Source organism: Pseudomonas sp. SIMBA_068 (assembly GCF_046534705.1).
Lineage (GTDB): Bacteria > Pseudomonadota > Gammaproteobacteria > Pseudomonadales > Pseudomonadaceae > Aquipseudomonas > Aquipseudomonas putida.
In genome coordinates, this window is the sequence record NZ_JAWRYI010000008.1 from 56828 (window position 1) to 114498 (window position 57671).

Sequence of the window (57671 nt, forward strand, 5' to 3'; positions counted from 1 at the left end):
AACCAGCAGGCCGAACTGGCCACCGCCGAAGTCGCTGCCGCAGCAGAGACCGACAACAGCCAAGCCGCCCAGCCGGTCGAGAAGGCTGAAAAGGTCGAGCAGGTTGAAGCTGTCGCCAAGGCTGAAGAAGTTGCCGTAGCCCCAGTGGTGGAGCAGCCTGTCAGCGAGCCGGTTGTCGTGGCCGAGGTCACCGCCGAGCCTGTGGTCGAAGTCGCCCCGCAACCCGTGGTTGAAGAAGCGCCTGCTGCCGAACCGGTCATCGTCGCCGAAGCCCCTGTTGAAACGCCTGTTGTCGAAGCGGGCGAAATCGAACAGGCTCCGGCCGTGGTTGAAACCGCTCCGGTTGCCGAGCAGCCTGCACCGGCTGTCGAAGCACAGCCAGAAGTAGTCGCAGAGCCTGCACCTGTGGTCGTCGAACCTGCCCCGGTCGAAGCCCCGGTAGAGGCAGAAGCTGCCACCGTCATGCTGGCCAACGGCCGTGCGCCGAACGACCCGCGGGAAGTGCGCCGCCGCAAGCGTGAGGCCGAGGCCGCCGCCAAAGCCGCGCAGGAAGCTGCTGCAGCGACCGAGGAGCCAGCCCTGGAAGCCGCCGATGAGCACAAGCCTCATCACGGTTGATAGCCAAGGCTGAATGAAAAAGCCCCGCCAGTGCGAACTGGCGGGGCTTTTTCTTGTGTTCGTCGCTACTGCCGCATTGCCTATGAGATCGAGCGCCGCCCACGCGGCGCATCGCGGGCGGCGCTCGATTTCTGCCACCCCGCAATTACAAAGCCGAACGCTCAGTAGAGGTTAGGCTCCATCTCCAGCTCAACCCCGAACCGCTCCAGGATATCCGCCTGGATCTGCTGAGCCAGCGCATGCATCTGCGCCCCGCTCGCATGCCCGTAATTGACCAGCACCAGCGACTGCAAGCGATGCACGCCCGCATCGCCGTCGCGATGGCCCTTCCAGCCAGCCTGCTCGATCAACCAGCCCGCGGCCAGCTTCACTTGGCCATCGGCCTGAGGATAAGCGACCACTGCCGGGTATTGCGCACGAATACGCTCAACCAGCCCAGCCGACACCACCGGGTTCTTGAAAAAGCTCCCGGCGTTGCCGAGCTCCACCGGGTCTGGCAGCTTTTCACGGCGAATGCTGCAAATAGCATCACTGATCGCCTGCGCAGTCGGCTCGGCCACGCCCTGCTCCGCCAGGCGCTGACGCACCGGGCCATAGTCCAGATGGGCCTGCAAGGTACGGCTCAAGGCAAAACGCACGCGCAGGATCAACCAGCGCCCGGGGTTGCGCTTGAACAGGCTGTCGCGATAACCGAAGGCACATTCTGCCAAACCGAAGTCATGCAGTTCGCCCGTCTCGCGGTCCAGGGCGGTCAGGCCGGCAAACACGTCCTTGATCTCCACCCCATAGGCGCCCACGTTCTGCATCGGTGCGGCGCCCACGGTGCCTGGGATCAGGCTGAGGTTTTCCAGCCCGCAAAAGCCCTGCGCCAGTGTCCACTGAACAAATACATGCCACGGCTCACCGGCCTCGGCTTCGACCACGACATGTTCACCATCGTCGCTGAGCACACGGCAGCCACGGCTGGCCATGTGCAGCACCAGCGCGTCGATATCGCGGGTGAGCAGCAGGTTGCTACCACCACCGATGACCAACACCGGCAGCCCGCGCTGCTGCGCCTGGCCCAGTGCCTGACGCACCTGCTGGTCATCCTGCACCTGGCTGAAGTAACGCGCCTTCACGTCTATGCCGAAGGTGTTGTACGGTTTGAGCGATACCTGCTCCTGCCACTGCCCTGTCATAGCCGCCCCTTGATTTCCAGCACCAGCGCCTGGCAGGCCGCCTCGACCAGGTCGAGCACCTGCTCGAAGCCGTCAGCTCCGCCGTAGTACGGGTCAGGTACCTCATCCAGCACCGAGCCATAGCGGCGCAGGAACAGGTCGAGTTCGCCCGCTGCGGTGTGCGGGCGCAGGGCGCGCAGATCGCGCAGGTTGCTCTCGTCCATGGCCAGGATCAGGTCATACTCGGCAAAATGCGCCGCCTTGACCTGCTGGGCGCGCTGCGGCGACAGGTCGTAACCGCGCGCCAGCGCCGCCTTGCAGGTGCGACTGTCTGGCGCCTTGCCGACATGCCAGTCGCCGGTGCCGGCAGAAGCCACTTGCACCCGGTCGGCAAGCCCGGCGGCCTGCAATTGATGGCGCAGCACGCCTTCGGCGGTAGGCGAGCGGCAGATGTTGCCCAGGCAGACGAACAGGACGCGCATCAAGCCTCCAGCAAGCGCCTTACGCGCTCCAGGTCTTCAGGTGTATCAACGCCCACGGCAGGCGCCTCGATGGCATCCTCGACGTGAATACGCACGCCGTGCCACAAGGCACGCAGCTGCTCCAGCGCTTCGGTCTGTTCGAGCCCGCACGGGCCCCAACCGACAAAGTCCTGCAGGAAGCCGACGCGGTAAGCGTACATGCCGATGTGGCGGCGATACGGCACGCCTTCTGGCAGCACGTTGCGGTCCCTGGCAAAAGCATCGCGGGCCCAGGGCAGCGGCGCGCGGCTGAACGTCAGGGCCAGGCCGTTCTTGTCGCTCACCACCTTGACCGCGTTGGGGTTGAACACGGTTTCCGGCTCATGAATCGGCTCGGCCAGGGTGGCGATGCCAGCTTCCGGGTGCGCAGCCAGGTTGGCCGCCACCTGGTCGATGATCATCGGCGGGATCAGCGGCTCGTCGCCCTGCACGTTGACCACGATGGCGTCAGCCGGCAAGCCCAGGTGCGCCGCCACTTCGGCCAGGCGGTCGGTGCCCGATTCATGGTCGGCACGGGTCATCAGCACTTCGGCGCCGAAAGCCTGGCAGGCTTCCAGGATACTGGCGTCGTCGGTGGCGATGACCACACGGCTGGCAGCACTTTTGCGCGCCTGCTCCCACACATGCTGCACCATCGGCTTGCCGGCAATCGCCAGCAACGGCTTGCCTGGCAGGCGTGTGGAGCGCAGCCGGGCGGGGATCACCACGGTGAAGTCCAGGCTCATTTGTCCAGACGCTCGTCGTCAGTCAGGGTACGCGCCTCGCTTTCCAGCATGACCGGGATGCCGTCGCGGATCGGGTAGGCCAGGCCAGCGCCCTTGCTGATCAGCTCGGTCTTGTCGGCGCTGAGCTTGAGCGGGCCCTTGGTGATCGGGCAGGCCAGGATATCGAGCAGTTTGGTGTCCATTGGAGGCTTCCTTCTAGGCCAGGTGGCCGAAAATTGAAAACGGGCTCAGGGCTTGCGCAGCAGACACTGCAGCTGGTTGTCGAACCAGGCGCTGAAAGCCGGCGTGGGCTGCGCCTCGACGGCCAGGTACCACCAGTCATCAGCGGCGAAGGCCCGGCATTTCACCGCATCCTTCTCGGTCATCACCAGCGGCAGCGGCGGGCTGAAGGCCAGGCTTTGGACACTGAACTGTGCATGGTCGGCGAAGGGATGCGGAACCGGCTGCCAGTTTAGCCCCAGCAGGGTATTGAAGAAACGTTGCGGGTTGCCAATACCGGCCACCGCGTGCAGGCGCTGGCCTGCGGGGAAATGGTCGAGGGCACGACGCTCGCCGCTGCGCAGGTTGACCAGGGCGGACGGCTGCAGGCAGAAGCCAAAACCATCGGCGCGGTCGGCACTGGCACCGTTGAACAGCACCGCGTCAGCATCCTGCAGGCGTTCGGCGGGCTCGCGCAAAGGGCCGGCTGGCAGGCAGCGGCCATTGCCCAGGCCGCGGGCGGCATCGATCAGCACCAGTTCGAGGTCGCGGGCCAGGCGGTAGTGCTGCATGCCGTCATCGCACAGGATCAGGTCGAGCGGTTCGCTGGCCAACAACGCCTGCACAGCGCGGGAGCGGTCGGGGTCGATCATCAGCGGCACGCCGGTGCGCTGCACGATCAGCAGCGGTTCATCGCCCGCCTGGTCGGCCGGCTGGTCGGCCTGCACCCGCCAGGGCAGCTGCGGCGGCTTGGCACCATAGCCACGGCTGACCACGCCCACCTTCAGCCCCTGCTGGCGGCAGTGCTCGATCAGCCAGAGAATCATCGGCGTCTTGCCGGTGCCGCCCACGGTGATGTTGCCCACCACGATGATTGGCACTGGCGCCCGGTAGCTGGCACTTTCGCCACTGAGAAAACGTGCCCGCTTGCGCGTGACCACGCGGCGGTACAACGCCTCCAGCGGGCGCAGCAGCGCCAGCGCTGGGTGCCCGGCGTACCAGGCGGCGAGCAAACGGTCGGCGAAAGCCATCAAGGCGTGCCCTGGGCCGCCTCGACGGTGGTCATGCGCAACTGGCTGAAACCGAGCTTGCCGGCGGCGTCCATTGCGGTGACCACAGCCTGGTGCGGGGTCTTGCCGTCGGCGCTGATGGCCAGCGGCAGCTTGTTGTCACCGCCCGACTCACGCTCGATGGCCTCGCTCAAGGTGGCCAGGTCGCTCTTGGGCAGCAGGTGGTTGTTCACCGAATACACGCCTTCGGCGCTGATGGTGATTTCCACCAGCTTGTCCTGGTCGGCCGGCGCCTTCTCGGCGCTGGCAGCTTCGGGCAGCTCGACGCGCAGCTGGGTCTCGCGGGTGAAGGTGGTGGTGACCACGAAGAACAGCAGCAGGACGAACACCACGTCGATCAACGACGCCAGGTTGATGTCAACGTTCTCCCGCTGGCGATTGCGCCGGAACTTCACGCCTTGCCTCCGGCCACTTCCACTTCACGGTCGCCCTGGATCACTTCCACCAGCTTGATTGCCTCCTGTTCCATGCCCACCACCAGCTCATCAATGCGGCGCAGCAGGAAGCGGTGGAAGAACACCGCCGGGATACCGACCATCAGGCCGGCCGCAGTGGTGACCAGGGCCTTGGAGATACCACCGGCCAGCACGGACGCATTGGCATTCATCTGCGAGCCCATGAAGGCGCTGAAGATGTCGATCATGCCCAGCACGGTGCCCAGCAGGCCCAGCAGCGGGGCCATGGCGGCGATGGTGCCGAGCGTGCTGATGTAGCGCTCCAGTTCGTGAATGACGCGCGAGGCGGCTTCCTCGATGCACTCTTTCATGATTTCGCGGCCATGGCGCGAGTTGGCCAGGCCCGCGGCAAGGATTTCGCCCAATGGCGAATCGGCGCGCAGGGCCTTGAGCTTGTCACTGGTCAGTTGCTTGTCCTTGATCCACATCCACACCTGGCCCAGCAGGTGCGGCGGGGTGACGCGACTGGCGCGCAGGGTCCACAGGCGCTCGACGACGATAGCCATGGCAGCGATGGAACTCAGAATGATCGGCAGCATCATCCAACCACCGGACTTGACCAATTCCCACACAGTAAACGCCCCTTCGCAAAAAGGCCGCCACTCTACCATAGGCGCGCCGAGGGCTCATCTGCCGGAGGTCAGGGAATTGGCGTATGCACCGGCCTGCCTCCCGCTCACTCAGCTCGAACCCGCCAAAACCGCCGCTGCCCCCTCATACCTTCGACTTCGCCATGCTGCCCCACCACCAACCTCAATGCCCCCTCCACCGCCGTGTCATGCACCGCCAGCCCATGCCGCTGATAACGCTCCATCACCCGAACATGCGGGTGCCCGAAGCTGTTGTTGCGCCCTCGCGAAATCAATACCCCACGCGGCGCAGTAGCCCGGATGAACGCCTCGGTCGACGAACTGCGGCTGCCATGGTGCGGTGACTGCAACCAGTCGATACGCGGCGTTTCATGGTCCGCCAGCCAGGCCCGTTCGGCAGCAGCTTCCATATCCCCCGCCAGCAGCAAGCGCTCGCCCTGCGCCTCTACCAACAGCACACAGGAACGGTCATTGCTGCTCTGCCCGGCCGCCCAGCGCCACAGCGAAAAGCGCACGCCATCCCAGTCCCATTGTTCGCCACTGGCACAGGGCTGCAATGGCACTTCTTCCAGCGCTTCCCCGCCGATCAGCCGCCTGACCGGCAGACCACGCTGTATGGCCGAGGCACCACCCGCATGGTCGGCATGCGCGTGGCTGATCACCATCGTGTCCAGGCTGCCCACCCCCAGCTTGCGCAACGTCGGTAGCACCACCCGCTCCCCAAGGTCGCTTTCGCCTCTGGCCGGCCCGGCGTCGTACAGCAGGCTGTGATGCCGGGTGCGCAACAGCACCGCCAGCCCTTGGCCAACGTCCAGCTGCCAGACCTCGACCTGCCCGTGGGGCACCGGTTCCCTGGGCACCCACAAGGCCAGCAGCATCACCCCGCCCAACCCGCGCAGCGGCACACCACGGGGCAGCAAAACCAACAGAGCGCCCAGGCTCACCAATAGCCAGGCCCATAATGGCAGGGCCGGCGCCACCCATGCCGGACGCTGCTGCGCCACCAGCGCCAGCAGCCGGAACAGCCCATCCAGCAGGCCACCCGCCAGCCATAGCAACGCCTCCCCTACCCCGCCCAGTGGCAGCAGCAACGTACCCAGCAGTGCCAAAGGCAGCACCGCCACGCTCACCCAAGGCACTGCGACAAGATTGGCCAGCGGCGCACTCAGGCTCACCGGCAAGCCCGTGGCCAGCAACACCGGCAGCAGGCCGATGGCGATCACCCATTGCGCGCGCGTCCAGGCCTGCCAAGGCCGCCAGCCCCCTAGCCGGGCACTGAAGCAATAGACAAGCGTGGCCACCGCCGTAAATGACAGCCAGAACCCAGGCAGCAGCGCTGCCAGTGGTTCGACCAGCAGCACCGCGACCAGCGCCAGCAACAGCGGCAGCGTCGCACCGAGGTGGCGAAAGCGCAGGCGCCAGAGCAACACCACCGCCAGCATCAGGCAGGCGCGCTGCACCGGCACCCCAGCACCGGCCAGCCAGCCGTAGGCCAGCGCCGCCGCCATGGCCAGACCACACGCCCAGGGCAGCCACGGCAACCGAGCGGGCCACAGCCCCCAACGCGCCAGTCCGGCGACCAGACCGTACAGCAAGCCGGCCACCAGGCCGATGTGCTGGCCAGAGATCACCAACAGGTGCACCGTGCCGGTGGCTTGCAACGTCTGCCAGTCCTCCCGGGCCAGGCCTGTGCCGTCGCCAAGCACCAGTGCCACCAACGCGGCCTGCCGGCCATTGGCTTCGACCGCCAGCAAACGCTGACGCAGCACATCGCGCCAACCACCGGTTACCGGCGCCAGCAGTTGCCCGGCTTTTACCGTACCGGTGGCACCCACCCGCCGCGCCAGCAGTTGCGCCTCCCGGTCGGGCCCATGGGGGTTGAGCAGCCCGGCGGGGCGCTGCAAGGTCACGGCCAGCCGCCACTGCTCACCGGCCCGCAGCGGCGGCCCGTCGAACCAGCTCAGTTGCAACCGTTGCGGCAGCTCGGCCCGCCGCGAGTGTGCTACCTCCAGCTCGAAGCGCACGCCTTGCGCCGTTCGGGCTGGCAAGCCGACCACCCGCCCCTCCAGCCACAAGGTGCGGCCATCCAGGCCGTCAGCCAGGCGATCATCCAGGGCGTGCTGAGCAGACCAGCACGCCCAGCACAGGCCCAGCAGAAAGCAGCCCAACGGCCAAGCGCGGGAAAACAGGCTTAGGACAGCGAAGGTCGCCAGCGCTAGCAGCCATCCGACCGATGGCAATACGGGGAGAAAGCCCAGGCACAGCAGCCCGAGCGCGAGCGCAAACATCCCTGTGCGCATGAGGTAGAGCTCCAGAAGGTAAATCACCCCCTGAGGCATAGCTCAATTGCCGGCAAAGCTTGCTCAACAATTGTCACAAACTCTAAACGAGACTGCGCAGGATTAAGGGCATACTGCGCGGATCAACGCTCCGGGAGCCTACATGCCGCGCCGCCTTTTCAAACGCTACATGCCGGACCCGACCAGCATTCGGGAACACAAGTCCTTACGCTTTTTCGGCAAGTTGCTGCACGACCCCAACCTCTGGCACCTGAACCGCCATTCGGTGGCACGGGCCATGGGCGTGGGCCTGTTCGCGGCGTTGATTCCCGTCCCCATGCAGATGCTGCTGGCGGCGGCGCTGGCAATCCCGGTACGTGGCAACTTGCCGATCGCGGTCAGCCTGGTGTGGCTGACCAACCCGCTCACCATGCCGCCGGTGTTCTTCGTCACCTACATGACCGGCGCCTGGCTGATGCAGGTGCCGCCGCGCACATTGCCCGACGAACTGACGTTCGACTGGATCACCGACCAGCTTGCCACCGTGTGGCAGCCGTTCCTGCTGGGGTCGGTGGTGTGCGGGGTGGTGCTGGGCATTGCCGCCTACTTCACCACCCTGCTGTACTGGCGCTGGTGGATTGGCCGGCAGTGGCGCCGGCGCAAGCTCAGATGTTCACAACAGGGCTCATGCCCGCATCCCGCGGCCGCTGACCAGCAGGCGGATGCACAACGTGTAGAGCACTGCGGTGGCCACAAGCATGAAGGTGATCGCCGTGCCAATGCTGATATCCGACACCCCTAGGATGCCGTAGCGGAACGAGTTCACCATGTGCAGCACCGGGTTGGCCAGCGACACGGTCTGCCAGAATGGCGGCAGCAGGTTGATCGAGTAGAACACCCCGCCCAGGTAGGTCAGCGGCGTCAGCACAAAGGTCGGGATAATCGAGATATCGTCGAAATTGCGCGCAAACACGGCGTTGACGAAGCCCAGCAGCGAGAAGATGGTGGCCGTCAGCAGCACCACGACCACGGTCACGCCCAGGTGGTGCACCTGCAGGTCGGTGAAGAACATCGACAGGATGGTTACGATCACCCCCACCGCCAAACCGCGCAGCACGCCGCCCAGCACATAGCCGACAAGAATGGTGTGCGGCGACACCGGTGACACCATCAGCTCTTCGATCGAACGCTGGAACTTGCTGCCGAAGAAGCTCGACACCACGTTGCCGTAGGAGTTGGTGATCACCGACATCATGATCAGCCCCGGCACGATGTACTGCATGTAGGTGAAGCCACCCATGTCGCCAATCTGTCGGCCGATCAGGTTACCGAAGATGACAAAGTACAAAACCATGGTGATCGCAGGCGGCAGCAACGTCTGCGGCCAGATGCGCAAGAAGCGCCGCACTTCGCGGTAGACGATGGTGTTCAGGGCGACCCAGTTGGTGCGCAGCTCCACACTCATACGGCCACCTTCGACAGGTTTTTTTCCACCAGGGACACGAACAGCTCCTCGAGTCGGTTGGTCTTGTTGCGCAAGCTCTGCACCTCGATGTTCTGCAGCGCCAGCTGGCCAAACAGCGCGGTGATGCCGATGTCCTTCTCCACCTGCACTTCCAGGGTATGCGGGGTCAGCAGCCGGCACGGGTAGCCCTGCAATACCGGCGCCGCGGCCAGGTCCTGCTTGAGGTCGAGCACGAAGGTTTCGACATGCAGCTTGCCCAGCAACTGGCGCATGCTGGTGTTCTCGACGATGGTGCCATGGTCGATGATGCCGATGTTACGGCACAGCTGTTCAGCCTCTTCCAGGTAGTGGGTGGTGAGGATGATGGTGATGCCCTTCTGGTTCAGCTCGGTGAGGAAGCTCCACATCGAGCGGCGCAGCTCGATATCCACCCCGGCGGTGGGTTCGTCCAGGATCAGCAGGCGCGGTTCGTGGATCAATGCACGGGCAATCATCAGACGCCGCTTCATGCCGCCGGACAACGAACGCGACTGCACATCACGTTTGTCCCACAGGCCCAGCTGGGTCAGGTACTGCTCGGCGCGCTCCTTGGCCAGCTTGGGCGGAATACCGTAATAGCCGGCCTGGGTCACGACGATGTCGAAGGTTTTCTCGAACTGGTTGAAGTTGAATTCCTGCGGCACCACACCCAGGCAGCGCTTCAGCGCTGAAGGCTCGCGGTCCAGGTCATGGCCGAACACGCTCACCGTGCCGCTGGTCTTGTTTACCAGGGTGGAGAGAATGCCGATGGTGGTGGATTTGCCGGCGCCGTTGGGGCCGAGCAAGGCGAAGAAGTCGCCTTCGGCAACATCGAGGTCGATGCCTTTGAGGGCCTGGAAGCCATTGCCGTAGGTCTTGGTCAGCTGTCGGATGGACAGGGCGGAACTCATAGCGGGTCATTTACCGAAAAAAGGTGCAGGACACGCCAGGTAAAGTCACTGGCGCAGTGAGTGCAGCCATGGTGCAAGGCCAGGCCGCACAAGTACAGTCACATCTATTGATAATGACTATCGAAGCAGGTTCAAGTGAGCGCGGTCATCACCGCGGCCTGGTAGGCCGGGCGTTGTTTCAGGCGTTCATACCAGGCTTCCAGGTTGTACATGGCCGGGCGCTCGATGGGCATTTCGAACCAGGCATAGATGAAGCTACCCAGTGGGATGTCGCCCATGCCGATCCGGTCACCGGACAGGTAGGGCTGTTTGGCCAGGGTTTCATCGGCAATGGCCAGCAGCTGGGCGCACTGCTTGTGCGCGGCGTTGATCGCCACCCAGTCGCGCTGGTCTTCCGGGGTGCGCAACAGGCCCCAGAACAGCGGACGGAACGGTGCGGCGAAGGACGAGGTGGTCCAGTCCATCCATTTGTCGGCCAAGGCGCGCCGGCGCGGGTCCTCCAGGTACCAGCCCTGCTCTGCGCCGTACTCGGCGCACAGGTAGCGGACGATGGTGTTGGACTCCCACAGGGTCAGGTCGCCGTCTTCGAGCATGGGCACCAGCCCGTTGGGGTTGCGGGCGCGGTAGTGCGGCTCGTTGACCACGCCGAAAGCGCCACCGGCGTCGATGGACTCGAAATCAAGGCCCAGTTCCTGGGCAATCCACAGTGCCTTGCGCACATTGCTCGAATTCTTGCGGCCCCAGATCTTCAGCATGGCAACGTCCTTATAAATGCGGAGGTGGTGCAGTCTACTCCAGACCTTCGCCGCCTGTACCGGCCTCTTCGCGGGCACGCCCGCGAAGAGGCCGGTACAGGCGAACAAATCAACTGAAACTCCCGCTGCCACACCCTGTCACTGTTCTGAAGCTGCCGTTCACAGCATTGCGTCTAAGCTGTCTGGGACGGCTCAAGCCCTTGGTTCCAAGGAGGACCGATTATGTTGCTGTTGTGGTTGGTAGTGCTGGTGATCGGCGCGGCGTACCTCACGCACCGGCGCCTGGCGCCCTTGCAGATTCTCGGCATCATGGCGGCCTATGTGCTGCTCATGGGCATTTTCAGCAGCGCGCCCGGCTGGCTTCTGGCTGTGATCTGGATCGTACTGGCCTTGAAGACCGCCCTGGTTGCGCTGCCGGAGTGGCGCCGCAAAGTGTTCACCGGCCCGGTATTCAGCTGGTTCCAGCGCACCCTGCCGCCAATGTCGCAAACCGAGCGCGAGGCCATCGATGCCGGCACGGTATGGTGGGACGGCGAACTGTTCAGCGGGCGCCCCGATTGGCGCACATTGCTGGCTTACCCGGCACCGAAGCTGACCGAAGAAGAACAGGCCTTCATCGACGGCCCCACTGAGGACCTGTGTGCCATGGTCAGCGACTGGCAGATCGGCCAGGACCTGGACCTGCCGCCCGAAGCCTGGGACCACATCAAGCAGCATGGTTTCTTCGCGCTGATCATCCCCAAGGAATATGGCGGCAAAGGCTTCTCTGCCTACGCGCATTCGCAGGTGGCGATGAAACTGGCCACCCGCAGTGGTGACCTGGCCTCCACGGTGATGGTGCCCAACTCCCTCGGCCCTGCCGAACTGCTGCTGCACTACGGCACCGACGAACAACGCAACCACTACCTGCCCCGCCTGGCCCGAGGCGAGGAAATCCCCTGCTTCGCCCTGACCGGCCCGCTCGCTGGCTCTGATGCCGGCGCCATGCCCGACACTGGCATCATCTGCAAAGGCCAGTGGAATGGCGAAGAAGTGCTGGGCCTGCGCCTGAACTGGGAAAAGCGCTACATCACCCTGGGCCCGGTCGCTACCCTGCTGGGCCTGGCATTCAAGGCCTACGACCCGGACCACCTGCTGGGCGATGAGGAAGAACTGGGCATCAGCCTTGCGCTGATACCCACCGATACCCCCGGGGTGGAAATCGGTAAACGCCACCTGCCACTGGGCGCCGCGTTCATGAATGGCCCCAACAGCGGCAAGGACGTGTTCGTCCCGCTGGATTCCCTCATTGGCGGCCAAGCCATGCTCGGCAAAGGCTGGATGATGCTGATGAACTGCCTGTCGGTGGGCCGCTCCATCTCACTGCCTGCCGTGGGTACAGGGGCTGCCAAGTACACCAGCCTGGTCACCGGCCAGTACGCCAATATCCGTGAGCAGTTCAACGTGCCACTGGCGGCCTTCGAGGGCATCCAGGAATCACTGGCACGCATTGGCGGCAACGCCTGGCTGATGGACAGTGCCCGCCTGCTGACCGCCAAGGCGGTGGACCTGGGCGAAAAGCCCTCGGTGCTGTCGGCGATCCTCAAGTACCACCTGACCGAGCGTGGCCGCGAATGCATCCAGCACGCCATGGACGTGCACGGTGGCAAGGGCATCATCATGGGCCCGAACAACTACCTGGGCCGCAACTGGCAAGGTGCGCCGATCTTCATCACGGTCGAGGGCGCCAACATCCTTTCGCGCAACCTGATGATCTTCGGCCAAGGCGCCATTCGCTGCCATCCGTTCGTGCTCAAGGAAATGGCATTGGCCGGGCGTGAAGACCACGATCAGGCACTCAAGGAATTCGATGACCTGCTAATGAAACACATCCTGTTCGCCGCCGGCAATGCGGCAAGCACCCTGGTCTACGGCCTGGGGCTGGGTCGCTTTGAGCGGGTGCCGGGCGATGCCCTGAGCCAGGGCTACTTCCGTGCCCTTAACCGGCAGGCGGCGGCGTTTGCCATGATGGCCGACCTTTCGATGATGCTGCTGGGTGGGGCGCTCAAGCGCCGCGAGCGCCTCAGCGCTCGACTTGGCGATGTGCTGAGCTACCTGTACCTCGCCAGCGCCGCCCTGAAGCGCTATCACGATCAGGGCTCGCCTGAATACCTGCAGCCGCTGCTGCGCTGGGCCATGGAGGAAAGCCTTGCGCAAACGGAGCGTGCGCTGGACCGCCTGCTCGACAATTTCCCCAACCGCTTCGCCGGCTGCGCGCTGCGGGTACTGGTATTCCCCTTCGGCCGCCGCCATAAGGGCCCCAGTGATGAACTGGATGCCGAGGTGGCCGAGCTGATCGGCCGGCGCAAGGGCGATCCGGCGCTGGAGGAACTGCTGGCCGGCTGCTACCGCCCGCAGGCACAACACGACCCGGTCGCGGATCTGCAACGGGCCAGTGACCTGCTCGAAGACACGGCACAGTTGAGCAAGGCCCTGTACCAAACCGTCAAGGAAGGCAAAGTCCAGCCAGCCCCCGGCCAGTCCGGTATCGACGCCGCCGTCGAGGCAGGCGTGCTGCAACCCGGCGAGGGCCAGCGGCTGCACGAGGCCGAACAGGCTCGGCGCAAGGTGATCGATGTCGATGCCTTCGACAAGGCGCAGTTGCTCGCCGAACCGGGCAAGGTGCGCTGACCCTTCGCGAGAAACGGGGGGGCGGCGTATACTCCGCCCCCGTTTCAGCCATACCGAGGACCCATTCCATGGCCAACCCCTACCTGGAATATCACCTGCAACTGCTCCAGCACCTGCGCACCATTCTGCTGGCGCTGGGTGAAGCAGAGCAGGTGCCAGAAGAAAGCCACGCCCTGTTCCTCGAACGCTTCGACGAACTGCTGACGCTATTGCCGCAGGATCCGCTTGAGAGCCAGTACCTGGGCCAGGACCTGATGTGTCAGGTTATCCAGCGTTACCCGCAGATCGCTCATCTGGTGCCGCGTGACTTGCTGTGGTTCTTCGCTGGCGATTGCCTGCACTTCATGCCAGACGAGGAGCTGGCGCTTTATCAGCAGCTTGAAGAGCGTCGTCACGAGGCCGAGTTGAACGCAGAGCCATTCGACTGGAACCTGGAAAAGCAACTGCTGAGCCAGAGTGGCCCAAGCAGTACCCATTAACCTGATTTCACGTGCCCTGGTAACGCCAGGGCACCTGTGGACGCTTACACCTCAAGATCTTGTAACAAAGCGAAAGATCGCAAAGTTTTCCGGCTTATTCCTACAGCCCGATAAATCTCATGACAAATAGAATCAGCGCCGGGGCGAAAACGGGAAACTGGAAAGACCCAGCCCACCCCCGCACTGAAACTTGACCCATTTACCCAATCAGGTTATGTCATGAAGAAGTCCTTAGTACTATCCCTCGGCCTGCTTACTGGCCTGGCAAGCAATGCTGCATTCGCTTCCGGCTCGATATTCTTTGAAGGCCGCATCACGCCCGAAACGTGCCCTATCGAGATCGTCAATCCCGGTGACGGCAATGTCAGTGACCGCGTCGCCATGGGCGAAATTCCCATGGGGCGATTCCCCGCTGCCAATGTTGAAGTCCGTGGCGCATCTTTTAACATCCGCGTACCCGACAAAACAGTCTGTGGCATCAGCGAAGACAATGCCTTCGTAAAGTTTGACGGTGCCGCTGATGCCAGCGGCGACTATTTCAGCATTGGTACCAGTGTCGGCACGGCAGAAAACATCTCGATTGTGATCAGGGACAGTTCCAAGGCCTCGATCAAACCCGGTGGAACCTCGGTTGATTATCCACTCAACGCGACAGGCCCAACCGACCTCCGGTTCGACGCCTACTACCGTTCCACTGCCAGCACCGTGACGCACGGCCTTGCATCCGCCCAGGTTCGTTACACAGTCGACTATCAATAATTACGCATAAATTCTGTGCAGTCCTTGCACGGTTAAACCATCCAGGCGTAGTTGTGCGTCTGGATGCAGCGAGTTACCCGATGACCAATCCGTCAATATTCACGATACCCGCCCGCGTCGTTGCTTGCGCCTGCCTGACCTTATGGATGCTTACCCTCTCGGTAAGCAGTCATGCCGCCTTGACATTAAACAACACACGCCTCGTTTTCAACGGTGACAAACGCAGTACATCCGTCGTTGTTCGAAACCCATCGAAAAGCATTTATGCCGTGCAGGCCTGGATAAATACGGACGCCGACGACAATACGACCAGCGTACCCTTTGCAACGTCCCCACCGCTGTTCAAAATCAACCCGAACAGTGAACAACTTCTAAAGATAATTGGACTGCCCAATACACTGCCGCACGACCGCGAGTCGCTGTTCTTCTTCAACGTGCAGGAGATTCCGCAAGTCAGCAGCGACACGGGCAATCAACTCAACATCGCCTTGCGCACACGCATCAAACTGTTCTATCGGCCGCCCACACTCAAGGGTACGCCGACCGATCACTTGAGCTCGCTGACATTTTCCTTGAGCGTACGTAACGGGGTGGAGCAGTTGGTGGTCAAGAACCCATCGCCTTTCCACATCACCTTCAACCGCCTGGAGGTGAATGGCCCAGGCCAGCAACACACCTTGAAAAACACCGCCATGCTGGAACCCTTTGGCGAAAAAGCCTACCCGCTGACCGGCATCACTCGCGCCTCCAGCCTGCAGGCCCGTTTTTCCATCGTCAATGACTACGGTGGCTTCACCGAACCGCTGAGCGCGCCTATTCAACTGGCCAACTAGGGCCTGCCTCGCACGCAAACAGGAATCGTCATCATGGTCCTCCCCCCACTACGCTGGCGCACTATGCGCCGCCAGCGCAGCGCACTGCTGTGCCTGCTGGGTAGCTCCACCTTGCTCTCAGCGCCCTATTCCCAGGCAGACTCCGGGTTCCAGAGCGGCTTCCTGCGCCAGGTGCCTGGCCAACCGCAAGCAGCGAGTGCCTGGTCGCTGAGCATGTTGACCAGCGATCAGGGGCTCGCGCCTGGCCGCTACCGGGTAGAGGTACAGGTCAATCTTGAACCTGCCGGCCAGCATGAGCTGGACTTCCAGCCAGGCCCGGACGGCGAGCTGCAGCCTTGCCTGCCAGCCAAGCTGCTTGGCGAATGGGGAATGCGCCTGGACGCACTGGCCAATCCAGAGGATCAGGCGAGTGGCTGCCTGGACTTGCTGGCCGTCGTTCCTGGTGCACAAATCGTCTTCACCCCTGCGGAGCTGCACCTGGCCATCTCGATTCCGCAGATCGCCATGCGCCGGAACACCGCTAACCAGGTCGACCCTTCCCGCTGGGACAGTGGTATCAATGCCGCTTTCATCAACTATCAGGCCTCCACTCTGAACGGCCGCAATCGCTCCTCTGGCCGGTACACCAGCAACGACCTGTACCTGAACAGCGGTATCAACCTGGGCGAATGGCGCCTGCGCAGTACCCAGTCCTGGCGCCAGGACAGCCAGGGCAAAACTGAATGGACCCGGGCACAGACCTACGCACAGCGCGATATACCGGGTACCCTCGCCAATCTGACGATCGGCGAAACCTTCACGGACAGGGACGTGTTCCGTTCGGTGCCGATATCAGGCGTACGCGTGGCCTCGGACATGGGCATGCTGGCCGACAACCAGCGCGGTTATGCCCCGATCATTCGCGGCGTGGCCCAGAGCCGGGCGAAAGTCGAGATCTGGCAGCATGGTTATCCGATCTACTCGACGTACGTCAGCGCCGGCCCCTACGCCATCGACGACCTGAGTACCGCAGGCAGCGGCGAGCTGGAAGTCGTCGTGACCGAGGCCGATGGCCAGGTCCGCCGCTTCATCCAGCCGTACTCGACCATGAGCAATCTGCTGCGCCCAGGCGTATGGCGTTACAGTGCCACGGTCGGGCGCTACAACCCCTCCAGCGCCCTCGAGACCCCTCTGCTCTGGCAAGGCACGCTGGCCGTAGGCTCCTACTGGGACACCACTGTTTACGGCGGCTTGATGGCCAGCGAATTCTACCGCGCGGCCAACCTGGGGTTTAGCAAGGACCTGGGCCACTTGGGTGCAGTGGCCTTCGATGTAACGCAGGCGTCCAGCGCAATCGACAATGCCGATGAGCGCGAGGTGCAGGGTTCCAGTTATGCCCTGAAGTATGCCAAGGCCTTCACCACCCAAACCAACCTGCGCTTTGCCGGATATCGCTATTCGACCCAAGGCTACCGTGACTTCGATGAAGTGGTGCGCCAGCGCAGCCAAGACACTACGTTCAGCGGCAGTCGCCGCAGCCGCCTGGAGGCCTCGGTCCACCAGAGCCTGGGCAGGACCAGCTCGCTGACCCTGACGCTGTCACAACAGGACTACTGGCGCAGCAATGCCACCCAACGGCAATACCAGTTCAACTTCAATACCCATCATCGGGGTGTAGGCTACAACCTGTTCGCCTCACAATCGTTGACCGACCGTTACGGCAGTGATCGTCAGTTCGGCCTGAGCGTGACGATACCCTTGCATTTCGGTCACCGCGCCAATGCGACCTTCGACCTGCAGCACAACGCCAACGGCTACAGCCAGCGCGCCACGCTCAGCGGCAGTGACAGCGCGCTGAGCTTCAGCACCAGCCTGAGCCGTGACGAACACGCCCGCAAGACAGCAGCACTGTCACTCGGCCATCAGGCGCCCTATGCCAGCGTGAGTGCTGGCTATACCGAAGCCGACAACTACCGCAGCCTGTCCTTGAATGCCAGTGGTGCGGTGCTGCTGCATGCTGACGGGCTGGAGTTCGGCCGATACCTGGGAGATACCGCGGCCTTGATCGAAGTCCCTGGCGTGGCCAATGTGGGCCTGCAAAACGCAACGGGTACGCGCACCAATTCACGCGGTTATGCACTTTTGCCCTACTTGCAACCGTACCGGACCAATTCGGTCGTCCTGGAAACCAACCGTCTCGATCCTGATGTGGAAATCGACAACGGCATCGCCCAGGTAGTGCCTCGCCAGGGTGCAGTGGTCAAGCACCGCTTCGAGGCACGCCGCGTTTCACGCCTTGTACTGACCCTGCACGATACCCAGGGTCAACCGCTGCCCTTTGGGGCCCGGGTGCTGGCCCAGAACGGTACCCGACTCGGCATGGTCGGGCAGGCGGGCCTGGTAATGCTCACCAACCCCAGCCAGGAGCAACCGCTACAGGTGAGTTGGGGCGACCAGCCCAACGCCGGCTGCCAGGTGCATCTCGATGAACTGGACGCTCCCGTCGTCGACGGCTATCGCCAGCAAACCCTGACCTGTATCTAGCAACCTTCACGCGGTGCCGCCTTACCCACGGCCGTACCGCGTCTTTCAGGACCCCCATGAAAAACATCAACAAGACCCTTTTCAAGGCGCTGCTCGCCACCCTGGCATGGCCGGCTGCAAACGCCATGGCCATGCCGGTAGACCGGACCGGCTGCGAGTTCCAACAGCTGACCAGCGCAAACCTCAAGGTCCATATCCGCGACCTGTACACCCTTTATGTGCCACGCGATGCGCGGATCGGCACAACGATCGGCACCCCTGAGCTGCTCGACGGCACTATCGACCAGAACAACCTTACCCTCCGGTGCCGGACCTACGGCGAGCGGATAAATTTCAACTTCCAGGCCGCCCGCGGGGTACATCCTCCCCTGCCTGCGGTTGATGGACGCTTCCTCGACGCCCCCGTCCTCAGGACCAACATTCCAGGCATCGGAGCGATCGTAGAGTTGCTGTACCCCTTTCTCGGTGGCACCGACCAGTTCATCCCCGACAGCAGGCCACCCAGGGTGCCGTTCACGGCCTATTACGAGCAGACCCAGTTGGGCCCGGCCACGCTATCCACGTTCAGGCACAGGATCACGCTGGTCAAGACCGGCGATCTGCCGCCCGGCGAGCATGAGTTGGATGGCGTACTGGTGACCGGCCATCTGGACTGGGGAGGCTTTGGCAAAGTTCTGGAATACACCCTCAGGGCAAAGGTCATCCAGACCCAGTGCGATGCTTCAGCAGACGTCAGTGCCAACCCGGTGGACCTTGGCGAATGGAGCGTCAACGACTTCACCGGCCCAGGCTTCACCACGCCCCCTGCAGCATTCCAGGTCCGCTTGAACAACTGCAAGGTGGACCCTGACCCGGGTAACGAGGCCCTCGCTACCATCGAACTCGATGGCATCAATGGTTCTCGACCGATTGGCCCTGCGGATGAAAACGTGTTCAGCCTGACCGACGACTCCGCAGCCCGTGGCATAGGTATTCAGATGCTGTACAACGGGGTATCGATGCCCCTGAACAAAGAGATCGACCTGGTACCCCTGACGAGCAGAAAGGTGCCTTTGAATTTTCAGGCTCGCTTCTTCCAGACAGAACCCAACAGCAGCCTGCGCCCGGGCTTGGCCAAGGGTGCCTTGAACTTCACCATTCGCTACCGCTAAATGCGACAAGGCCGGTTCCCATACCGGCCTCGTCGGCCCCGGTGCCCTTAGCCAGGTGTCGTGCCGGACAGAATGTTCTCTGGGTCATAGTTGTAGCGACAGCGTTCACCGTCCGGGGTCTCGACCCTGAGCAAACGGTTGAGCCCGTCATACGTCAGTACCCGCCCCTGCTCATCACTGATCAGGTTGCCATTGTCGTCGTAATGCAACTCTATAGCCAGCTGCGGATCGTATTTGACGATCTTGAACAACTCCTCCAGGTCGTGATCGACGTCATAGGTCTCCAGTAGCGCATCAGGCGGAATGATCCGGCTCATTTGTGCCGGATCGCTATTCTTGAATTCGTACAAGGTCCGCTGCCACGACTCGTCCGGGCTGAAAGTGATCACCGAGAGGATGTTGTCCAGGCCATCGAAGCCGAATATCTGCCTGGCAATGGTTTGACCGGAGGGGTCCACGGGCGCTTCAGGGCCATCACAGGTGTATATCTGCAGCCGCCCGCGCCGGTCGTACAGGTAAGTCTCATGCCGCAACAGCGTGGCCTGGCTTTCGTCGCTGCCCTTCGGGCGCTCTTTCAGAGTGCGGAACTTCAAACAATCGAACTCATCATAGTCCTGTGCCAACGTTTGCACGGTGTCACCAAAATCGAAGGTCCGCAGGATCTCCCTGTCGAATTCATCGTACTCGAGCAGAATTGCCAAAGCATTCCCGGTGCTGGCATCGGTGGTGGTAATGGACTCCATGCGTCCTTGGGGGTCATACCCGAACGTCGACTCCAGCAGCAGTTGCCCGGCAGGCGCACGCTGCAGCCGGTAGCGAGTCCTTTTGGGCTCAGGCGCGTGCAGCGTGGTTTTTTCCAGGCGCCCGACATCGTCGAAATCATAGAGCTGTGTCTGCCCCAGCACATCCACATAGGCACGCAAGCGACTGCGAAAACTGTAGTCGTAGGCCATGCTGAACACTTCACCATCCACCGTACGCGACTCGTGCTTGACCTCACCGTTGCTCAGGAAATGGCTACGGTCCAATGTGTAACCGGAATTCTCGTCATCCCCAGGCTCTTCGCAATGGGTAAGCCTGGCATTTTTCTCGTCATACGTGTATTTCGCTTCCTTGCCGGATAGGACCCGAAGGACGGGCTCTTCACCCAACTCTGGCCGGTAATGGTACTCGATCCGGGTACCATCCGGCGCCTCCACCCAGTGCGGTTGCCGCTCACCTGGGTCATATTCGAATTTCTGCTCTCGCCCTCCGGTGATGGCCACGGTTCGCCGCTCAAGGCCATCGAACACCTGTTCGCCCAACAACACGGCGGCGTTTTCGGTGTTACCCACCTTGATGCTGACCGGCAGGTCATTGCGACTGTGCCCGGCATAGGTGCGATAGACCGTGTTGACTCGATCTGCCAGCCGTTCCTCGCGGACACGGTCGAAAGCGTCGTAACGATACTCAACCACACGCTGGCCTGTACCGCTTCCTTGAGCTTCCCTGCTCAGCCGGCCAAGCCCATCGTAGTCATTGACCTGCAAGCTGATACTGGTGCTTCCATCCAGGGCAAATCGCTCGATCCGCACCGGCTTCTCGAACAGGTTGTACCACGTCTCGTTGATGCCGCTGACCCGTGAGTGCTCCACCTCTCGCCAGGCGCGATGCACCGGACCGTCCTTGCTCGCCACCTGGTCGATCTCCTCGACTTGAGTCGTGCCATCCGGATTCAGGACAGCGTACCTCTGGCCCCAGTCGTCGTAACTGATGTGGCTGGTCAATTCCAGCAACCCATCACCCAGCCAGTCGATTTCGGTTTCCTCGACCAGCTGGTCCAGTTCGTCGTAACGTGCGCGGTAGATAGGCCGCAAAGCACCAGCATACGTCGCGCTGTCCTTGTCTGCGCGCTCTTCGAAGATGGGTCGGCTGAGCCCGTCGAGCAGCGTGTGCGTCTCGACTTGCTTCACGTCATAGGCCCATTGCTGGGCCTGCTCGTTGTCGTATGCGCAGAGGAAGTACTTGTAATTGCGTTCCGCTTCGAAAATCTTGCCTGGCGCCACGACCTCGCGCGTTACCCGACGCAAAGCGTCGTAGTAGTATCGGATTTCGACACCGTTGTCGTCGAGGTTGAGCAGCGGCTCGCCCGTTTCCAGGGAATGTCGCAAGGTGATGGTCTTGGACTCACCGTCAACACCCACCAGCTTTTCCACCGTCTGCAGTGCACGCTCATCGTCCGGCAGGGAGTAGCCATAATGGGTCAGGGTGTCGAACGGGCTGCCCCCATCGACACCGGGGTAACTGACGGTTTGCTGCCTGACTCGCCCATAGCTGAAGCGCTCGGCCGATTCCTCCCGGTAAAGCTTGCTGATTTTTTCCAGGAACGTATCAGGCGCGCTACCTGATTCGCTCAGGGTCTCGCTTTCCAGCAAGCGCCAGGGCTGCTTCAGGTAGCTACCCAGCGGGGTCAGCGCCCGGTACTGGTACGCCTGGGTCAAGGTGGCCGCCGCCCCGTGTCCTGTCGCTGCGGGTTGCACGGTCCGGGTCTTCAGGTTGCGCACGAAACCGTGCTCATCACCCTCCTCCTCAGCCGAGTACCAGACATTGGTTTCCAGTACCTGATTCGGCAAAAGGCGAGTCAACACGTTGCCGTGGCTATCATAGCGGGTGACTCGCTGCTCTTCTCGCTGCCGGGAGGAGTTGCTGATCAGCGACCAACGCTGGGTTTCGTCATGGGGCAGCTGGAAATAAGGCTCCTGGCTCTCGAATTTGCCAGCCTTGTCAGCGTAACGGGTGAAGGCTTGCAACAGCTTGTCACCCTGAGCGGTGGCTTGCTCGGTGAGCAAATGGAAGCGGTTGAATGTACGCGTGATCGTACGCACAGGCTGCCTGAGCACTTCCTGTATCTGTAGCGACTGGTAGGTATAGTCCTCCGGCACCTCATAGAGATTGTCCAGGCCCTCGTCAGACCACGGGATGCTGCTGCCACCGCCGATGAAGTTGTGCGTGCCGGGGTATTCATACCGCACCACTTTCGCCGCCTGACCAAAGCGTGGATCGATTTCATGGCGGGTAACCCTGGGCAGATTTTTGTCACGTGCTGCGCTGCTTGGGAACTCATGCCCGGCGTCCTCGTAGAACACGCGCTCCACCCCACCATAGGGTGTTGTGCACTCAAGTACGCACAAGTACCCCAATACGTAGTCATAAGTGAAGCTCCAGCGGGCCTGATTGGCCGTGGGCAGGATGATCTCACTGACCCGGTTGTCGCTTTCGCGCAACGTCATCGCATACCGGGCCAGCGGGCCACCATCATCACCACCGGAAGGGTAGCAAAGCAGTTCGACACGGCTGTTGTCGCTGCGTAGCAGCCTCAGCAGCACGTCACTTTCATCCTGGACCTCGTCCAAACGCATGTGACCCTCGCCGAAGGGCAGGTAACTCAGGTGCAACATGTGCCCCAGCGGTGAATGCAGCTCCACGGGCAAGGCGACCTCGCCATCTTCCGAGCCCATCACTTCCAGTACCTCGACCAACCCTGAACGGTGCTCCACGCGATAACGTGCGGCACCACCGGGCCCAGGGGGATCCTCATACAGATCGAACTGCCGCAGCTTCTGTTCTTTCATTTCCAGCCGCCCGGTAACCGATGACTTACCGGTGATCCTGTACGTTTCACCACTGCTCAGCGTCACGATGTGCTTGCGTACTTGTGTCAGTTGCAGGTTCCAGCCCTTGCCGAATCCAGAGTCCTCGCCATTCAAAGGGCTATAGAACAACGTCAGTTCGAAACCCGGGCCTTGCAAATCATTACCTTGCAATTCGGGCAGCCTGATCGACACGGTGTATTGCCCGGTGCGAGGATCAACGCCGTTTTCAATATAGGAAGAAAAGTTAAAAGCGTTGGAATGCACTGAAGTGGATGTGCTCATTAGTTAGCTCCATCAAAGAATCTAGACTATTGATGATTACGGATATTCGGGCCCCGGCAACCAAATGCGCACACAAGATAACTTGCCATGGATATTGCCATGATTATAAATATGTTGATCTAGCTCCAATCCCGCCGTCACCACGTCACCTTCAGCATGCGCCTTGAGCTCTTCGATACTCATCCAACCCGTGGTAGTCGGTTGCTTTATTGTTAAAACGCGAAACCTCCAGTCATCCAAATCGCGGCAGTTTGCTTCGGAGTTAAACATCACCGTTGCCGTTGAGGGTACATTATTGAATTTGAAGTAGGAAGCCGAATCATTTTTACAGGTGGTGTCCGACATTACGATGTTTTTGAATCCACCACCCTCTTTCCCCGAGACCGTACATTGCTTGCCACTGGGTAGCCCTGACGGGTCCATATTCTCGGCGAACTGAATCGTACCTGGACGAACTGGCTCAGTCGCTGCCTGGCCCACACTGTGGAAGCCGAAAAACATACCGATTACAAGGGGTGCCATGCAATAACGTTTCATACGTGTTCTCCTTCTTGGTAATTACTAAGCCGGACAATCGAAGTTTGTCTGCCCGTCGGTCGCCAAGGGACCGTGTGGACAAGAATATTACGATCACCGATGGTGTCAGCGGGCAGGTAATCGATCTGGACAATATGCAAATTCGCGTGAGCGTCGCGCAACTGAACAAATAACGGTTTACTCAGCTTATCAAAGACAGCCTTATTATTGGTCGCCTCACCATAGGACAGGTCCCGCCGACGGAAATTGACAATTGCCAAAAGACCGGCCTGGTACACCGAGCTGACTTCACGTTCGACGCCATCGATCAAAGGCTTCGAATCGGGGTCAAAGGAAACAAACTTCGGCAGCGGCTCGTTGTAGCCCTGAAAAACATACCCTGTGTAACTGCGATAGTTCTCTCCAGGAAAAGAACTTTCCCAGCGTACCATCGAGGTATTCACATCCCTGTCGTTATCACTTTCCCTGGCCTTGACGAATTCGGCCGTATAGAAGGTCCCGTGGTTGTAGCTCAACATCCAGTAATCGTCGGTCTCCGGGTGCAGGTCGAAATCTTCGTGCTCCGGTTCTGTCGAGCCCGAGTTACCACCGCCACCCGCCGCCCGTATGCGGGTAAATGTGTAGTCTGTGGATTTGTAGGCGTCCGGCGTGTGTACCTTGACCTCGATTTCGGCATTCTGATGACGGGTGTCGTTCGAGTAGTGCCATATCCCGCTCCTTGCCTGGAAACCGGCGTAAAAAACTTCCGACGAAGAGGTTCCGCGGCGGTGCAAGAACAGCTGCAGGCGGATGGTTCGGTCCTCCACGCCTTGTGGCGCTGCGGGCTGCGGCCCCTGCCCTTCAGTCGCCATCAGACTTTCATTGGCGAGGATAAAATCATTCCGCTCCAGGTGTGTGCGCCAGACATTGCCAGAGCCCGAGCCTATCCCGTCCTCGCACAGAAAAGGAATCTTCTGCCCCGACCTGTCGAACAGCGAGATGGAGGCTATCTCGTCCAGATTCAGTTTATAATCCTTGCCATCCGCCTGCATGGTTTCGATGGTGACCTCGAGTTCCAGTTGCTGGTAACCATTGGAACCCACGGTGCCGGTCACACCGTCAGGGCTCTTGCCGACCGTGAGGGCAAAGCGCTGCAGATCCACCCAGCCGCTGATGGCTTTGACCGCGGTCTCTTTCACCACGCTGTAGCCCGCCGCGAACACGACACCGTTGCGCACCACTTCACAGGTCACTACGTTGGGTTGCGAAACAGCAAGCTCAGAAGCCCGGAAATGGCCCGATGGCGAGACGCTGCCCGGCCCTGCCAGCATCCGCCAACGCCGCGCTTCGTTGGGCATGATACGGTTCACCTCGCTCAGCTGGGTGGCCTCACCGTGGCCGAGCCTGGGTACGAAAGGTGGGTCAACCGAAACCAGTGGCTGGTTGTTCACCAGGACAAGCGCGTTGTAGCCCTTTGCCGTTGAACTGGCTTGCAATCGTTGCACGCCCAGAATCCGCCGGCTGGCTTGCTGATCAGGCACAAAGCGCGAGCGCCCATTGCCCAGGCTGGCTATCTGGCCCAGCGGCTGCCCGAGCATTTCAAAGCTGACGTTGCCTTTACCTGCATTCCACAGATCGATCCCGTTCGCACTCTCTTGCGGGCGATATGCGCCGAAGGCAGGCATCGCCAGCACTGGCTCGGAAATCACCAGTGCGCGGGCGGCGGCATGGTAAGTGTCCTCACCCTGCTTGTATTCAGCTTTGATGATGAATGTCTGCACTTCCTGTCCGATCACTTCCGGTGAAGGGGCCGTGAAAAGGCCATCTCCATCGATCGAACCATGCCCTGCGTCATCATGGCTTTGCGGGTTGATCACCGACCAGGCGCTGGCAGTGATCACCTGATCCTTGCCGTCGTACAGCCGAAACTGCTGCGTCTTGCCGGCCGTCACCACGGTGTCCATGGTCGGTTTCACCGTCAGTTGCGTGCGCAACGGGTCGATATTGCCGAACATGACGCGGTCCAACGGCGTACTGTCCACTTTCTTGACAAAGGCATTGAGCTCAGGGAACAGCAGTCGGGCGAGTAGCTCCAGGCCGTCGTCGGAGGCATGGCCAAGCATGTCCTTGTTCAGCACCAGCGTTGCCGAGTAATCGCCGTCGGGCAACAGATACGGGTAGCTTGTGCCTGGCGGCTGACCATCGATCAGGCTATCGCGCAGGCGGATGAACACCAGCACTGCGCCATCGCCGTAGTTGACGCCATCGCGTACTCGCGCACCAGGTGCCGCCTGGGTGCGCAGGATGAAGCCTGTAGGTGTCAGCGGGCCATAACCAGAAAAGTCCACGGTGCCCAGCTGGAACCTGGCGCAACGGCCAGGCATCTCGCCCATCCAGGCTTGCAGTGCGTCGATCAGCTGCTGAGCGAGGTCGGGTTTATCCTCGAACAGGTTGCTGGTGAACCGCCCCCCCTTGGCAAGGTTGAGCGCAACGAGGCCGTACGGGTGAACCTCACCGCGCACGGTCTCCAGGTCGACCTCCATCTGCAGCCAGTACCCCGACGCCTCGGTGATCTCGACGCTGCTGACCAACTTGCCACTGTTGTTCACCGTACCTTTGATGATGTTCATGGTCAGGGTTGCTTTGGCATCGCTCGTCGACGCATTGCTGAACGACAGCAAGGGCGTACCGAACTCCAGCGACTTAACGCTCACGGCCTCCTTCACCCCCACGCCTGCGAACGTGTGACTGAAAGGCGGGAGGTAGCGGTTTTCCTTGAAGCGCGTCAGGTATTGCTGCTCCAGCAAGCGGTTGAGCCGGTCACGGCTATAGACAGCAACCGCCCCCCAGCCTAGCGTTACTGAGCCCTTTTTCATGTGCTCGAGCAGTTCTTCCAGTGAATTGGACATGGTCTCAGCCTCCAATGGATGGTGATGTGGCCACACGCAGGCCTGTCGGGCTGGCAGCGCGCCGTGCGGCGTCGAAGTGCAAGGAAAGGGGCAGCGGCAGAATGAGGTGGCCTTCGAGGATGAAGACAGAACCTGGAATCGCCCATTTGGCGGTAATCAGCGCGAAACGCGCATCGGCGTCGGCAGATGCAGGGGAATAGCGGCCAGTGGCCTCATCGATCTCCCCAGTCCCTGCAATTGGCAATGCCCACTGGGTGTCTGGCCGGCCTACCCCATCGAAAATACCTGTCAACTGCAGGTCGCCATCGGGCAACTGCTCGACGTCGATCACCAGTTCAGGCCGCCGCTGGCGTACCAGCACATAAATTGAACGCGACTCGCTGGTCTCCCGGTTCTGTACCCTGACCTGATCGAGCACGTAGGCCACGTTGGCATCCACCTTACTGCCTGCGGTATAGGTGCAACGCCTGCCATCGCCCTCAGCGACGACCGAGCCCCGTCCTTCTTCGCCATCATCGACCACAGACCAGTCAAGGTCTCCGGTCAGCGCCCCCGCCGTGAGGGTCAGTTTGTCGTCGAAGTAGCAGACCCGGATCAGTGGATTGACCGTCAATGTCGCGGGCGCCACAGAGGCCATGCTGATGGCCTGCTTGTTGGTACCCGGGTCGGTGGCGATGATCCGGACCCGCACGGGTTCCCCCGCCATGGCGTGCGCAGGCGGTGCCCGGTATTCACCGCTGGCGGGGTCGATGCGCCCCAGATCACCGACGGTGCCTGGCAAAGCCTCCAGGGACCATGTCAGCCCTTCACGCGGCGGTTCAACGCTGAACGTATGCCGCTGCCCGGGTGCCAGCGTCACGGGGCGATCGACGATGCGCATGCCGGCCGTGCCATAGCCGCTGTCGAACACGGCCATTCCATCGGGTAACTGGAAGTCGAACGGTACAAGGCGCTTGCCATCTGCCAGCGACAGACCGGCCATCACCTGTTCCGGGATCATCGCGGTCAACTCCCTGGCCAGCCCTTCAAGTACCGCCTGCTTGACCAGGAAGGCGACAAACGCATAAATCTCCTCTCGCAGGGCCGATGGCGTGTCGCTGGGCAGGCCACTGACTTCCGTCACTTCGGCCGCCTGCCACGGCCACAAAACCTGCCCTAGCAACATACAACCAGCGCTTTCCTCAGGTGATGCAGGTGCATTCAGGGTGAACACCGTTTGCAGGTCGAACTGGAACGTTGCGGTTCGGCTGTACAGGGGACCTGTTGGCTTGGGCTTGTAGGTGAAGGTCAGCGTGCAATGGGACTTCCATTGCTGGCGGACCTCATCGTGTTCGAAGGTGACACTCAGAAGGGGCTGAAAATCCGCCAGGGCAGCCCGCGCCTGATCGCTGGCCGGGGCCCCTGCGTCCACGGCAATTTTGAAACCCTCGCAGGCAAACTGATAATTGTCGCTCTCGTAAGTGCTGGGGTACACCTCCAACAGGCCGGCCGTGGCATTCAGCCGCTGCAAGTTATTGTCTTCATCGAACTGGGCCTCGAACGCGCCCCCCTCGAGCATCTGCGCCAGGCCTGTGGCGTAAGCCGCACGGTGCAGGAAGCGCGCCGTCAGCAACAATGTGCTGTCGACCGGTTGCGCAAGATCATCGGGTAGCAGGAACGGGTAATCGGACTGCTCAGCGGGCAGGTTGCCCACAGAGCCATTGTTGATACCCGCAAATATCACCAGTGCGGACTTGCCGTCGGCTTTGCTGACGTGGGTGCGTACTTCACTGTGCCGAACCGCCAGGTAGGGGTTGCCAGACAGCGCCTTAAAGTCCGCCAAGGGATAGACCTGCCGGGCGCTGCCCAACCCGCTGAGCACCTCCTTGAAGAATCGCCCGGCGGCCTGCCGCTGTGGCAAACCACCGCCCAGGTCCAGCTCGGTGTCCGTGCCTTCACGCAGGTCGGCGCTCACGCCCTGGGCATCGGCGCTCAGCGGCACTGTCTGAGTAACCGGCAACGGGTCGAGGAGGTCATGAACCGACAGGCTGAGCAACCCGTCGGTCTTGTCCATGACCAGGTGGCTGCCACCTTCCAATGCCAGGCTTTGCCGGACCTTGGGCGACGTGTAGTTCGCTTGCATATCCACCAGTGCGGGCGGCCCCATGCGGTAGCCCGTCAGGATGTGGGTGACATCGGAATCGGGCATGGCGATCTCACCTTCGATATCGCCCAAGGCACTGTCTGGTTGGCTGCAATGTGCCAACGCGAGCAGGTCGTTGATGGCCTCGGGACGCGTGGCGAACGTCAGGTCCCAGTTCAGGTGTTTGTGGTTATGCTTCATCCAGGCCGTGATGACCGAGAGGTAATTGGTAGGCATGATGTGGCCCCGCTCAACTGGAGTGCTGAAAGGTATGGGTTTAGGTGAACGCCGGTTGACTACCTGCGCGTTGCCCTTTGCGCTGCCTGCTCAAGGGCCTGATAGGCTTGGCTGTGCTGCCCCAGCGGCAGCGGCAGCACGATGAAGCCCTGGAGCGTGATGGGTAATTCGGGGGAGGGCCTCCAGACCGCGTCAACCACGCAGAAATGTGCGGGGCTCGCGGCGTCGGCCTGGTAGTAAGGCTTGCCGTCTTCATCGATATCGATCTGCCCCGGGCCATGCACCACCGTCAACTGGTCGACACCTGACACCCCGCTGAAATGGATCGACAGCCACACCCTGGCGTGTTGTTCATCGCGCTTTTCCACCACCACATCAGAGGGACGTTTCAGGGTCATCTGGGTAACGATGCACAGCGTCCGGTGCTCATCGGTCAAGCTGTTACGGACCTCGACTTCTTCGACGATGAATGACTTGTCGGGCAGGTTCTCGCCGGGGATATAGCGATTGGCCGTGCCCGATTCCTGCGCCAGCCTGCCATGGGGTGAAGCGCCGAGGATGCGCCATTGCAGCGGTCCTTCAACGACACTGTCCGCCTTGAGGCTGACGCCCTCATCGCCCACCTGGCAGACCGACAGCAATGGGCTGACCTGCAGCGCGTTCTTGACCACGGTGAGCAGGGCCGAACTGGCAACGCTTGAGCCTGGAACAGTGGCAGTGACACGCACCCGGGTAAATTCACCTTCGATGCCCGTGGCCCCGGGCGCCAGATACAGGCCATGGGTGTGTTGGTCGAAATGGCCGGGGTCATCCGAGGAGCCCTCTACCGACTCGGCCGACCAGGTTACGTTGGCTTGCGCCGGGACGGTGGCAAGCTGCAACGGGCTGCCGTGGGTCACGATTTTTTCCAGGGGGGTGACGGCGAACGTGGTCCGCTGTGGAGCGACGCTGCCAAAACAGGCAATGTCGCGGGGCATGTGCCGCTCGCCTGCGACTATCGCGTCACCAAAGTTCAGTTTGATGGTCTTATCGATTAATTCCTCCATGTACAGGTCTGAACGAAGGTCCTTGGCGAGTGCGGCTCTTGCCGCGGCAAGGGGGCCGCGATCGCTCATCAGCGAGACAAATGAAACATTCGGCGCTGCAACTCCCCACAGTACATGGAAAAGGCTCAACGCCCTGATCTGATCTTCGTAGGGGTCACCTTCAAATTTAAACGAACCGTCCTCTTTGGGGTATATAGAGTGCTTATACTCTTCAAGTTTCAACGTAGCGCCTTGCAGGTCTTGCATCTGCCAACTGGCTGTTATTTCCACATTGATTTCAGCATGCCAGAGCCCCACGCACGCGTACCCCCACGTCCAGGAATGCGGCGTGGCGACGATTTCTTCATATCGGGTAAAATCCGCAGTGGCTGTATGAACGGTGACCAGCTCCATGGACACACGCTCCCCTGACACACGAAACTTCAGCACATCCTTGAGCGGCAGCTCATCGGTAATTAAATCGATGTACGCCCGGCAATCAACACTACCGCGCCAGTTTGCCTCATGGTAAGGCTCAACACGACTTTCTGTCTCTGAGGGTATTACACCTGCAATGGCAGTCGCTGTCAGATCACCGTTTTCTGCACGTTCAAGTTTAAATTCAACATTCTTGAAAAACTCCAAAGGCAGTTTGCTTAACACGGTAGCCAACGCCACCCAGGCTTTATCAAGCAGTACCGTCGCCGAGTAATCACCGTTGTCATCGGGAATCAAGTAACGGTATTCCGGGCCAGGCATATTCTGCGGCCCGTTGCTGGGCCCCATGGCGACCAGCCCCACCAGTGCACCGTCCATGTCAGCGGCGTCATCGCTTTCCATCGGGGCCAGGGCGACCGAGGGGTTACGCTGGGTACGCAGGATGAACGACTCGGGCCGCATCAGGTCATTTTCGCCATGTTCGATGCTGCCGAATGACCAGACACGTTGATGGTCCGGCAACCCGCGAAACAGCTCCTTGAAGAAGTCCCCCCCTAGCTCGCGAACGCGCCTGGAATCCGAGAAGGTCACCACAAAGTCATCACTTTTGTGCAAGTCCAGCGTCAATGCGCCGTTGTCAGCGACATAACCAGGCACGTCGGACAGTTCCAGTCGCAGGCGCAGCTCTGGCCCGACCAGAGGTTCTATCCGATCGATCCGCTGTGGGTACCAATGGGCCCCCACCTGCTTCAGCCCTACCTGGTTGCCGCCGAGTATTTTCATACGCAGGCTGGCACGCGAACCGGTGATATCGGCATTATCGAATGACAATCGCGGGTGATCCAGAACAAAGTTCTGCATATAAACCTTGTAACCATTGTCCGGCGCCGTCTCACCGCTGATAGGGTCCAGGTAAGAGCTGGTCTTGAAGCGCCGTATATATTCCTGGGTCAACAAAGTGTCCGCCTTGTCCTTCTGGATAGCGAAAATCGTATTCCACCCCAACATCCGGTAGTCAGACTGCAACCACTCCAGCAAATCCTGTTTCGAATTGCTCGACATACATCACCTCACATTTACACACACGCAGGCGCGTCTGCTTAAGGGAACAGCTTAATATCAACGATTGGAAATGCCCGCCAGGTTTCGCCGTCATCGAAACTTGCAGATACGCTCAACCTGAAATCTTTGCCAAATTCCAGTTTTTCGAGAAACTGTTTGGGCAGGTAGGCTTCAATAACGCCATCAGAATATTCGTCGTATGTCACCGCCTCGGTGGGGGGACGCAGAATATGCGTGACATCCTGGTCAGATGGCGAACGGCCTAGCGCCTCGATACCCAGCAATTGCCCTTCTGCCATGAACGGCCAAAAAGGCAGCGTGCACAAAGCACCACCCACTGGAACTTCGTGCAGTTTCAATTCCCGGTTCTCGGCACCTTTGACCTGAAGTATCGAGTATTTGCGCTGATCGAAATCGCTTACCCGCAGCTCGAACTTTTCTGATGTGCGTGGCGGTTCGCCGGTGCGGGTGACGGTGTAGTACACCCACAGACGTCTACCCAGATTGGCGGCCATGGCCGACCGCGGCACGGTGAACAGGCGTGTGTCACCAGTGGACGGCCGGGGAATGATGGCCGCCCCCGTGCTGCCGTGCCCTTCCCAATGCAGGTTGACGGTCAGCGCCGGCTCCTCGCCATCACCCAGCTCGGCCTTATCCGGGATTCGCACGGTGGCGCCAGACTCCAGCTTGCTCGGATGGACCACGCCCTGGTACGGCGCGTCACCGTCCTCCTGCGTGGCGTCCGGGATATTCGGTAAAGGCAGGTAAAGCTTGCGCTGCAAGACCAGATGCAGCACTTGGGAGCGCATCTGCACACCCTGACGCGAAAACTCATAGCTGAACGCGAACCGCTTGCCGCGGTTGACCTCGCTCTGCAGCCACTCCCGCTCCAGGTGGAAGGTCAAGCGTTTGCTGTCCACCGAAGTCGCATCCACACGCAGGCTGCGCAGCGTCACCTCCGGCCCTACGGTATAGAGCACCAGTGAATCGCCCAATTCCAGCTCCGGATAGGGATCCACCTCCACCAGAAGGCCGGTGCGATAGGTTTCGTCATCAGGATCCAGCGCGCCATCCGTCGCCCCGGGGATACGTGGCGCCGCCAGCAAAGGTGCCGGCGGTGGGTCGCTGGCGGCGGGCGAAACGATGTCGAAGCGCTGCACTGGCGACCGGCTGCTGGTGCCATCGGCGAATTCGATGCGATAGTGCAAAAAGGCGAACCCGCCGAGATACATGAAGACCACGCCGAGCTCCAGGTGCCACAGCAGTGGTCGGCCAGGATCAGACTCCTGCACTTCCAGTACTTGCTCGAACAGCTCACCTGGCAAGGACTCGTTGAACCAGGGCTCCCAACTCAGGAAAACCTTGTCACCTTCGGCCATGGCGGCATAGGGCGCTGTTGCCAGCAATATGCCTTCGGGATTGAGCAGGTTGACGTCGATCACCCCCTCATGGGCATCTTGCAAGTGGGCAACCGGCAAAGCCCATATGCCTTCAGCGGGCCGGTCAACGAAGAAGAAACGACGCTTGGACTCAGGCCCCACAGGATCGCCGGCGTTGTCCAGACGCGTGAACGAATAGAACACTTGGCCACCGCGCAAGGCAGTGACGAGTGCGTTATCGATCAGGATCACCCCGCGGCCGGCATCCAGGCTCAATACTTCGCGTTCAACAAAGAGGTCCTCGGCACTGTTGTCGGCCTTGCACCCCCGCCAGTTGATAGATACCAGGTCGTGCTCGGCAATGCCGGGATAGCTAATCCAACTCATCAGATCAGCGGTGCCAAGCGCGTCCAGGTCGACAGAGTTCATACGTTCGTTAAGGTGTGAAACGTCTGGCATGTCCATGTATGAATATCTCCGCCTTGCACATGTCCGGTTCGAGACTTGGCATAGATATAACACCGCCCCTGAACCTGAACACCTGGCAAAACTGATAGGTGTCAACACACGAAACTTCCACTACTGTCGACACGTATTCGGCACGCGCAACCCCTGTCTTACAGCGCCCGCCCCCCTGACAAGCAGAGTGAGAACGTTCATTATGAGTACGGAATCTTCACTGCATTCCAACGCCCTTAACTTCATGAGCTTCATGGAGAGCGGTGTCGATAGCCGCACCGGACAATACACACTGTCCATCAAACTTCCCGAGTTGGGCGCCAATTATTTCTCCGGCCCCGAGCTTGAACTCAGCCTAAACTTCAACCCGCTCAATACGATTGATTCGGGTTGGGGGCGGGGATGGAATCTGTCACTGACGCAGTTCGCACCACATACACAGGTCATCACCACGTACAGCGGTGAATCATTCAAAGTGACCGGTAGTTCGGGTTCACGCTTGCTAATGCAGGAGCAACGGCTGGCGCACTTTCACTTCTACCGCGAACCTGCCGGGCCAGGCGGCAACGCGCGCTATCGCGTGGTGCACCGTTCAGGCCTGGTGGAAATCCTCGAAGAAATGGGCAGCGCGAACGGGCGTATCGCCCTGCCGGTGGAGATATACGCGGCCACGGGGCACAGGATCGACCTCGAATACAAACCGTTCAACCCGTCTTACATGATGCTCTGCTCGATCAGCGACGAGCGTAAGGAGATCCTGCTGGAAATCGAACGCGACGATGGCCGCATCGAATTGCGCGAGCGCCCTTATAAGGGCGACAACGGCCAGCCCGTTGCCCTTTATACGATGAACCTGATCAATACTGACTGGGTCACATCGATCGTTCTGCCAACCCGTGAGCTGGCCAGTTGGCGCCTGGAATACCGCCTGGTGAACGGGCTGTTGTGCGTGAGCAAGGTCGAGCCACCTACCGGTGCCCGTGAATATCTCTATTACGAGGACCGTGGCCATCTGTTCCCCGGTAACGCTCGGCCAACAGCCCTGCCGCGGGTGACCCGGCACGTCATCGAACCGCGCGGTGGCCAACCTGCGTTCCAGCGAACCTATACCTACCCGGGCTCAAACAACTTTCTGGGTTACGGCGCCGGGATCGGTTGGTCTGACAACGGGCTGGACAACTTGTACGATTCGAAACGGTATGACTTTGAGTATCAAACGGTCGAAACCTTGCGCGACAAGGACGGAACGGCACTGCGCGACATCACCCGCACCTTCAACCGCTTCCATCTGCTGACCTCGACCAGAACCGTGCAGAACAACTGCGTACATGAAGTCACCAAGCAGTACAACATCAAGGACGCCCCCTTCGCTCTACAGGCGTCGACCCTGCAAATGCCGATCAGGGAACAGACACGCTGGTCGCTGGCGGACAACATCACGCGCAGCCGCCTTGAAACCGTCGAAACCACCTACGATTCATCGGGCAACATCATCTGGCGCAAACTTGCCAACGGCGTGACCGAGACCCAAGAGTGGTATGGCACGCAAGCGGAAGATGGCTACCCCGGTGATGCCAATGGTTTCGTTCGTCACCTGAAGAGCAAAACCACCACCCCGGCGAGCAGCGGCCGGGGGCAAGCCCCTGTTCTCACTCAGCACTACCGCTACAAGGCGCTGGCGCCACTGGCAGGCAACGCCATCACCCTCAACCCGATGATTGTCGAGCACAGTGAAACCCTGACGCAGGCGCACGATCCGGCGCACCCCCTGGAAGAGAAAATTTACTATTACCTCGACGCGCCCAAGTCCAGCCTGCGGCATGGCCGTCGTTATCAGGAGGTGGTCAAACGCAACAAGCTGGAAACCACCACCCAGTACCAGTTCAATTCACTGCTAGACCCTCTGGGCGGCCATCAGGTACTGGAAACCCGCAAGACCCTCTTTGGTTACGACGGCGCGCAACGATCCACCGTTCAACGGCGCTCGCTGCTGCATGGCGAGAAGCTCTACGAACTCAACGAGAACGGGGTTCACACACAATGGGCGTACGACGCCCTGCGCCGAGTCACCGAGGAAAGGGTATCGCCAGAGACACTGTTCGAGGCCAAAAAACGCTACGATTACGAACTCTGTGCCAGCGATGTCGATATTGCCCGCGCCCGAGTCACCAACGCTCGCGGCATCACCACCGAAACCGAGCTGGACGGCCTCGGACGGCCGACCCGGGAGAGCCGTGACAACGTGCTCGAGGCGAGGCCGGGCGCTTTCTACGAAATCCTGGCCATCCAGTACGATGCCTACGGCAATCGGGTGAAGGAAAGCGTTACCGACTGGCTGGAAGCCCAGCAGTACCTGCACCTGGTAACAAAAACGCGGTACGACGACTGGGGTGAGCAATGCTGCACCATCGGCCCGGACGACGTGGAGCAGCACAACGTACTGGACCCGATCGGCGACGCCAATCACCAGGGCGCCATTCGCTACAGCTGGCGCGTAGCCGGGAAAGAGAGATCACGGCCCCAGGTGCAGAACCGCAACGGCAGGAACATCCGATTCACCCACCAGGCACGGGCCATCAGCGGCAAGACCGAGACCTGGCTCAACCTGTTCAACAAGCCGGTGCTGCGCAAGCGCCTGGATGCGTTGGGGGAGCTGATTGGCGAACGTCGCTACAGCTATGACGGCCTCGGACGCACGCTCACCGAAACGGATGAGCGAAACCACACCACTGCATTCAGCTACGACGCCTGGGGCCGGATGCTCACGACCGAGCAACCGAATAAAACCCTGCTCACCCGCACCTACGCCGAACACTCTGCCGAAGACCTGCCGACCCGCCTGGTGGTGACCCCGGCGAATGTGCAGTTGCCCGCCCGCCAGATCGGCGCGCAGTACTTCGACGGCCTGGACCGCCTGATAGGTACCACCACCGGTGACCGGACGGAGTACTTCCTGTTCCGCGACGGTGAATCGATACCGCGCCAACGCATCAACCCCGCTGGCGAGACCATCGAGCTGGACTACAACCTGCAGCTGACCAATGAGCCGATCAGCAACACCGCACCCGAGGACCACGCCAGCTTCGCCTACGACCCTGTCAGCGCCCGATTGCTGAGCGACGACAACCGGCAATGCGCGCGGCGCTTCGAATACAACAAAGCCAACCAGCTGACCGCCGAACACTGGGAGGACAAGCGCGACGGCAAGACCTGGAGCCGCATTCATAGCAGCACCTTGCAGGATCGTCTGAAGAACACCCACGAACCCTACGGTGAAGACACCACCCACGAATACAACACCCAGGGCCGCCTGATCTCAACCCTTCAGGGGCAGCTGCAGGCCGAGTTCATATACGATGACCTGGGCCGTATCAAATTCATCACAAGCCATGACCGAGCCAGCGCACAGGCCCTGGAAACCGAGATTGAGTACGACGACCAGGACCGTGAGGTCAAACGCACCTGGCGTCAGCCCGGGCAGCCAGAACGCACACAACAAACCGTCTGGGACAAGGATGACCTCCTGCTCAGCCGCACCCTGCAGGTCGGCGGAGTATCGCAACTGGTCGAAAAGTTCGGTTACGACAGCCATGCACGCCTGAACATGTACAACTGCACAGGGCCGGACCAACCTCGCGATGCGCTGGGCCGCAGCATCGCCATGCAGGTCTTCAACTTCGATGCCTACAATAACATCGAGTTGACCGTCACTTCCTTCACAGGTGGGCCGGCCGCTGAACGCGCCAAGTTCATTCATGCCGAACGAGACCCCTGCCAGCTGCAGGGTATCGAGTACACACCGCCGCGCACCGAGCCCAATCCTGAGTTCAACTACGATGCCAATGGCAACCTGACCCGAGACGAGCGAGCCCGGCCGATTCGCTACGACAGCCAGAACCGGTTGCTGGGCCTTAACGACAGCGGCGCCCCGGACACCTATGGCTACGACGCAGGCGGCTTGCTGGTCAGCAGGCCCGAGGCCGGCGAGCGCACGCTGCTGCTGCATGACGGCCAGCGTTTGCGCATGGCCGTGCGTGACAGCCTGCAAACCCTGTACCTGCATCATGACGAGCAAGCGCTGGGCCAGCAGCAGAAAGGCAGTGGTGCGCAATCGCCCCTGCTGCTGCACACCAGTGCCAGCCACAGCGTGATCGCCGAGAGCCAGGCCGGCAGCACGCGCGCCGTCCGTTATACCGCCTATGGCGAACGGCACGCCGACGATCCACTGCTCGGCACCCTGGGCTACAACGGCGAAGCGCTCGATCCCGACAGCGGCTGGTACCTGCTCGGTAGTGGCTACCGCGCCTACAACCCGGTGCTGATGCGCTTTCACAGCCCCGACGCACTCAGCCCCTTCGGCGCGGGGGGGCTGAACTACTACGGCTATTGCCAAGGCAACCCGATAACCTTCCGCGACCCGACCGGGCACTACAGCATCGGCTATAGCGGGCAGAGCCGATCGCTGGCAGATCTGAATAGCTACAGCATCTCGCGGGGCATGGCCTTAGGTGCGATCGGCTGGATCGGGATGGGCCTGGGCATACTCTTCGCCGCAGTTGCCTCCGTGGCCGCCGTCGTGGTGACAGGTGGCGTAGCTGCGCCGGCAATCGCGGCTGCCTGGTCAGCCGCCGGTGGCGGCATCAGTGGCGCGGGTGCGGCACTTTCGGCAGGTGTCGGGGCAATTGCCAGCGTATCGCTCGCCGCCGGCATCAAGTTGGCGGCCACGGTGGCTACAGCCGCGTTGTCAGTCGCCGGTACGACGCTACAAACGGAAGCGATACTTTCGGGACATGAAACGCGGAATAATATTGGGACAATCCTGAATTACTCGGCAGCTATTTTAGGGCTTGCGGTGGGCGCGATGCAGTTGGCTTCACAAGTGCCAAAGCTGGCAAATTTATTTACACGCAGTGGAAGTTATACACTCGACCATGCATTTGAAACTTTTCAAAATAGCGGAAGAACCCTCCACCAAGTAAAATCAATCAATAACTTCTCCAGACCAGAAACCCTCATCACTCCAACTGAAAAAAGCTGGCACTTCACAAAATCAGTCAATCAAATAAGGCTGCGACGCAAAATATATTTACCATCCACCACTGATATCAGACACTGAATAACAACCCGAAGCCACGAACACGAAACCCGTCGCTGCAGTTCAACACCTCATGTAGTCATATTTGTTGGAGACAACAATGAAACCACTAACGTTCAGCACGCAGCAACATGACCGCACCACCAAAGCCCGGCGCAAGTATCTGAACTTGCAAGATGCCCCTGACAAGACAGCGCCGTTACCGGTGACCGCCCCCAATGTCCAAGGCATCATCGACAGTGACGATGGCACGCTGCACAAAGACCGCTTGAAAACCGACCTGACCGTCGAGATCCCCGCATGGTCTGACCTGCCACCGGGCAGTGATCCAAATGACTACTCGACGTTACAACTGCAGTTCACCTTGACTGGCGCCGAAAACACCTTCAGGGCCATTGGCCCTGTCAAGAAGTTCCTCCCGCCCCTCGTGCCAGGAGACTTTCCGTTAGCACTGGCTTTTCCCCAAGCGTCCATTCCACGCAATGGCAAACTGTGGATTCGCTACGAACTGGTCGACCACAAGAGCGACCCATATGTTTCGCACCCCATCGAGCTGATCTGTGACAGTGTTCCGCCCTGGGGGGATGAGCCCGCTCCCCGGCTGACCGCGCCCACGGACATCATCAACGAAGCCTACCTGACCAACCACCAGGCCGGCATTGAACTGGGTATACCCGAGTACCCGGACCGTACATCCAAAGATAAATACCAGGCGTTCTATCTGAAGGAATGGCCTGAAGAAAATGCGGACTACGATAACCCTGTCGTTGATGGCACCGTCACAGACGACCGCAAGATAACCATTCCGGCAGATGTGGTACGCAGCCTGGGTGATGGCAGGTTCTACATCGTCTACTACCTGTTCGATAAAGCCCAGAACCGCAGTCGCATCCGGCTGCCGGCGACGGTCGATGTGGTGCTCACACCAGAGCCCAAAGACCTGCTGCCACCAGAGGTGCCGCTAGCGGTAGATGACGGCGTACTGAGCCTGAAAGATGCACAGGCGGGTGTGCAGGTAGAAATACAGGCTTACACCAATTCCCGCAAAGAGGACAAGATCGCGATCAAGTGGGGCACGACGCCCCTGATCGCCGAACAGGTGGGCTCACGCTCATTCCCTATATCGATATCCGTACCCAGCGATATCTTGCGAAACGAATACGGCAAGGCTTCCGGGGAGGTAGCGACCCCTGTCAGCTACCAGGTGCTGCGTGGCCACGCCGCCTATGGACCGGCGGCCGATAACTTCGCTGTCGACTTTTCCGTTGCTGGCCCGGAACGCCCTGACCCCGACCCCGACTGGCCGGACCCGGTCAACGACAAGATGCTCGCCCCCACAATCACCAGTTTCAGCGGCGATACGAACCTCATTCCCCCGGCCGACCGCGGCAAAGACGCCACGCTGACCTTCAGGGTATTCGAGGGCGCCGCAGCCCCCCAGGTAGTGGACTTCTACTGGGACGGCACGCACGTGACAAGCTGGGTTGTCAATGAGGCACCCGGTGCCGACAAGTCCGTCACGATTCCGTGGAGCTATATCGAGGCTGCTGGTAACCAGCTGGCGCTGCCTGTGCATTACACCGTGAAGGGCGACGAAAACGCGCTCAATGAACAGGAGTCGCTTCCACAGTTCGTAGAGGTATCGGCCATCGACATGACGGCCGACGATCTCGAGTTCCTGGGTTTAACGGACCGGCTCTGGCTGAGTTGCCGATCCCTCTGGGACCCTGATGACCCCTCCGCCGCCCCGGCGATCAGGGTGCAGGTACCGCCCTGCAGCCGCTTCAATGTGCCACCAAACACCACCATGACACTGAACTGGGTGGTGTATGACCAAATTGTGGATGGCAACCTGATCGATGGCGTTGAGAAAACCTGGACTGTGACCTTGAACGCCGAGCAGATCGCGAACGGCTTCGTCACGCGAGTCGAGCCGTACGATCAGCACATCAAGCCCATCTATGACGCCGCGCCGTCCGGCGGGCGGGCCGAGGTGAGCTACGTCCTCAACACGCAGCCACCCATTACCTCCAATACCACGGCCAACAAGATCAGCGTCGCCGATCAGGGTACCGGGGGCTCGTGTGACGTAAGCCAACCTTGAGCAAGCCTCGGCAGCGGCTTTGGCAATCGTCCGCTGCCGATCCACTTATAGGAATTTTCCGTTGAGGAGTAGGAATTTCCTTACATTTTTTGCGATTTAACGCGCTTAGCCTCGCGGTATGCGGATTGTTCTCCAACGAAAAGCAGAACGGTCTTACAAAAATTTGTTCACTTCGAGGTTTTCCCTGAATGCCGAGCCGCCTTTTTCACACCCTTCGCCACTGTTCAACACCCGCTCATCTCGTGCTGGCAGGCCCGTTGTTTTTCGCCAGTGCCTGCTGGGCAGAAACCCTCATAGATGCCGATACTCAGCTGGATGCCGGCAGCACACTCGACAGCTACCGGGTGATCGGCCCGGCCATTCTGACAGCCACCGGGGCGACGACGTTGCAGATCGCCGGCCAGGCGGGCGCCACCGTGAACCTGTCGGATAGCCAGGTCACCGCTGAATCGAATGGCAATGGCCTGGCGCTCAATGGTGCCAGTGCCACCGTACACCGCTCGACCATCCGCAGTGACGCCCGTGGCCTGGCGCTGAGTGCTGCAGGGGCGGGCAACGGCTCGCGCGCCTCGATCAACGACAGCGTGATCGAAGGCGGCGTACAAGGCGCGACCATCAATGCCAGTTCTGCCGAACTGCAGCGCAGCGAACTACGCGGCACGGGCGCCAGCAGCGAGGGCGCACGACTGGTTGCCGGCACCCTGATTGCCAGGGACGGCAGCACCATCAGCGGCGGCAATTATGGCGCGCGCATTCTTGAGGACGACGGCCGCGGCTCTACGCTGGTGGTCGACAACAGCCTGATCGAGGGACGCAACGGGCCAGCGATTGCCGTCGGCCGAGGGGCCGGCTTTGCAGCATCGGCGCAGATCGACGTTATCAACGGTGCCAGCCTCAGTGGTGGCAACGGCGTGCTGCTGCAGGTGGCGGAGGATGCTGCCGCCAACCTGCGGGTCAACAACAGCCACCTGGTCGGCGATATCGTCGCCGCCAGCGGCGGCACCGCCAACGTGCTGCTGGAAAACTTCGCCACCCTCAAAGGCCGGCTGGACAACGTTGCAAGCCTGGAAATCAACAGCGGTGGCGAATGGGCCCTGGTCGACAACAGCCAGGTGACCGACCTGTCACTGGATAACGGTGCCGTGCGCTTCGGCGGGCCGGGCGAATTCTTTACCCTTTCCGTGGAAAACCTCACCGGCAACGGCACCTTCATCATGGAGGCCGATTTCAGCACCTCGCAGTCGGACTTCCTCGACGTGACGGGCACCGCCAGCGGCAACCACCAGTTGCTGATCAGCGCCAGCGGCAACGATCCGCTGACAGACAACAGCCTGCATGTGGTGCATACCGCTGCTGGCGATTCACAATTCTCGCTGCTAGGTGGCTCTGTGGACCTGGGCGCCTATTCCTACGACCTGGTGCAACGCAGCGACAACGACTGGTACCTGGACGCGACCACCCGTACGGTCAGCCCCGGGACACAAACAGTGATGGCCTTGGCCAACGTCGTGCCGACCATCTGGTACGGCGAGCTCGGCGTGCTGCGTAGCCGCATGGGCGACGTGCGCCGCAACCCTGGCAAAGCCGGTGGCTGGGTACGCAGCTACGGTAACCAATTCAATGTCTCGGCGACGTCTGGCGCGGCGTACCAGCAACAGCAACAAGGCCTGTCGATCGGCGCAGATGCGCCCCTGGCAGCTGGCGACGGCAACTGGCTGGTCGGGATCACGGCCGGCTACAGCAATTCCGACCTGAACCTCGCCCGCGGCTCTTCGGCCAGCGTCGACAGCTACCATGCCGGCGCCTACGCCACTTGGCTCGATCCCGAAAGCGGCTATTACATCGACACCGTGGCGCGCATCAACCGTTTCCACAACCGGGCCGACGTGCGCCTGAGTGACGGCAGCAAGGCCAAGGGTGACTACAGCAACCTGGGTGCTGGCGTTTCGCTGGAGGTGGGACGTCATCTGAACCTGGCCGACGACTGGTTCCTCGAACCGTTCGCTCAACTGTCCGGGCTCGTGGTCCAGGGCAAGGACTACAGCCTGGACAACGGCATGCGCGCCAACAGCACCAGTACCCACTCGCTGCTGGGCAAAGTGGGCACTTCGGTCGGGCGCACCTTCAGTGCGGGCACAGGCCGTAGCGTGCAACCCTACCTGCGGGTGGCAGCAGTTCATGAGTTCGTCAACGACAACCAGGTGAAAGTCAACGACAACCGCTTCAGCAGCAACCTGGCCGGTTCGCGTGCTGAAATCGGTGCAGGGGTGGCGGTCGCCTGGGGCGAAAAATGGCAGGCCCACGCCGACTTCGATTACAGCCATGGCAGCAAGCTTGAACAGCCATGGGGCGTGAGCGTCGGCGCCCGTTACAACTGGTGAAAAAACGTGGGAAGGCCAATGCGCCTTCCCTTTTGCATTCATGCGTGACACATGGAGATGGACGATGACGCAGAACAAGCGCTCCGGTAACCGCAGAACTCCCACCCCTGAACTGGACTCGGCCCCTCTTGTCCCCCCAACCGTACCAAGCGTGGTGCCCGATGTTGAAGGGGGGAAACCCAACACGGTCGAGTTCCGGGCAACCTATTCCCCCCTGCGGGTAGAGTTTCACCCGTGGGCAAATTCGCACCCGGAAATAGATGAGGAATACCTTTTCCTCTACTGGAATGAAGTACTGGTCGACAAGAAGACCTTCAGCAAGCCTATCGAACCTGAAGAGCTGTTCATTTTGGTACCGGTCGACAGGCTTATTGAAGGCACGCACCGCCTGCACTACGCAGTCACGCTGCACAACGATACCCATGTGCCTTCACGGCCACTGGATATCTACATCGACAAGACCCCGCCGCTGCTCCCCGCGGATGATCGATTGATGCTTCCCGACTACGTTATTCGCGAAGGTGTCACCGAGGACTACCTCGCGGCCAACGGCGACAAGCTCGTCTGCACAGTCCCCTCGTTCATTGGTGCGGAGCCAGGCGATGTCGTGAAGTGGTTTTACAGCGAAAACGGCGCCGGGCAGGAAATGGTCGACATGATGACACTGACTCAGGAGCACATCGAAACACTGGGCCCGCTAGGCACCAGCAAACCGCTCGAGCTGACCTTCCCGGGCGCTTTCATTCGCCAGTCCGGCAACGGCACGCGTTACGTGCGTTATGAAGTGCAGGACCGCGCTGGCACACAGCCCCAGCGTGCGCTAGCGGTCGCGTTGGAGTCCGACCTTTCCCTGGCACCACGCGAATTGCCACCGCCACACATCAAGGAGGCGAAGGGCAGCGAATTCTCCAGCACGCTGGAACCTGGCAATGCATCCGACGGCGTCACATTCGTCATACCCGACGGGGCAGAAATCCGGCCGAATGAGACTGTCACCGTATTCTGGGGCCAACCCGGGACGCTCGGCGGTTACTCCACCAACACGCCCATATCGCCAGGCGCACTTGAATACCTGATCCCCAGCCAATATGTGCCGCCGCACATGAACGACCGGGTGGAACTGTATTACCAAATCGACAAGCCTGACGTGCCCCCCTCGCTTTCGCACTATGTCACGGTGCGGAAAATCGAAGGACTGCCAATCGTACAGTGCAGCGATATTCACAACCGCGCACTGAACCTGCGCACACTGGGCGAAAGCACGACCTTTACCCTGGAAAGCTGGCCGTTCCGGCATACGTCGCAATTCGTCAACGCCTGGATCGACGGGGTGGAAAGCGGCAACGTCACTCGGGAAATCAGGCTGCCGATTGCCACCGCGCTGCCTGTACCCAGCGAAACGGACGTAATGGTGCTGGGTACCGTCACGAAAACCGAGCTGTTGAGGCTGGCAATCAACTATCAGTTCCGGGTGTCGGTTGAAGTGTCGTTCGACGATAAGCTGAGCTGGTTGAAATTTCCCGATGCGGCAGCCCAACTGGAAGACAAGCCGTAGCCCGATGCAAAAAAAACGCCACCCGAAAGAGTGGCGTTTTTTGCAGTTGAAGCCAAATGTCGGGATGACCATGGATCCCGATGGCTTTGACCGAAACGAAAAAAGACGCCGAAGCGTCTATTTTCGAGGATCTACAGACTTCCGTGGAAGGCTGTAAATCTTGATTTTGGAGCGGGAAACGAGACTCGAACTCGCGACCCCGACCTTGGCAAGGTCGTGCTCTACCAACTGAGCTATTCCCGCATTGTGAAACTTTACCGCTTTCGGCGTGAAGCGCCTTGACGACCTTCACCACCACTGCACCGCATAGACGCCACAGTATTTAAACTGGAGCGGGAAACGAGACTCGAACTCGCGACCCCGACCTTGGCAAGGTCGTGCTCTACCAACTGAGCTATTCCCGCATTTGGCGTCCCCTAGGGGACTCGAACCCCTGTTACCGCCGTGAAAGGGCGGTGTCCTAGGCCACTAGACGAAGGGGACACACAACACTTTTCAGTGCACCAGAACATGAACCTCACGATTCAGCCTGGATTTTCTTTTCCTGCCCCGCCGTTAAGCAGTGCCGGAGAAACTGGAGCGGGAAACGAGACTCGAACTCGCGACCCCGACCTTGGCAAGGTCGTGCTCTACCAACTGAGCTATTCCCGCATTGGCGTCCCCTAGGGGACTCGAACCCCTGTTACCGCCGTGAAAGGGCGGTGTCCTAGGCCACTAGACGAAGGGGACACGCTGCTGGCATTACTGCCTGCTTTCACTCCCTGCTGCGTTTCGCTGTGTGCTTTACGCTGCAAGTGGCGCGCATTCTATGGATGGTTCGGGAAGGCGTCAACCCCTTTGTAGAAATTTATTTAAATCAATGACTTCCGGGTACACCCAGCGCTGTTTCGGCAAGCCTCCGGGGGGTTGCCGTTGATTTTCTGGCGTCAAGTCAGCATTAATGTGCCAGCATCCAGTTATGGCACAGTTTGCCGATAGAAAAAGAGAATGGCTGTCGGGGCCTCTCGCGAGCAAGCTCGCTCCTACACTCAATAATGCAAACCTATTCATGAGGCATTAACGGTGACACCACTTCTGATCACACTGCTCATCGTGGCAGGCATCGCGTTGCTGATCGTGATCGGCTACCTAAACAATGTGGTCGAGAACGGCAAGATCGAACGCGTCCGGACGAGGGTCGAACTGGCCGACCGCCTGCGCCGCTGTGGCGAAATCACCGAGACCTTCCCCGGCCAGTTCATGACCCCGGCCCTTAAACTGCTGCTGACCCGCCTGGAACTGAACCTTAATCAGCGCCAGCTGGCGGTGGACAAGCACAATGCCGAACTCAAGGCGCGCATTGCCGAGCTGGAGGGGCTGATAGCCCTGGGCGACAAGATCCCGGTGAACAACCCGCCCAACCCGATCCACACCGAGGTCAAGGCCAAGGACGTACGGTTCTTGCTGGAAGCCATGCACAACCAGGTAACCCGTGCGGCCCAGGAAGGCTTCCTGCCCACGCCCGAGGCCAAGCACTGGGTCAAGGAAATCCGCCACATACTGGTGTTGCTGCATATCGAGTTCTTCAACAACCTCGGCCAGCAGGCCCTGCAGAAGAACCAGCCGGGCCAGGCGCGCCTGGCATTCGAGCGCGGCGTGCAATACCTGCGCAAGCAGCCCGAGCCCAAGGTGTATGAAGAGCAGCTGACGTACCTGGAGAAGTTGCTGGCCCGGGCCAATGCCCAGGTGCTGGACCGCATGGCACCGGCGGAGGACGAGCACAACGAATTGACCGACGGGCTCAAGACCGATGAGGAAGAGACCTGGAAGAAGAAGGTGATCTACGACTAAGCCCTGCGCCGCGCCCTTGTAGGAGCGGCCTTGTGCCGCGATGGGCCGCAAAGCGGCCCCACATTTATGCACCAACGCCGATATCGCCGGGGCCGCTTTGCGGCCCATCGCGGCACAAGGCCGCTCCTACAGGGATAGCGCAAGCCTTCGAACAGTAGTCAGCAGTCGGTCAGCTCAAGGAAGACCGCCGCCAAGCGCTCCAGCCCCACCTGGTCCGCCTCGCTGAACCGCCCAACCTTGGGGCTATCCAGGTCCAGCACACCAATCAGCCTGCCCTCCTTCACCAACGGGATCACCAGCTCGCTGTTGGAGGCACTGTCACAGGCAATGTGGCCCGGGAATGCATGTACATCTTCTACCCGCTGGGTCTGCCGCGTTGCCGCCGCGGCCCCGCACACACCTTTACTGAACGGAATGCGAACACACGCCACCTGGCCCTGGAACGGGCCCAGCACCAGCTCTTCGTTGCGGTTGAGGTAGAACCCCGCCCAGTTCAGGTCGTCCACCTGGTTGTACAGAAACGCCGAAAACTGCGCGGCGTTGGCGATGAAATCACGCTCGTCGGCAAACAGCGCCTGCACTTGCGCCGCCAGCAGGTTGTAGCCGTCCAGGCCTGCGCCACTGGCATTGAGGTCGATCATTTACTTTTGCTCCAGCAATTGCAGCCCGACCCAGTAGCGGGCGAACTGATAGGCACAACGGCCATTACGGTTACCGCGGCCGGTGGCCCAGCGCACGGCGAGGATGTCGAGTTCTTCGGAGCGCTGCCAGGCAAGGCCGGCAGGTTTTGCCAACTGGCCGATCCAGTGCTCAACCACATTCAGGAAGTGGTCCTGGGTAAACGGGTAGAACGACAGCCACAGGCCAAAACGGTCCGACAGGGCAATCTTGTCCTCCACCGCTTCGCTGGGGTGCAGTTCGCCGTCCACACGCTTCCAGTTCTCGTTGTCGCTTTCCTTCTCGGGCACCAGGTGGCGGCGGTTGGAGGTGGCGTACAGCAGCACGTTGTCCGGGGCCTGCTCCAGCGAGCCGTCAAGCACACTCTTGAGCACCCGGTAATCGCCCTCCCCGGCTTCGAACGACAGGTCGTCGCAGAACAGGATGAAGCGTTGCGGCAGCTTCTGCAGCTGCTCGACCACCCGCGGCAGGTCGGCCAGGTGGTCACGTTCGATTTCGATCAGGCGCAGGCCGGCGCTGGCATGTTCGGCGAGCAAGGCGCGCACCAGCGACGACTTGCCGGTACCGCGCGAGCCCCACAGCAGCGCGTGGTTGGCTGGCAGGCCGTTGATGAACTGGTGGGTGTTGCGGCCCAGCTGGTCGCGCTGTTTGTCGACGCCTATCAGGTCGCTCAGGCGGATGTCCAGGCTGACTTCCAGCGGCAGCAGGTAGCCGCTGCGGCCATCGCGCTGCCAGCGGGCGGCCAAGGTGGTGCCCCAGTCGATGTTCGGGCGTTGTGCGGGCAACAAGGGCTCAAGGCGCGCCAGTACCGATTCGGCGCGGTCCAGAAAAGCAATCAAGCGAGCGTCCATGACGACTCCTAACAATTTCAGTTTTGGGGCGCAGAGCGGTCCCCGCTTGGAGATCAACTGAAATGAACAGACAGACCCGCCAGCAGCCGGGGCTATTCGGCTATGCTTGCGCAGCGCAAGGAACGTGAAAACCGGCTCGGGACTCATGGATATCAAGTTCACCAATCGCCTGTCATACAAGCAAGCCCGGCTGACAGTCCTGGTCGGCTTCATCCTGGGAACATTGCTCAGTCTCATCCAGATCGGCATCGATTATGCCAGCGAAGACGCGTCCATCAACCGTGAAGTGAACGCGTTGCTGCAAATCAGCCACAACCCGGCCTCGCGCATCGCCTACAACATCGACTCGGAGCTGGCGCTGGAGCTGACCCGCGGCCTGTTGCAGTCGCCGGCCGTCATCCGTGCACGGCTGATCGACAACAACGAAACAGTGCTGGCCGATGTCGAGCGGCCCAGGCTGCAGGACCGCTACCGGCCGCTGAGCGACTTCCTGTTTGGTGAGCAGCGTCAGTTCAAGGCACGCCTGTACCTGACGCACATGCCGGAGGAATACCTGGGCACGCTGTACCTGGACGTCGACACCTTTGCCTTCGGCAGCCGCTTTCTCGACCGCGCCGGCATCACCCTGCTGAACGGTTTTGCCCGCAGCCTGGTGCTGACTGGCATCCTGCTGGCGCTGTTCTACATGATGCTGACCAAACCGCTGGTCACGGTGATCGGCGCGCTCAGCGGCAGCGACCCGCGCAAACCCCGGCAAACCCGCCTGGACTGCCCACACGGCCACGAAAACGACGAAATCGGCGTGCTGGTGAAAGTCGCCAACCAGCAGTTCGTCAGCATGGCCACCGAGATCGAGCAGCGGCGTACCGCCGAAAACCGCCTTACCCAGTACCTGAACGAACTGGAAGACATCGTCTCGGCACGCACCAACGAACTGAAGGCCAGCAACAGCAGCCTGAGCCTGTCCAACCAGGAGCTGGAACAAGCGCGCCGCCGCGCACTGGACATGGCCCAGGCGCGTGCTGCCTTTTTGGCCAACATGAGTCACGAAATCCGCACCCCGCTCAACGGCATGCTCGGCATGATCGCACTGGCCCTGGACAGCCCGCTGCCCAGCGAGCAGCGCCAGCAACTGGCGATTGCCCACGACTCGGGCAAGGTGCTGGTGGAGCTGCTGAACGATATCCTCGACCTGTCCAAGTTCGATGCGGGCCAGCTGGAGCTGGAACGCATCCCGTTCGACATGGGTTCGATGGTGGAAGACACCGCCAACCTGCTGTCGCAGAACACCGCACAGAGCGTGGAACTGACCTGCCTGATTGCCCGTGACTTCCCCAGCAGTGTGCTTGGTGACCCCACGCGGGTGCGGCAGATCGTCAGCAACCTGCTGTCCAACGCGTTGAAGTTCACCCGCTTTGGCCGTGTCGATGTGCGCCTGGTGAGCATCGTCGGCGGCGTGCGCCTGGAGGTGCGCGACACCGGCATCGGCATACCCGAAGAGGCCCAGGCGCGGATCTTCCAGCCATTCACCCAGGCCGGCGCCGGCATCACCCGCCAGTACGGCGGCACGGGCCTGGGCCTGGCCCTGACGCGCAACCTGTGCAAGGCCATGCAAGGCCATTTGCGCATTCGCTCCGAAGCGGGGTTTGGCAGCTGTTTCAGCGCCGAACTACCGCTGGCCGAGCACACCGAAGCCATCGCCCCGGTACCGCTGCACGGGCGCGTAGCCGCCCTGAGCGCTGCAGGCAGCGGGCTTAACGAACTGTTGCAGGGCCTGCTGCCCACCTGGGGCCTGGCCTACCAGCGGCATGACAGCAGCGCGACGCTGGACGCCACGGCGATGGACCTGCTGATTACCGACGATGTCGACCGCCTGTTCGACCTGCGCCTAACGCTGAAAACCCCCATCCTGCTGGTGACCGCTTACGGTAACTTCCTGCCCAGCGAGCAATCGGCCGCCCTCGCCCCGCTCCATCAACTGGCCCGGCCGCTGGCGCGCAACGCCCTGTACCAGACCCTGCGCCGCACCCTGCAAGGCTTCGACCCCGAACACCCGCTGGCCAGTCCGGCCATCACCCTGGAGGCAGGCCGTGCGCGGATTCTGCTGGTGGAAGACAACCCGGTGAACCAGCTGGTGGCCAAGGGCATGCTGGCCAAGCTCGGCTGCCAGGTGCAACTGGCCACCCAGGGCGCCGAGGCCCTGGAGCTGCTGGAACTGGACGACTTCGACCTGGTGCTGATGGACTGCAACATGCCGGTGATGGACGGTTACGAGGCCAGCCGGCGCATCCGCCAGAGCGGCCGCTGGCCCGACCTGCCGATTGTCGCGCTCACCGCCAATGCCATGCCCGAGGAGCGCGAACGCTGCCGGGCTGCGGGCATGAACGACTACCTGGCCAAGCCGTTCCGCCGCGAAGAGCTACTGGCGCTGGTCGAGCACTGGGTGCCGCTCAACGGCTGAGCAGGCGCTCGATGTCTGCTTCCAGGGCCTGTGGCTTGGTAGTGGGGGCATAACGCGTCACCTGGCCGCTGGCCGGGTCGACCAGAAACTTGGTGAAATTCCACTTGATCTTCTGGCTGCCCAGAATGCCCGGTGCGCGCTGCTTGAGCTCGACGAACAGCGGGTGGGCGCCCGGGCCGTTGACCTCGACCTTGCGAAACAGCGGGAAGCTCACGCCGAAGTTGCGCTCGCAGAACTGCGCAATGTCTCGCGCATCGCCCGGTTCCTGCTTGCCGAACTGGTTGCACGGGAAGCCCAGCACCACCAGGCCACGTTCGTGGTAGGCCTGCCACAGTTGTTCCAGGCCCTTGTACTGCGGGGTAAAGCCGCACTGGCTGGCGGTATTGACCACCAGCAACGCCTTGCCCGGGAAGTCGCCGAGCTTCTTGTGCTCGCCGCCCAGGGTCACGCAGGGGATGTCCAGCATCGATCCAGCCATGTTCGGGCTCCGGTCAGTCACGCGGGCGCAAGTCGATGCACACCGAGTTGATACAGTAGCGCAGGCCAGTTGGTGGCGGGCCATCGGGGAACACGTGGCCCAGGTGCGCGTCGCAGCGGGCGCAGGTGACTTCGGTGCGGATCATGCCGTGGGAGGTGTCACGGATCTCGATCATCGCGCTGTCTTCGATTGGCGCGTAGAAGCTCGGCCAGCCGCAGCCGGAATCGAACTTGGTCTGCGCATCGAACAGTTTCGCGCTGCAACAGATGCAGTGGTAGATACCGTCGCGGCGCTCGCTGTTGTACTTGCCGCTGAACGGCCGCTCAGTGCCTTTGAGGCGGCATACCTGGTACTGCTCGGGGTCGAGCATCGACCGCCATTGTTCCAGGGTTTTCTCGATCTTTTGCATGTGGAAACCTCGGCAGGCTGAATTTCACCCCGCACCGTCTTTTCCGGGGCGCGGGTGGCACGTATATTAGTTGGCTTCGTGTGCCAGGCGTTCAGTCTGGCACCCGCTTCCTGCCGTTTCAAACCTTTCGGCGGGGCGTAGCGCGTTTTCTCATATCGGGATCCCATCATGCAGTTCAGCAAATCGAACAAGCTCGCCAATGTCTGCTACGACATTCGCGGCCCAGTGCTCAAGCACGCCAAGCGCCTGGAAGAGGAAGGCCACCGCATCCTCAAGCTGAACATCGGCAACCCGGCGCCGTTTGGCTTCGAGGCGCCTGATGAAATCCTCCAGGATGTGATCCGCAACCTGCCTACCGCCCAGGGCTACAGCGACTCCAAAGGCCTGTTCAGCGCACGCAAGGCGGTGATGCAGTACTGCCAGCAAAAGGAAATCGAAGGCGTCACCATCGAGGACATCTACCTCGGTAACGGTGTGTCCGAGCTGATCGTCATGTCGATGCAGGCGCTGCTGAACAACGGCGACGAAGTGCTGATCCCGGCCCCCGACTACCCGCTGTGGACTGCCGCAGTGAGCCTGGCTGGCGGCAAGCCGGTGCACTACCTGTGCGATGAACAGGCCGACTGGTTCCCCGACCTTGAAGACATCAAGGCCAAGATCACCCCGAACACCAAGGCCCTGGTGATCATCAACCCGAACAACCCGACCGGCGCGGTGTACTCCAGGGAGCTGCTGCTGGGCATGCTGGAGCTGGCCCGCCAGCACAACCTGGTGGTGTTCTCCGACGAGATCTACGACAAGATCCTGTACGACGAAGCCGTGCACATCAGCACCGCCTCGCTGGCCCCCGACCTGCTGTGCCTGACCTTCAACGGCCTGTCCAAGTCGTATCGGGTGGCGGGCTTCCGTTCCGGCTGGCTGATCATCTCCGGGCCCAAGCACCACGCGCTAAGCTACATCGAAGGCATCGACATGCTGGCCAACATGCGCCTGTGCGCCAACGTGCCGGCCCAGCATGCCATCCAGACCGCACTGGGCGGCTACCAGAGCATCAACGACCTGGTGCTGCCGCCAGGCCGCCTGCTTGAGCAACGCAACCGTACCTACGAGCTGCTCAACGACATCCCGGGCGTAAGCTGTGTGAAGCCGATGGGTGCGCTGTATGCGTTCCCCCGGATCGACCCGAAGGTGTGCCCGATTCTCAACGACGAAAAGTTCGCCCTTGACCTGCTGCTGTCGGAAAAGCTGCTGATCGTACAAGGTACGGCGTTCAACTGGCCGTGGCCGGACCACTTCCGCGTGGTGACCTTGCCGCGGGTGGATGACCTGGAAGCGGCGATTGGCCGGATCGGCAATTTCCTGCGGACTTATTCGCAGTAAATGATGGCCTCTTCGCAGCACAAGGCTGCTCCTACAGGTGTACGCGTTCTCCTGTAGGAGCAGCCTTGCGCTGCGAATGGGCTGCACAGCAGCCCCTTGCAATCCCACAGGGTGTTTCTTACATCCTGCAATGCTCTATCCCACTGCCCCCGCGCCATCCTCTGCCATACTCCGCCGTACACAGTTTGAAATAGTCGCACGATTGAATCCACGCGACAGGCCCCTTATATACCCCGCAGTCAGCGACAATTCATCCGTCAGGAGAACGTAACAACCATGATGCGCATTCTGTTGTTTGTGGCCACCAACCTTGCGGTGGTGCTGGTTGCAAGCATTACCTTGAGCCTGTTCGGTTTCAACGGGTTCATGGCCGCCAACGGGGTCGACCTGAACCTCAGCAGCCTGCTGGTGTTCTGCGCCGTGTTCGGCTTTGCCGGCTCCCTCGTCTCGCTGTTCATCTCCAAGTGGATGGCGAAGATGACCACCGGCACCCAGATCATCAGCCAGCCGCGCACCCGCCACGAGCAGTGGCTGCTGCAAACGGTCGAAGAGCTGTCCCGTGAAGCGGGCATCAAAATGCCCGAGGTGGGTATCTTCCCGGCGTACGAGGCCAACGCCTTCGCCACCGGCTGGAACCGCAACGACGCGCTGGTAGCCGTGTCCCAGGGCCTGCTGGAGCGCTTCTCGCCCGATGAAGTGCGGGCAGTGCTGGCCCACGAGATCGGCCACGTAGCCAACGGCGACATGGTCACCCTGGCGCTGGTGCAAGGCGTGGTGAACACCTTCGTGATGTTCTTCGCACGCATCATCGGCAACTTCGTCGACAAGGTCATCTTCAAGAACGAAGAGGGCCAGGGCATTGCCTACTACGTGGCGACCATCGTTGCCGAGCTGATCCTGGGCATCCTGGCCAGCATGATCGTGATGTGGTTCTCGCGCCGCCGCGAGTACCGCGCCGACGAAGCCGGTGCACAGCTGGCCGGCACCTCGGCCATGATCGGCGCGCTGCAGCGCCTGCGTGTGGAGCAAGGCCTGCCGGTGCACATGCCCGACACCATGAAGGCCTTTGGCATCAACGGTGGCCTCAAGCACGGCCTGGCCGGGCTGCTGATGAGCCACCCGCCACTGGAAGACCGTATCGAGGCCCTGCGCCGTCGCGGTTGATCCATCGGGTAATACAGAAAGGGCGACTTCGGTCGCCCTTTTTCGTATTACCGGCCAAGCCGGTAAACCCGCTCCAACAGGCTGGAAACCCCGGCCTGCACAAACTTGGGGCTCTCCTGAATCACCTCTACCGCCTCCAGCTCATGCAGCTCCCACCCTGCAAACCCCTGCCGCAGCTCTGGGTCCCCGACTGAAAACGGCGGCCCAGGCAGCAGTGACTGGTCATAATCCAGGGTCACAACCAAACCCCGGCAATTCGCCGGCAGCAAAGCCGTCAGCACCTGCATGTACATCGCGCGCATTTGCGCCGGCAGCGCAATCAGCGCCGCCCGGTCATACAGCCCCACGCAGTCGCCGATATCCTGCGCACGCAACGCAAAGAAATCACCACACCACAGCTCCACGTCACCACTGCGCCAAACTTCGAAGTCCCCGCGCTGCTGCACCTCGGCTTCAAGCCCGTGCTCGCGGAAGAAATCCTCTACCGCCCGCCGCGACAGCTCCACACCCAACACGCGGTACCCCTGCCCGGCCAGCCAGGCCAAGTCCAGGCTCTTGCCGCACAGCGGCACCAGCACGCGGCTGCCAGGCGCCAGGCCCAGTGCCGGCCAGTGCGCCTGCAGGTACGAATTGACCTGCCCCTGGTGAAAGCCGATCTGGTTGTCGGCCCACCGCTTGTGCCAGAACGCTGGCTCCATGGTTGCTCCTTGTTTATCGAGTAAACCGATAGAAATCGCGTAAAACTTGCGATGGTTATCGATTAGTTTCTGATCGAAGATGAGTGCATCTTAACCTTCAGGACCTTGCCATGCTGCCCAGCCTGTTCATCTCCCATGGTTCCCCCATGCTCGCCCTGCAACCCGGTGCCAGCGGGCCGGCCTTGGCCGGGCTGGCCAACAGCCTGCCACGCCCCAAGGCCATCGTGGTGGTGTCGGCGCACTGGGAGAGCCGTGAGCTGCTGGTGACCAGCAGCGCACAGCCAGAAACCTGGCACGACTTCTACGGTTTTCCCCCGGCCTTGTACGCGGTGCAGTACCCAGCGGCGGGTGAGCCCGCCCTGGCAGGCCAGATCAGCGAGTTGCTGAAGGCAGCGGGGCTGCCAGCCCGGCTGGACGCTCAGCGACCGTTCGACCACGGCGCCTGGGTACCGCTGTCGCTGATGTACCCGGACGCAAGCATTCCCGTTGTGCAGGTTTCCCTGCCCAGCCACATGGGGCCGGCGCTGCAGGTGAAGGTGGGCCAGGCGCTGGCGAGCTTGCGTGCCGAGGGCATCTTGCTGGTAGGTTCGGGCAGCATCACCCATAACCTTGGGGAACTGGACTGGCATGCAGGGCCGGATGTGATCGAGCCGTGGGCGCTGGCGTTCAGGGATTGGGTGGTGGAGCGGCTGCAGGAAGATGACCAGGCGGCATTGCTGGATTACCGGAAGCAGGCGCCACATGCCGTGCGTAACCACCCCAGTGATGAGCATTTGCTGCCGCTGTTCTTTGCCCTGGGGGCTGGGGGCAGGTTTGGGGTGGTTCATCAGGGGTTTACCCTGGGGGCGCTGGGGATGGATATATATCAGTTCGACTGAAGGGCCTTTTCGCGGGCTTGCCCGCTCCCACAGGTCCTGCACAGGCAAAAAAAATCCCCGACCTAGGCCGGGGATTTTTTTAGTGCGCCAGGATCAATCCTCGCGGTAGCGGCGCAGCTTCAGCTGCTTGCCGGCCACGCGGGTGTCCTTGAGCTTGGACAGCAGCTTCTCGAGGCCATCTTCCGGCAGCTCGACCAGGCTGAAGCTGTCGCGTACCTGGATGCGGCCGATGGCGTCACGCGCCAGGCCACCCTCGTTGAGGATCGCGCCCAGCAGGTTCTTGGCAGCGATACCGTCACGAGCGCCCAGGGCGGTACGGCAACGTACACGGCCTTCGGCCAGTGGCAGCGGCGCACGGCGCTCGCGGTCACCACGGTCAGGACGCTCGCCACGGTCAGGGCGCTCACTGCGCTCACCACGCGGGGCACCAACGCCCGGCACCAGCGGCTGCTCACGCTCTACCGCAGCCAGGTCCAGCGCCTGGCCATTGGTGGCTTTGCGCAGCAGGGCCGAAGCCAGGGCACGCGCGCTGCAACCCAGGTCGGTGGTGAGGCGGTCGAACAGCTCGCCGTGGGTGGCTTCTGCTTCGGCTACCAGCGGCGCCAGGCTCGAGGTCAGCTTCTTGATGCGGGCATCCAGCACGGCCTGGGCATTCGGCAGGCGGGCTTCGGCAACTTTCTGCCCGGTCACACGCTCGATCACCTGCAGCATGCGGCGCTCACGCGGGGTGACCAGCAGCAGCGCACGGCCTTCGCGACCGGCACGGCCAGTACGGCCGATACGGTGCACGTAGGACTCAGGGTCGTACGGCATGTCAACGTTGAACACGTGAGTGATGCGCGGTACGTCCAGACCACGGGCAGCAACGTCGGTGGCGACGACGATGTCCAGGCGGCCATCCTTGAGCGAGTCGATCACGCGCTCACGCTGGTTCTGGGCAATGTCACCGTTCAGCGCAGCAGCCTTGTAGCCTTTGGCTTCCAGCGCGGCGGCCAGGTCCAGGGTGGCTTGCTTGGTACGCACGAAGGCGATCAGCGCGTCGAACTCTTCCACTTCCAGCAGACGCAGCACAGCCGGGATCTTCTGGTCGGCGTGGACCATCAGGTGGGCCTGGTCGATCGCGGTAACGGTCTGGGTCTTGGTCTGGATCTTGACGTGCTTGGGCTCGCGCAGGTGACGTTCGGCGATCGAGCGGATCGACGACGGCAGGGTAGCGGAGAACAGTACGGTCTGACGGGTAGCCGGGATTGCGTCGAAGATCACTTCGAGGTCATCCATGAAGCCCAGCTTCAGCATCTCGTCGGCTTCGTCCAGTACCAGGTACTGCACGGTGGACAGGACTTTTTCGTCACGACGCAGGTGGTCGCACAGACGGCCTGGGGTGGCCACGACGATTTGCGCGCCGTTGCGGATTGCACGCAGCTGTGGGCCCATCGGGGCACCACCGTATACGGCAACCACGTTCACGCCCGGCATCTGCTTGGCGTAGGTTTCGAAAGCGGTAGCAACTTGCAGCGCCAACTCACGGGTTGGCGCCAGGATCAGGGCTTGCGGTTCGCGCTTGCTCACATCGATCTTGTTGAGGATCGGCAGGGCAAAGGCAGCGGTCTTGCCGGTGCCAGTCTGCGCCTGGCCGATCATGTCGTGACCGGCGAGGATGATCGGGATCGATTGTTGCTGAATGGCGGACGGCTCTTCGTAGCCGGTAGCCACAACAGCAGCAACAATGTTCGGATTAAGATCGAGAGCGGCGAAGCCGCCGGTTTCCTGGGTCATGGGTCTGCCTCTAGGTGCATCCGCAAAGACCCATGCTCCAAAGCTGCACATGCCTTGAAAGACCGTCAGGTCACCCAGGCAGCTTTGGCGGCGGGGATTTGCGAAAACGATTGAAAAAGAAAACGTGGGAAGGTCCGCCTAGCGGACGTGCAGCCGAAGCTGGACTCGGAGGATTTGCACCACCTGATTTTGCGGCCCGCTAAAAGACCGGCGCGTACTATACCCGAAATAGTGGAAGCCGTGAGGAATTTTTTCAGGGTGCAAGGCAATTACCGCGCCATCAATCAATCCACGCTGAATCGATAATTCCCTGTAGGAGCGACCTTGTGTCGCGAAAGGGCCGCAGAGCGGCCCCGGCAACGTATGCGGCGAAGCTGAAATTCTTGGGGGCGCTTCGCACCCCATTCGCGGCACAAGGCCGCTCCTACAGGGACCGCGCCAGCCTCTCAGGTAGCTGGCCGAATCTCTTTGATCAACCCTTCCAGGCTATAACCCAGCTGCGGCGCCAGCGCTTCGGCCCGGGCCCGCAACCCCTCCAGGTCCAGCGCCTGCTCCAGGTCAGCCGGCACCAGCAAGATCACATTGCCCTCCTTCACCGGCAGCTCCCAGTAATGCCGGTGGTACAGCCCGCGCAACAACGCTGCGCCCAGCGGCCTGCCGTCGTCGGTGGCCCACTGGTTGATCACCAGCCA

Annotated in this window: 40 protein-coding genes, 5 tRNA genes and 1 pseudogene (2 of these 46 running past the window's edge); 17 read left to right on the forward strand and 29 right to left on the reverse strand. The window is 61.3% G+C overall.

All coding sequences use genetic code 11. From position 1 onward, the window contains the following. Positions 1 to 618 carry the 3' portion of a ribonuclease E gene (gene rne, locus SB756_RS18680; RefSeq protein ID WP_410911356.1) on the forward strand. The gene continues 2634 nt to the left of window position 1, outside the view, so only the last 618 of its 3252 coding nucleotides appear in the window; its start codon lies off the left edge, out of view; the stop codon is at positions 616 to 618. Positions 619 to 779: 161 nt separating this feature from the next. Here the strand turns inward: rne and murB are convergent, their stop codons facing one another. The 8 genes from murB to SB756_RS18720 form a co-directional block, all read right to left on the reverse strand. Then, entirely contained in the window at positions 780 to 1799 is a 1020-nt protein-coding gene (gene murB / locus SB756_RS18685) for a UDP-N-acetylmuramate dehydrogenase (RefSeq protein WP_341797946.1), read from the reverse strand. After that, positions 1796 to 2260, reverse strand: coding sequence for a low molecular weight protein-tyrosine-phosphatase (locus tag SB756_RS18690; protein ID WP_049276734.1), 465 nt, complete (start codon positions 2258 to 2260; stop codon positions 1796 to 1798). Before SB756_RS18690 ends, murB begins: the two co-directional genes overlap by 4 nt. Next, positions 2260 to 3024: a 3-deoxy-manno-octulosonate cytidylyltransferase gene (gene kdsB, locus SB756_RS18695; protein ID WP_341797945.1), complete on the reverse strand. Its 765-nt coding sequence runs from the start codon at positions 3022 to 3024 to the stop codon at positions 2260 to 2262. The genes SB756_RS18690 and kdsB overlap by 1 nt, the downstream gene beginning before the upstream one ends. Beyond that, positions 3021 to 3206 (reverse strand): Trm112 family protein, encoded by a 186-nt coding sequence (locus tag SB756_RS18700; RefSeq protein ID WP_003247142.1) that lies wholly within the window; start codon positions 3204 to 3206, stop codon positions 3021 to 3023. The genes kdsB and SB756_RS18700 overlap by 4 nt, the downstream gene beginning before the upstream one ends. Positions 3207 to 3251: 45 nt before the next feature. Next, positions 3252 to 4253: a tetraacyldisaccharide 4'-kinase gene (gene lpxK, locus SB756_RS18705; protein ID WP_341797944.1), complete on the reverse strand. Its 1002-nt coding sequence runs from the start codon at positions 4251 to 4253 to the stop codon at positions 3252 to 3254. After that, a complete protein-coding gene (locus SB756_RS18710) occupies positions 4253 to 4687 on the reverse strand; it encodes an ExbD/TolR family protein (protein WP_016500906.1) in 435 nt (144 codons plus the stop codon). Before SB756_RS18710 ends, lpxK begins: the two co-directional genes overlap by 1 nt. Next, positions 4684 to 5319 (reverse strand): MotA/TolQ/ExbB proton channel family protein, encoded by a 636-nt coding sequence (locus tag SB756_RS18715; protein ID WP_016500907.1) that lies wholly within the window; start codon positions 5317 to 5319, stop codon positions 4684 to 4686. The genes SB756_RS18710 and SB756_RS18715 overlap by 4 nt, the downstream gene beginning before the upstream one ends. Positions 5320 to 5423: 104 nt before the next feature. Then, a complete protein-coding gene (locus SB756_RS18720) occupies positions 5424 to 7637 on the reverse strand; it encodes a DNA internalization-related competence protein ComEC/Rec2 (RefSeq protein WP_410911360.1) in 2214 nt (737 codons plus the stop codon). Between the two features lie 142 nt (positions 7638 to 7779). On the opposite strand from SB756_RS18720, the gene SB756_RS18725 reads away from it, so the two are divergent. Then, positions 7780 to 8418: a DUF2062 domain-containing protein gene (locus SB756_RS18725; RefSeq protein WP_410911362.1), complete on the forward strand. Its 639-nt coding sequence runs from the start codon at positions 7780 to 7782 to the stop codon at positions 8416 to 8418. Here the strand turns inward: SB756_RS18725 and SB756_RS18730 are convergent. The 3 genes from SB756_RS18730 to SB756_RS18740 form a co-directional block, all read right to left on the reverse strand. Beyond that, positions 8302 to 9081 (reverse strand): ABC transporter permease, encoded by a 780-nt coding sequence (locus SB756_RS18730; protein ID WP_016500910.1) that lies wholly within the window; start codon positions 9079 to 9081, stop codon positions 8302 to 8304. The genes SB756_RS18725 and SB756_RS18730 overlap by 117 nt on opposite strands. Next, entirely contained in the window at positions 9078 to 10010 is a 933-nt protein-coding gene (locus tag SB756_RS18735; protein WP_409315476.1) for an ABC transporter ATP-binding protein, read from the reverse strand. Before SB756_RS18735 ends, SB756_RS18730 begins: the two co-directional genes overlap by 4 nt. 131 nt (positions 10011 to 10141) lie before the next feature. Beyond that, positions 10142 to 10765 carry a glutathione S-transferase gene (locus tag SB756_RS18740; protein ID WP_410911364.1) on the reverse strand — a complete coding sequence of 208 codons (624 nt, stop codon included), beginning with the start codon at positions 10763 to 10765 and terminating at the stop codon, positions 10142 to 10144. A gap of 222 nt (positions 10766 to 10987) precedes the next feature. Between SB756_RS18740 and SB756_RS18745 the strand changes: the two genes are divergently transcribed. The 6 genes from SB756_RS18745 (at position 10988) to SB756_RS18770 (ending at position 19180) form a co-directional block, all read left to right on the forward strand. Then, positions 10988 to 13435, forward strand: a complete 2448-nt coding sequence (locus SB756_RS18745; RefSeq protein WP_410911366.1) for an acyl-CoA dehydrogenase — start codon at positions 10988 to 10990, stop codon at positions 13433 to 13435. Positions 13436 to 13503: 68 nt separating this feature from the next. After that, complete coding sequence (locus SB756_RS18750; RefSeq protein ID WP_410911368.1) at positions 13504 to 13914, forward strand: PA2817 family protein; 411 nt, start codon at positions 13504 to 13506, stop codon at positions 13912 to 13914. 219 nt (positions 13915 to 14133) lie between these two features. Next, the gene (locus tag SB756_RS18755) at positions 14134 to 14673 is read left to right on the forward strand and encodes a fimbrial protein (RefSeq protein ID WP_410911370.1); all 540 of its coding nucleotides are present in this window, start codon (positions 14134 to 14136) and stop codon (positions 14671 to 14673) included. An 80-nt stretch (positions 14674 to 14753) separates the two neighbouring features. After that, the gene (locus SB756_RS18760; RefSeq protein WP_341797939.1) at positions 14754 to 15506 is read left to right on the forward strand and encodes a molecular chaperone; all 753 of its coding nucleotides are present in this window, start codon (positions 14754 to 14756) and stop codon (positions 15504 to 15506) included. Positions 15507 to 15539: 33 nt separating this feature from the next. Continuing rightward, positions 15540 to 18029, forward strand: coding sequence for a fimbria/pilus outer membrane usher protein (locus SB756_RS18765; protein ID WP_410911372.1), 2490 nt, complete (start codon positions 15540 to 15542; stop codon positions 18027 to 18029). A 56-nt stretch (positions 18030 to 18085) separates the two neighbouring features. Next, the gene (locus tag SB756_RS18770; protein ID WP_341797937.1) at positions 18086 to 19180 is read left to right on the forward strand and encodes a fimbrial protein; all 1095 of its coding nucleotides are present in this window, start codon (positions 18086 to 18088) and stop codon (positions 19178 to 19180) included. Between the two features lie 47 nt (positions 19181 to 19227). Here the strand turns inward: SB756_RS18770 and SB756_RS18775 are convergent, their stop codons facing one another. Genes SB756_RS18775 through SB756_RS18800 form a run of 6 tightly spaced genes read right to left on the reverse strand, consistent with a single transcriptional unit; the run spans position 19228 to position 33247 of the window. Beyond that, positions 19228 to 23094 carry an RHS repeat domain-containing protein gene (locus SB756_RS18775; RefSeq protein ID WP_410911374.1) on the reverse strand — a complete coding sequence of 1289 codons (3867 nt, stop codon included), beginning with the start codon at positions 23092 to 23094 and terminating at the stop codon, positions 19228 to 19230. Positions 23095 to 23130: 36 nt separating this feature from the next. Next, positions 23131 to 23631: a hypothetical protein gene (locus SB756_RS18780; protein WP_341797935.1), complete on the reverse strand. Its 501-nt coding sequence runs from the start codon at positions 23629 to 23631 to the stop codon at positions 23131 to 23133. Beyond that, a complete protein-coding gene (locus SB756_RS18785) occupies positions 23628 to 26519 on the reverse strand; it encodes a hypothetical protein (RefSeq protein ID WP_410911376.1) in 2892 nt (963 codons plus the stop codon). The genes SB756_RS18780 and SB756_RS18785 overlap by 4 nt, the downstream gene beginning before the upstream one ends. 4 nt (positions 26520 to 26523) lie before the next feature. Next, positions 26524 to 28878, reverse strand: a complete 2355-nt coding sequence (locus SB756_RS18790) for a hypothetical protein (protein WP_410911378.1) — start codon at positions 28876 to 28878, stop codon at positions 26524 to 26526. Positions 28879 to 28937: 59 nt separating this feature from the next. Then, complete coding sequence (locus SB756_RS18795) at positions 28938 to 31403, reverse strand: hypothetical protein (protein WP_410911380.1); 2466 nt, start codon at positions 31401 to 31403, stop codon at positions 28938 to 28940. Between the two features lie 38 nt (positions 31404 to 31441). After that, a complete protein-coding gene (locus SB756_RS18800; protein ID WP_410911381.1) occupies positions 31442 to 33247 on the reverse strand; it encodes a hypothetical protein in 1806 nt (601 codons plus the stop codon). Between SB756_RS18800 and SB756_RS18805 the strand changes: the two genes are divergently transcribed. The 4 genes from SB756_RS18805 (at position 33240) to SB756_RS18820 (ending at position 44376) form a co-directional block, all read left to right on the forward strand. Next, the gene (locus SB756_RS18805) at positions 33240 to 38357 is read left to right on the forward strand and encodes an RHS repeat-associated core domain-containing protein (protein WP_410911382.1); all 5118 of its coding nucleotides are present in this window, start codon (positions 33240 to 33242) and stop codon (positions 38355 to 38357) included. The genes SB756_RS18800 and SB756_RS18805 overlap by 8 nt on opposite strands. A gap of 79 nt (positions 38358 to 38436) precedes the next feature. Next, a complete protein-coding gene (locus tag SB756_RS18810) occupies positions 38437 to 40440 on the forward strand; it encodes a hypothetical protein (protein WP_341797928.1) in 2004 nt (667 codons plus the stop codon). 188 nt (positions 40441 to 40628) lie between these two features. Next, the gene (locus tag SB756_RS18815) at positions 40629 to 42821 is read left to right on the forward strand and encodes an autotransporter outer membrane beta-barrel domain-containing protein (RefSeq protein WP_410911384.1); all 2193 of its coding nucleotides are present in this window, start codon (positions 40629 to 40631) and stop codon (positions 42819 to 42821) included. Positions 42822 to 42885: 64 nt separating this feature from the next. After that, positions 42886 to 44376, forward strand: coding sequence for a hypothetical protein (locus tag SB756_RS18820; RefSeq protein ID WP_341797926.1), 1491 nt, complete (start codon positions 42886 to 42888; stop codon positions 44374 to 44376). A gap of 167 nt (positions 44377 to 44543) precedes the next feature. Here the strand turns inward: SB756_RS18820 and SB756_RS18825 are convergent. The 5 genes from SB756_RS18825 to SB756_RS18845 form a co-directional block, all read right to left on the reverse strand. Further along, positions 44544 to 44619, reverse strand: a tRNA-Gly gene (locus SB756_RS18825). Positions 44620 to 44704: 85 nt separating this feature from the next. Further along, a tRNA-Gly gene (locus SB756_RS18830) sits at positions 44705 to 44780 on the reverse strand. 3 nt (positions 44781 to 44783) lie between these two features. Beyond that, positions 44784 to 44859 (reverse strand) — tRNA-Glu (locus SB756_RS18835). 92 nt (positions 44860 to 44951) lie between these two features. Next, a tRNA-Gly gene (locus SB756_RS18840) sits at positions 44952 to 45027 on the reverse strand. A 2-nt stretch (positions 45028 to 45029) separates the two neighbouring features. Further along, positions 45030 to 45105 (reverse strand) — tRNA-Glu (locus SB756_RS18845). Between the two features lie 333 nt (positions 45106 to 45438). Here SB756_RS18845 and SB756_RS18850 point away from each other — a divergent pair. Continuing rightward, on the forward strand, positions 45439 to 46206 hold the full coding sequence (locus SB756_RS18850; protein WP_341797925.1) for a hypothetical protein: 768 nt from the start codon (positions 45439 to 45441) through the stop codon (positions 46204 to 46206). 158 nt (positions 46207 to 46364) lie between these two features. On the opposite strand, the gene SB756_RS18855 is transcribed toward SB756_RS18850, so the two are convergent. Both SB756_RS18855 and SB756_RS18860 read right to left on the reverse strand, forming a co-directional pair. Then, positions 46365 to 46847 (reverse strand): GAF domain-containing protein, encoded by a 483-nt coding sequence (locus tag SB756_RS18855; protein ID WP_341797924.1) that lies wholly within the window; start codon positions 46845 to 46847, stop codon positions 46365 to 46367. After that, a complete protein-coding gene (locus SB756_RS18860; protein ID WP_341797923.1) occupies positions 46848 to 47735 on the reverse strand; it encodes an ATP-binding protein in 888 nt (295 codons plus the stop codon). Between the two features lie 102 nt (positions 47736 to 47837). Here SB756_RS18860 and SB756_RS18865 point away from each other — a divergent pair. Continuing rightward, positions 47838 to 50196, forward strand: a pseudogene (locus tag SB756_RS18865) (response regulator). Here SB756_RS18865 and SB756_RS18870 read toward each other — a convergent pair. Together SB756_RS18870 and msrB are read right to left on the reverse strand one after the other, a co-directional pair. Further along, complete coding sequence (locus tag SB756_RS18870) at positions 50186 to 50674, reverse strand: glutathione peroxidase (RefSeq protein ID WP_016500927.1); 489 nt, start codon at positions 50672 to 50674, stop codon at positions 50186 to 50188. The pseudogene SB756_RS18865 and the gene SB756_RS18870 sit on opposite strands and share 11 nt — an antisense overlap. A 13-nt stretch (positions 50675 to 50687) precedes the next feature. Beyond that, positions 50688 to 51083 carry a peptide-methionine (R)-S-oxide reductase MsrB gene (msrB, locus tag SB756_RS18875; protein ID WP_019472410.1) on the reverse strand — a complete coding sequence of 132 codons (396 nt, stop codon included), beginning with the start codon at positions 51081 to 51083 and terminating at the stop codon, positions 50688 to 50690. 168 nt (positions 51084 to 51251) lie between these two features. On the opposite strand from msrB, the gene SB756_RS18880 reads away from it, so the two are divergent. Both SB756_RS18880 and htpX read left to right on the forward strand, forming a co-directional pair. Beyond that, the gene (locus SB756_RS18880) at positions 51252 to 52463 is read left to right on the forward strand and encodes a pyridoxal phosphate-dependent aminotransferase (protein ID WP_016485452.1); all 1212 of its coding nucleotides are present in this window, start codon (positions 51252 to 51254) and stop codon (positions 52461 to 52463) included. Between the two features lie 276 nt (positions 52464 to 52739). Continuing rightward, the gene (gene htpX / locus SB756_RS18885; RefSeq protein WP_016500929.1) at positions 52740 to 53627 is read left to right on the forward strand and encodes a protease HtpX; all 888 of its coding nucleotides are present in this window, start codon (positions 52740 to 52742) and stop codon (positions 53625 to 53627) included. 47 nt (positions 53628 to 53674) lie between these two features. Here the strand turns inward: htpX and SB756_RS18890 are convergent, their stop codons facing one another. Then, positions 53675 to 54325: a thiopurine S-methyltransferase gene (locus SB756_RS18890; RefSeq protein WP_410911387.1), complete on the reverse strand. Its 651-nt coding sequence runs from the start codon at positions 54323 to 54325 to the stop codon at positions 53675 to 53677. Positions 54326 to 54435: 110 nt separating this feature from the next. Between SB756_RS18890 and SB756_RS18895 the strand changes: the two genes are divergently transcribed. After that, the gene (locus SB756_RS18895; RefSeq protein WP_410911389.1) at positions 54436 to 55203 is read left to right on the forward strand and encodes a DODA-type extradiol aromatic ring-opening family dioxygenase; all 768 of its coding nucleotides are present in this window, start codon (positions 54436 to 54438) and stop codon (positions 55201 to 55203) included. 93 nt (positions 55204 to 55296) lie between these two features. On the opposite strand, the gene SB756_RS18900 is transcribed toward SB756_RS18895, so the two are convergent. Both SB756_RS18900 and SB756_RS18905 read right to left on the reverse strand, forming a co-directional pair. Next, entirely contained in the window at positions 55297 to 56979 is a 1683-nt protein-coding gene (locus SB756_RS18900; protein WP_016500932.1) for a DEAD/DEAH box helicase, read from the reverse strand. A 446-nt stretch (positions 56980 to 57425) separates the two neighbouring features. Further along, a protein-coding gene (locus SB756_RS18905) for a spermidine synthase (protein ID WP_341797919.1) crosses the window boundary here: on the reverse strand, positions 57426 to 57671 show its final stretch. It continues 510 nt past the right edge of the window; the window shows 246 of its 756 coding nt (coding positions 511–756); its start codon lies off the right edge, out of view; it ends in the stop codon at positions 57426 to 57428.

Bases quoted from the DNA above. Each gene is read 5' to 3' on its own strand.
- SB756_RS18870 (WP_016500927.1), bottom strand. From the start codon at position 50,674: ATGGCTGGATCGATGCTGGACATCCCCTGCGTGACCCTGGGCGGCGAG.
- SB756_RS18740 (WP_410911364.1), bottom strand. From the start codon at position 10,765: ATGCTGAAGATCTGGGGCCGCAAGAATTCGAGCAATGTGCGCAAGGCA.
- SB756_RS18755 (WP_410911370.1), top strand. From the start codon at position 14,134: ATGAAGAAGTCCTTAGTACTATCCCTCGGCCTGCTTACTGGCCTGGCA.
- SB756_RS18720 (WP_410911360.1), bottom strand. From the start codon at position 7,637: ATGCGCACAGGGATGTTTGCGCTCGCGCTCGGGCTGCTGTGCCTGGGC.
- SB756_RS18790 (WP_410911378.1), bottom strand. From the start codon at position 28,878: ATGCCTACCAATTACCTCTCGGTCATCACGGCCTGGATGAAGCATAAC.
- SB756_RS18785 (WP_410911376.1), bottom strand. From the start codon at position 26,519: ATGTCCAATTCACTGGAAGAACTGCTCGAGCACATGAAAAAGGGCTCA.
- SB756_RS18750 (WP_410911368.1), top strand. From the start codon at position 13,504: ATGGCCAACCCCTACCTGGAATATCACCTGCAACTGCTCCAGCACCTG.
- SB756_RS18800 (WP_410911381.1), bottom strand. From the start codon at position 33,247: ATGGACATGCCAGACGTTTCACACCTTAACGAACGTATGAACTCTGTC.
- SB756_RS18820 (WP_341797926.1), top strand. From the start codon at position 42,886: ATGACGCAGAACAAGCGCTCCGGTAACCGCAGAACTCCCACCCCTGAA.
- murB (WP_341797946.1), bottom strand. From the start codon at position 1,799: ATGACAGGGCAGTGGCAGGAGCAGGTATCGCTCAAACCGTACAACACC.
- kdsB (WP_341797945.1), bottom strand. From the start codon at position 3,024: ATGAGCCTGGACTTCACCGTGGTGATCCCCGCCCGGCTGCGCTCCACA.
- SB756_RS18855 (WP_341797924.1), bottom strand. From the start codon at position 46,847: ATGATCGACCTCAATGCCAGTGGCGCAGGCCTGGACGGCTACAACCTG.
- SB756_RS18775 (WP_410911374.1), bottom strand. From the start codon at position 23,094: ATGAGCACATCCACTTCAGTGCATTCCAACGCTTTTAACTTTTCTTCC.
- SB756_RS18735 (WP_409315476.1), bottom strand. From the start codon at position 10,010: ATGAGTTCCGCCCTGTCCATCCGACAGCTGACCAAGACCTACGGCAAT.
- SB756_RS18725 (WP_410911362.1), top strand. From the start codon at position 7,780: ATGCCGCGCCGCCTTTTCAAACGCTACATGCCGGACCCGACCAGCATT.
- SB756_RS18760 (WP_341797939.1), top strand. From the start codon at position 14,754: ATGACCAATCCGTCAATATTCACGATACCCGCCCGCGTCGTTGCTTGC.
- SB756_RS18795 (WP_410911380.1), bottom strand. From the start codon at position 31,403: ATGTCGAGCAATTCGAAACAGGATTTGCTGGAGTGGTTGCAGTCTGAC.
- msrB (WP_019472410.1), bottom strand. From the start codon at position 51,083: ATGCAAAAGATCGAGAAAACCCTGGAACAATGGCGGTCGATGCTCGAC.
- htpX (WP_016500929.1), top strand. From the start codon at position 52,740: ATGATGCGCATTCTGTTGTTTGTGGCCACCAACCTTGCGGTGGTGCTG.
- SB756_RS18700 (WP_003247142.1), bottom strand. From the start codon at position 3,206: ATGGACACCAAACTGCTCGATATCCTGGCCTGCCCGATCACCAAGGGC.
- SB756_RS18860 (WP_341797923.1), bottom strand. From the start codon at position 47,735: ATGGACGCTCGCTTGATTGCTTTTCTGGACCGCGCCGAATCGGTACTG.
- SB756_RS18880 (WP_016485452.1), top strand. From the start codon at position 51,252: ATGCAGTTCAGCAAATCGAACAAGCTCGCCAATGTCTGCTACGACATT.
- SB756_RS18730 (WP_016500910.1), bottom strand. From the start codon at position 9,081: ATGAGTGTGGAGCTGCGCACCAACTGGGTCGCCCTGAACACCATCGTC.
- SB756_RS18805 (WP_410911382.1), top strand. From the start codon at position 33,240: ATGTCCATGTATGAATATCTCCGCCTTGCACATGTCCGGTTCGAGACT.
- SB756_RS18810 (WP_341797928.1), top strand. From the start codon at position 38,437: ATGAAACCACTAACGTTCAGCACGCAGCAACATGACCGCACCACCAAA.
- SB756_RS18690 (WP_049276734.1), bottom strand. From the start codon at position 2,260: ATGCGCGTCCTGTTCGTCTGCCTGGGCAACATCTGCCGCTCGCCTACC.
- SB756_RS18900 (WP_016500932.1), bottom strand. From the start codon at position 56,979: ATGACCCAGGAAACCGGCGGCTTCGCCGCTCTCGATCTTAATCCGAAC.
- SB756_RS18745 (WP_410911366.1), top strand. From the start codon at position 10,988: ATGTTGCTGTTGTGGTTGGTAGTGCTGGTGATCGGCGCGGCGTACCTC.
- SB756_RS18890 (WP_410911387.1), bottom strand. From the start codon at position 54,325: ATGGAGCCAGCGTTCTGGCACAAGCGGTGGGCCGACAACCAGATCGGC.
- lpxK (WP_341797944.1), bottom strand. From the start codon at position 4,253: ATGGCTTTCGCCGACCGTTTGCTCGCCGCCTGGTACGCCGGGCACCCA.
- SB756_RS18895 (WP_410911389.1), top strand. From the start codon at position 54,436: ATGCTGCCCAGCCTGTTCATCTCCCATGGTTCCCCCATGCTCGCCCTG.
- SB756_RS18765 (WP_410911372.1), top strand. From the start codon at position 15,540: ATGGTCCTCCCCCCACTACGCTGGCGCACTATGCGCCGCCAGCGCAGC.
- SB756_RS18770 (WP_341797937.1), top strand. From the start codon at position 18,086: ATGAAAAACATCAACAAGACCCTTTTCAAGGCGCTGCTCGCCACCCTG.
- SB756_RS18780 (WP_341797935.1), bottom strand. From the start codon at position 23,631: ATGAAACGTTATTGCATGGCACCCCTTGTAATCGGTATGTTTTTCGGC.
- SB756_RS18815 (WP_410911384.1), top strand. From the start codon at position 40,629: ATGCCGAGCCGCCTTTTTCACACCCTTCGCCACTGTTCAACACCCGCT.